Annotated in this window: 45 protein-coding genes and 1 pseudogene (2 of these 46 only partly in view); 30 read left to right on the forward strand and 16 right to left on the reverse strand. The window is 67.4% G+C overall.

Annotated features, from left to right (window positions below):
• Positions 1-632 carry the 5' portion of a TraB/GumN family protein gene (locus H6717_40175; protein MCB9583320.1) on the reverse strand. Its footprint begins 538 nt before the window's first position, so 632 of the gene's 1,170 nt are visible here — the first part of the coding sequence; its start codon is at positions 630-632; its stop codon lies off the left edge, out of view.
• Here H6717_40175 and H6717_40180 point away from each other — a divergent pair.
• Positions 597-2,372, forward strand: a complete 1,776-nt coding sequence (locus H6717_40180; GenBank protein MCB9583321.1) for a pyridoxal phosphate-dependent aminotransferase — start codon at positions 597-599, stop codon at positions 2,370-2,372. The two genes, H6717_40175 and H6717_40180, sit on opposite strands and share 36 nt — an antisense overlap.
• Positions 2,373-2,626: 254 nt before the next feature.
• Positions 2,627-4,432, forward strand: coding sequence for a choice-of-anchor L domain-containing protein (locus H6717_40185; GenBank protein MCB9583322.1), 1,806 nt, complete (start codon positions 2,627-2,629; stop codon positions 4,430-4,432).
• Positions 4,433-4,507: 75 nt separating this feature from the next.
• On the opposite strand, the gene H6717_40190 is transcribed toward H6717_40185, so the two are convergent.
• A complete protein-coding gene (locus H6717_40190) occupies positions 4,508-5,332 on the reverse strand; it encodes a hypothetical protein (GenBank protein MCB9583323.1) in 825 nt (274 codons plus the stop codon).
• A 45-nt stretch (positions 5,333-5,377) separates the two neighbouring features.
• On the opposite strand from H6717_40190, the gene H6717_40195 reads away from it, so the two are divergent.
• Entirely contained in the window at positions 5,378-5,944 is a 567-nt protein-coding gene (locus H6717_40195; protein MCB9583324.1) for an OmpA family protein, read from the forward strand.
• 21 nt (positions 5,945-5,965) lie between these two features.
• Positions 5,966-6,811 (forward strand): hypothetical protein, encoded by an 846-nt coding sequence (locus tag H6717_40200; GenBank protein MCB9583325.1) that lies wholly within the window; start codon positions 5,966-5,968, stop codon positions 6,809-6,811.
• Between the two features lie 7 nt (positions 6,812-6,818).
• Here the strand turns inward: H6717_40200 and H6717_40205 are convergent, their stop codons facing one another.
• Positions 6,819-7,916 carry a DUF1624 domain-containing protein gene (locus H6717_40205; GenBank protein MCB9583326.1) on the reverse strand — a complete coding sequence of 366 codons (1,098 nt, stop codon included), beginning with the start codon at positions 7,914-7,916 and terminating at the stop codon, positions 6,819-6,821.
• Between the two features lie 80 nt (positions 7,917-7,996).
• Between H6717_40205 and H6717_40210 the strand changes: the two genes are divergently transcribed.
• Entirely contained in the window at positions 7,997-9,523 is a 1,527-nt protein-coding gene (locus H6717_40210; protein MCB9583327.1) for a hypothetical protein, read from the forward strand.
• A gap of 134 nt (positions 9,524-9,657) precedes the next feature.
• On the opposite strand, the gene H6717_40215 is transcribed toward H6717_40210, so the two are convergent.
• The 3 genes from H6717_40215 to H6717_40225 form a co-directional block, all read right to left on the reverse strand.
• Positions 9,658-10,857, reverse strand: coding sequence for a hypothetical protein (locus H6717_40215; GenBank protein MCB9583328.1), 1,200 nt, complete (start codon positions 10,855-10,857; stop codon positions 9,658-9,660).
• Positions 10,858-11,517: 660 nt separating this feature from the next.
• Positions 11,518-11,904, reverse strand: coding sequence for a hypothetical protein (locus H6717_40220; GenBank protein MCB9583329.1), 387 nt, complete (start codon positions 11,902-11,904; stop codon positions 11,518-11,520).
• Between the two features lie 495 nt (positions 11,905-12,399).
• On the reverse strand, positions 12,400-12,819 hold the full coding sequence (locus H6717_40225) for a hypothetical protein (protein MCB9583330.1): 420 nt from the start codon (positions 12,817-12,819) through the stop codon (positions 12,400-12,402).
• Between the two features lie 217 nt (positions 12,820-13,036).
• Here H6717_40225 and H6717_40230 point away from each other — a divergent pair, with 217 nt between their 5' ends.
• Positions 13,037-14,734: a hypothetical protein gene (locus H6717_40230; protein ID MCB9583331.1), complete on the forward strand. Its 1,698-nt coding sequence runs from the start codon at positions 13,037-13,039 to the stop codon at positions 14,732-14,734.
• Positions 14,735-15,725: 991 nt separating this feature from the next.
• On the opposite strand, the gene H6717_40235 is transcribed toward H6717_40230, so the two are convergent.
• Complete coding sequence (locus tag H6717_40235; protein MCB9583332.1) at positions 15,726-16,160, reverse strand: hypothetical protein; 435 nt, start codon at positions 16,158-16,160, stop codon at positions 15,726-15,728.
• 35 nt (positions 16,161-16,195) lie between these two features.
• On the opposite strand from H6717_40235, the gene H6717_40240 reads away from it, so the two are divergent.
• Positions 16,196-16,366, forward strand: a complete 171-nt coding sequence (locus H6717_40240; GenBank protein ID MCB9583333.1) for a hypothetical protein — start codon at positions 16,196-16,198, stop codon at positions 16,364-16,366.
• A gap of 337 nt (positions 16,367-16,703) precedes the next feature.
• On the opposite strand, the gene H6717_40245 is transcribed toward H6717_40240, so the two are convergent.
• Positions 16,704-17,408: a hypothetical protein gene (locus H6717_40245; protein ID MCB9583334.1), complete on the reverse strand. Its 705-nt coding sequence runs from the start codon at positions 17,406-17,408 to the stop codon at positions 16,704-16,706.
• Positions 17,409-17,499: 91 nt separating this feature from the next.
• Between H6717_40245 and H6717_40250 the strand changes: the two genes are divergently transcribed.
• From H6717_40250 to nadA, 5 genes are all read left to right on the forward strand, one after another.
• Positions 17,500-19,359 carry a hypothetical protein gene (locus tag H6717_40250; GenBank protein MCB9583335.1) on the forward strand — a complete coding sequence of 620 codons (1,860 nt, stop codon included), beginning with the start codon at positions 17,500-17,502 and terminating at the stop codon, positions 19,357-19,359.
• 20 nt (positions 19,360-19,379) lie between these two features.
• A complete protein-coding gene (gene tsaE / locus H6717_40255; GenBank protein MCB9583336.1) occupies positions 19,380-19,829 on the forward strand; it encodes a tRNA (adenosine(37)-N6)-threonylcarbamoyltransferase complex ATPase subunit type 1 TsaE in 450 nt (149 codons plus the stop codon).
• A 153-nt stretch (positions 19,830-19,982) separates the two neighbouring features.
• Positions 19,983-20,738: an ABC transporter permease gene (locus H6717_40260; GenBank protein MCB9583337.1), complete on the forward strand. Its 756-nt coding sequence runs from the start codon at positions 19,983-19,985 to the stop codon at positions 20,736-20,738.
• A 101-nt stretch (positions 20,739-20,839) separates the two neighbouring features.
• On the forward strand, positions 20,840-22,810 hold the full coding sequence (locus H6717_40265) for a sulfatase-like hydrolase/transferase (GenBank protein MCB9583338.1): 1,971 nt from the start codon (positions 20,840-20,842) through the stop codon (positions 22,808-22,810).
• Between the two features lie 44 nt (positions 22,811-22,854).
• Positions 22,855-24,303, forward strand: coding sequence for a quinolinate synthase NadA (nadA, locus tag H6717_40270; protein MCB9583339.1), 1,449 nt, complete (start codon positions 22,855-22,857; stop codon positions 24,301-24,303).
• On the opposite strand, the gene H6717_40275 is transcribed toward nadA, so the two are convergent.
• Entirely contained in the window at positions 24,290-25,684 is a 1,395-nt protein-coding gene (locus tag H6717_40275; protein MCB9583340.1) for a transposase, read from the reverse strand. The genes nadA and H6717_40275 overlap by 14 nt on opposite strands.
• Positions 25,681-26,181: pseudogene (locus H6717_40280) on the reverse strand (IS5 family transposase). The gene H6717_40275 and the pseudogene H6717_40280 overlap by 4 nt, the downstream one beginning before the upstream one ends.
• Positions 26,182-26,663: 482 nt before the next feature.
• Between H6717_40280 and H6717_40285 the strand changes: the two are divergent.
• Complete coding sequence (locus H6717_40285) at positions 26,664-27,167, forward strand: hypothetical protein (protein MCB9583341.1); 504 nt, start codon at positions 26,664-26,666, stop codon at positions 27,165-27,167.
• Between the two features lie 4 nt (positions 27,168-27,171).
• On the opposite strand, the gene H6717_40290 is transcribed toward H6717_40285, so the two are convergent.
• On the reverse strand, positions 27,172-28,164 hold the full coding sequence (locus tag H6717_40290; protein ID MCB9583342.1) for an FAD-dependent thymidylate synthase: 993 nt from the start codon (positions 28,162-28,164) through the stop codon (positions 27,172-27,174).
• Entirely contained in the window at positions 28,161-29,162 is a 1,002-nt protein-coding gene (locus H6717_40295) for an aspartate-semialdehyde dehydrogenase (GenBank protein ID MCB9583343.1), read from the reverse strand. The genes H6717_40290 and H6717_40295 overlap by 4 nt, the downstream gene beginning before the upstream one ends.
• Before the next feature lie 137 nt (positions 29,163-29,299).
• Between H6717_40295 and H6717_40300 the strand changes: the two genes are divergently transcribed.
• The 3 genes from H6717_40300 to H6717_40310 all read left to right on the forward strand — a co-directional run bounded on the left by H6717_40300 (position 29,300) and on the right by H6717_40310 (position 37,538).
• The gene (locus H6717_40300; protein MCB9583344.1) at positions 29,300-32,389 is read left to right on the forward strand and encodes a hypothetical protein; all 3,090 of its coding nucleotides are present in this window, start codon (positions 29,300-29,302) and stop codon (positions 32,387-32,389) included.
• Positions 32,390-32,857: 468 nt separating this feature from the next.
• Complete coding sequence (locus H6717_40305; GenBank protein ID MCB9583345.1) at positions 32,858-35,758, forward strand: hypothetical protein; 2,901 nt, start codon at positions 32,858-32,860, stop codon at positions 35,756-35,758.
• Between the two features lie 10 nt (positions 35,759-35,768).
• Positions 35,769-37,538, forward strand: a complete 1,770-nt coding sequence (locus tag H6717_40310) for a hypothetical protein (GenBank protein MCB9583346.1) — start codon at positions 35,769-35,771, stop codon at positions 37,536-37,538.
• Positions 37,539-37,541: 3 nt separating this feature from the next.
• Here the strand turns inward: H6717_40310 and H6717_40315 are convergent, their stop codons facing one another.
• A complete protein-coding gene (locus H6717_40315; protein ID MCB9583347.1) occupies positions 37,542-37,949 on the reverse strand; it encodes a TIGR02266 family protein in 408 nt (135 codons plus the stop codon).
• A gap of 87 nt (positions 37,950-38,036) precedes the next feature.
• On the opposite strand from H6717_40315, the gene dnaJ reads away from it, so the two are divergent.
• The 4 genes from dnaJ to H6717_40335 all read left to right on the forward strand — a co-directional run bounded on the left by dnaJ (position 38,037) and on the right by H6717_40335 (position 41,803).
• Complete coding sequence (gene dnaJ / locus H6717_40320; GenBank protein ID MCB9583348.1) at positions 38,037-39,131, forward strand: molecular chaperone DnaJ; 1,095 nt, start codon at positions 38,037-38,039, stop codon at positions 39,129-39,131.
• Entirely contained in the window at positions 39,128-39,835 is a 708-nt protein-coding gene (locus H6717_40325; GenBank protein MCB9583349.1) for an HAD-IA family hydrolase, read from the forward strand. Before dnaJ ends, H6717_40325 begins: the two co-directional genes overlap by 4 nt.
• Before the next feature lie 31 nt (positions 39,836-39,866).
• Positions 39,867-40,703, forward strand: coding sequence for a pyrroline-5-carboxylate reductase (gene proC, locus H6717_40330; protein MCB9583350.1), 837 nt, complete (start codon positions 39,867-39,869; stop codon positions 40,701-40,703).
• A 506-nt stretch (positions 40,704-41,209) separates the two neighbouring features.
• Entirely contained in the window at positions 41,210-41,803 is a 594-nt protein-coding gene (locus H6717_40335; GenBank protein ID MCB9583351.1) for a hypothetical protein, read from the forward strand.
• A 164-nt stretch (positions 41,804-41,967) separates the two neighbouring features.
• Here the strand turns inward: H6717_40335 and H6717_40340 are convergent, their stop codons facing one another.
• Positions 41,968-43,203, reverse strand: coding sequence for a lamin tail domain-containing protein (locus H6717_40340; protein MCB9583352.1), 1,236 nt, complete (start codon positions 43,201-43,203; stop codon positions 41,968-41,970).
• A gap of 182 nt (positions 43,204-43,385) precedes the next feature.
• Between H6717_40340 and H6717_40345 the strand changes: the two genes are divergently transcribed.
• On the forward strand, positions 43,386-43,646 hold the full coding sequence (locus H6717_40345) for a hypothetical protein (GenBank protein ID MCB9583353.1): 261 nt from the start codon (positions 43,386-43,388) through the stop codon (positions 43,644-43,646).
• Positions 43,647-43,649: 3 nt separating this feature from the next.
• Here the strand turns inward: H6717_40345 and H6717_40350 are convergent, their stop codons facing one another.
• Positions 43,650-45,860, reverse strand: a complete 2,211-nt coding sequence (locus H6717_40350; protein MCB9583354.1) for a hypothetical protein — start codon at positions 45,858-45,860, stop codon at positions 43,650-43,652.
• Positions 45,861-45,984: 124 nt separating this feature from the next.
• On the opposite strand from H6717_40350, the gene H6717_40355 reads away from it, so the two are divergent.
• The 3 genes from H6717_40355 to H6717_40365 all read left to right on the forward strand — a co-directional run bounded on the left by H6717_40355 (position 45,985) and on the right by H6717_40365 (position 52,103).
• A complete protein-coding gene (locus H6717_40355; protein MCB9583355.1) occupies positions 45,985-50,475 on the forward strand; it encodes a protein kinase in 4,491 nt (1,496 codons plus the stop codon).
• Complete coding sequence (locus H6717_40360; protein ID MCB9583356.1) at positions 50,472-51,734, forward strand: patatin-like phospholipase family protein; 1,263 nt, start codon at positions 50,472-50,474, stop codon at positions 51,732-51,734. The genes H6717_40355 and H6717_40360 overlap by 4 nt, the downstream gene beginning before the upstream one ends.
• A 150-nt stretch (positions 51,735-51,884) precedes the next feature.
• A complete protein-coding gene (locus H6717_40365; GenBank protein MCB9583357.1) occupies positions 51,885-52,103 on the forward strand; it encodes a hypothetical protein in 219 nt (72 codons plus the stop codon).
• A 111-nt stretch (positions 52,104-52,214) separates the two neighbouring features.
• Here the strand turns inward: H6717_40365 and H6717_40370 are convergent, their stop codons facing one another.
• Positions 52,215-52,523 carry a tetratricopeptide repeat protein gene (locus H6717_40370; GenBank protein ID MCB9583358.1) on the reverse strand — a complete coding sequence of 103 codons (309 nt, stop codon included), beginning with the start codon at positions 52,521-52,523 and terminating at the stop codon, positions 52,215-52,217.
• Positions 52,524-52,821: 298 nt separating this feature from the next.
• Between H6717_40370 and H6717_40375 the strand changes: the two genes are divergently transcribed.
• From H6717_40375 to H6717_40400, 6 genes are all read left to right on the forward strand, one after another.
• The gene (locus H6717_40375; GenBank protein ID MCB9583359.1) at positions 52,822-53,376 is read left to right on the forward strand and encodes a Crp/Fnr family transcriptional regulator; all 555 of its coding nucleotides are present in this window, start codon (positions 52,822-52,824) and stop codon (positions 53,374-53,376) included.
• 942 nt (positions 53,377-54,318) lie between these two features.
• Positions 54,319-54,726, forward strand: coding sequence for a hypothetical protein (locus H6717_40380; protein ID MCB9583360.1), 408 nt, complete (start codon positions 54,319-54,321; stop codon positions 54,724-54,726).
• 173 nt (positions 54,727-54,899) lie between these two features.
• The gene (locus tag H6717_40385) at positions 54,900-55,259 is read left to right on the forward strand and encodes a hypothetical protein (GenBank protein MCB9583361.1); all 360 of its coding nucleotides are present in this window, start codon (positions 54,900-54,902) and stop codon (positions 55,257-55,259) included.
• 659 nt (positions 55,260-55,918) lie between these two features.
• Positions 55,919-56,290 carry a hypothetical protein gene (locus H6717_40390; GenBank protein MCB9583362.1) on the forward strand — a complete coding sequence of 124 codons (372 nt, stop codon included), beginning with the start codon at positions 55,919-55,921 and terminating at the stop codon, positions 56,288-56,290.
• A 156-nt stretch (positions 56,291-56,446) separates the two neighbouring features.
• A complete protein-coding gene (locus tag H6717_40395) occupies positions 56,447-56,776 on the forward strand; it encodes a hypothetical protein (protein MCB9583363.1) in 330 nt (109 codons plus the stop codon).
• 459 nt (positions 56,777-57,235) lie between these two features.
• A protein-coding gene (locus tag H6717_40400) for a hypothetical protein (GenBank protein MCB9583364.1) crosses the window boundary here: on the forward strand, positions 57,236-57,671 show its 5' portion. 32 nt of this gene lie beyond the right edge of the window; 436 of the gene's 468 nt are visible here — the first part of the coding sequence; the start codon lies at positions 57,236-57,238; the stop codon falls past the right edge of the window.

The raw sequence follows: 57,671 nt of genomic DNA on the forward strand, positions 1-57,671 counted from the left end.
CCGGGTGCTTCGTCCACCGACGACATCAGCCACAGGTCGCGCTCGTCGATCAGCGGCACCTTGACCTCCGGCATGGCCTCCGCCAGCTGGTCGAGCATCTCGCCGATGCTGTCGCGGTCCTTCAGCTCTTCGATCTGTTCCTCGGAGATGTCGTTCGCAGCGAAGGGAGCTGCCATCATCACCGAGCTGAGCCGGAGCTTGTTCCAGAACGACAGGTTCGCCCAGGTGCGCTTGAGCGTTGCTTGGATGTCGCGATCCGCCAGCACCAGCTCCGCCCCCACGCCCTTGGCGGCCTCCACCGCGGCCCGGAGCTCCGCCCCCGGCCGCACCCCGAGCTTCTCCCCAATGCGCTTCTGGTACGCCGACAGCGCCAGGCTCGCGAGCAGGAACAGCACCTTCTTTTCACGGATGATCTGGAACACGTCCAGGTTCCGCCAACGGTGCTCGTCCATCAGCACCTCGTGCCGCATGGGATCGAGCTCCACGCACACGGTGTCCGGCTGCACCGTGGCGATCACGTGCTCCACTTCCTCCACGCTGCGCTGGGAGACGTGCGCCGTGCCCACGATCCAGATGTCCCGACCGTCGTCCGAGAGATGGACCACGTGGTCGCTGAAGCTGGGCTCGCTCATGCGTCAGCGCTTGGCGATTGCACCCGTGCTGCAGGTCTTGCCGGTGCACGTCACCGGTACCTCGAAGGTCACGTCCGCGCTGCCGTCGCCATTGAAGTCCGCGATGGCGCGTACCACTCCGGCGGTGGAGCTCTCTTTCACCCACTGATACTGGAAGTACTGCGGCGTCGACATGGCGAAGGTCGCACAAGTGTAAGCCGGCGCGCTCCAGTCGGTAGTGCTGCTCATGTACTTCCGCCCAGAGACGTCGGACAAGCTGCCGGGCACCGCGGGCGCCGTGTCCGGCAAGAGCTCGGACTTGCCTTCCAGGGTTTCCTGCTCCGCGCAGCGCACGATGCCCAGCGCCAACACCTGCGCCGACGTTCGGCCCTCGGCTTCCTTCGCGGTGTTGATGTAGCGCCGCGCTCCGTACATCCCGATGGCCGCAAACACGCCTACGCCCGCGATGGCGAGCACGACGAGCGCCCCCACCACGATCAGGATGATGGCGACGGGGCTCATCTTGGACTTCTCTTGGGGTGCGTTCACGAGCCGGACGGTAGGTGCCTCCCCCCGCGGCGGTCAACGCAGGCTTGCCTTTCCCGAGCGCCGGGACGAGCTTTCCGGGCGGTGTTCTCCCGACGTACCGATCTGCCCTTGGAGGCCAACGCGCTCACCCAGCGCCTCGCCGAGCGCCGCGCCACGGGCGCGCAGGTGCTGGATCTGACCGAGTCGAACCCCACTCGGGTGGGCATTCCGTACCACCCCGACGTCGTGCACGCGCTCGCTCGAGAACAATGCCTCGTCTACGCTCCCGAGCCCTTCGGCCTCGCCGCCGCCCGCGCTGCCGTTGCCGCAGAGCTGTCGTGGCCCGCGTCCCAGCTGCTGCTCACCGCCAGCACCAGTGAGGCCTACGCCTACCTGTTCAAGCTGCTCTGCGATCCCGGCGACCACGTGTTGGTGCCCGCGCCGAGCTACCCGCTGCTCGAGCACCTCGCTCGGCTCGAGAGCGTGGTGATGGACTGCTATCCGCTCGCCTACGACGGCGCTTGGCACATCGACTTGGACGCCGTGCGCCGCGCCACGACCAAGAGCACTCGCGCCATCGTGTTGGTGAGCCCCAACAACCCGACGGGGAACTACCTGCACCAGAGCGAGCTTGCTGCGCTGACGGAGCTCGGTCTGCCGCTCATCGCCGACGAGGTGTTCGCCAGCTATCCGCTGCTGGACGTGCCGACCAAGGCCAGCGTGCTCGCGGCCGAGGGCGCCGTCAGCTTTTCCCTCGGTGGTCTCTCGAAGCTCGCCGCATTGCCGCAGATGAAGCTCGGTTGGATCGCCTGCAATGCTCCGCCGGAGATGTTGTCGCCTTTGTTGGCGCGCCTGGAAATCGTCGCCGATGCGTTCTTGTCCGTCGCAACGCCGGTGCAGCTCGCCGTTGGGGATCTGCTCGCCACCCGCTCCGTCGCCCACGACGCGATCCTGAAACGCACCCGAGCGAATCTGACCACGTTGCGCGACGTGCTTGCCGACACCGCCGCCACGGTGCTGCACGTGGAGGGCGGCTGGTATGCCACGGTGCGCCTGCCCGAAAGCCAGGACGACGAAGCCTGGGCGCTCCGCTTTCTGGAAGAAGACGGCGTGTTGGTGCAGCCCGGATACTTCTTCGACTTCGAGAGCGGCGCGTACGCCGTGATCAGCTTGCTCACGCCGGAAGCCACGCTGCGTGACGGCGCCCAGCGCATCGCGCAGCGGGTGGGCTGAATCGGTTTCCGATCCATGTCGGTTCGCCGCGAGCCCGTCCCGGACGGGGTTCGCGCCGCGCCAACACCAAGAAGACGGTAGCGGACGGCGCGGCTCGTCGGCCCTGCGGCGGGGCGCCCGAATAGCCGGCCGGCTGTTCAGTGCGCAGTGTCGACGGCATTGCGTCGCGGCAGCCACAGGGCCATGCTCTCGCTCCGGCGCGGCACTTGCTTGCGAGGGAGCGCCACGCACCGAAGCGTGCCGAGGAGGATGACGTGAATCGTCGCCAACCGACCTGGATCCAAGTACTGGCATTGGTAGCTGGAGGCCTTGCAGCAGCCTGCGGAGCGCGGGATGGCTTCCTGGATCCGAGCGAGGAGTGCGGTGACGCCGGCTGCTTTGGAGGCAGCGCAGGTATCGGTGGCACAAGTGGCGTAGGTGGCACAGGTGGTGTCGGCGGTGTCGGTGGCGGCGGCACAGGTGGCATCGGCGGACTCGGGGGCGCCGGCGGCTTTGGCGGGGGCGGCACTGGAGGCATCGGAGGCTTTGGCGGCGCGGGCGGAAGCGGAGGCTTCGGCGGGGGCGGCAGCGGCGGCATTGGCGGTTTCGGAGGCTTCGGGGGTAGCGGAGGCTTCGGCGGAGGCGGAAGCGGTGGCATTGGCGGTTTCGGAGGTATCGGCGGCTTCGGAGGGGTCGGCGGTTTCGGTGGATCCGGAGGTATCGGCGGCTTCGGAGGTATCGGCGGCTTCGGAGGCATTGGCGGCTTCGGAGGCATTGGCGGCTTCGGCGGAACCGGCGGCTTCGGCGGAACTGGTGGCATCGGCGGAACCGGCGGCATCGGCGGAACCGGTGGCATCGGCGGAACCGGCGGCATCGGTGGAACCGGCGGCATCGGTGGAACCGGCGGCGTGGGCGGCAGCGGTGGAACCGGCGGCGGTTGCAGCGTCGGCGACTGCGACGGTGACGGCTGGACCGTAGCGGACGGCGATTGCTGCGATCAGCCCGGTGGCTGCAGCGTCACTCCGGAGCTCGTGAACCCGGGAGCCATCGAGTACATCGGCAACGCCGTCGACGACGACTGCGACGGCTTCTTCGACGAGATCGATTCCCCCTGCGACAACACCATCGCCTCCAGCAACACGGCGAACCCGCTGGACTACGCCAAGGCGATGGACCTGTGTCAGTTCACACAGGAAGTGGTGCCCCAGAAGAAGGACCAGATCTGGGGCGTGATCTCGGCCAAGCTCACCTTGGCGGACGGCACCGGGCTACCGAACCCCGACGGGCGCTCGGTGCGCACGAAGTTCGGCAACTCGATCTTCCCGCTCAAGGGCCAGCGTTTCGCGGTGTTCTCCACCGGTGCGGCGGCGGCCACGGGGGACACCAACCCTCCGTTTGCCTCGTTCCAGCCGGGCAAGGACAACCAACGCACGAGTCCCGTGCCGCAGGATTGGCTGGCGGCGAACGGCGGCACGCTGCCGAACTCGCCGGGTTGCCCGGATCCGAGCGGCACCCTGGCGAACGACCCGGTGATGCTCACGTTGCGCATCCGCGTGCCGACCAACGCGCGGTCCTTCAGCTTCAATGCGTTCTTCAACTCCGCGGAGTTCCCGGAGTACGTGTGCACGCCGTTCAACGACTTCTTCGTCGCGCTGGTGGATGCAAACGTCAGCACCAACCCGGCGGACAAGAACCTGGCCGTGTACATCGCGCCGAACTTCCAGCGCTATCCCATCGGTGTGAACTTGTCCCACGGCACCAACCTGTTCGCCGTGTGCGATCCAGGCCCCACGGGCTGTGCCGGCGGTCAGCCGGGCAGCGCGCTGTGCAAGGCTGGGCCGTCGCTATTGTCCGGCACCGGCTTCGACACCCAGACCGGCGGCTGCGGCTCGCCGCCGAACTCGAGCGACCTGCTCGGCGGCGGAACCGGCTGGCTCACCACTGCGGGCAACGTCGCCGCCGGAGACATCATGGAGCTCCGCGTCGCGATCTGGGACACCAGTGACCACGTGTTCGACTCGCTGGTGCTGCTCGACAACTGGATCTGGAATCTGAGCCCCGCGCAGCCCGGAACGCGCTGATTCCGCGGCGGACCGACAAAAAAGAAAAAGCCCCGCGAGAGACTTCGCGGGGCTCTTCTTTCGGGAAGCGGGCGCTCAGGCGCGACGCCGACGACGGAGCAACAGCAGAAGCCCCGCGAGAGCGGCGGGAGCCAGCGGCGTGGAAGGCGTGCTCGGCAGATCCTGCGTGCGGCAGCCACAACCACCGGGCTTGTCCTTGATCTCTTGCGGCGGGTCGTCGGACGCGGCCGGCGTGGGCTCCGCCTCGGCGGGCTCGCTGCCCTCGGCAGGCTCGCTGCCCTCGGCGGGCTCGCTGCCCTCGGCGGGCTCGGTGGAGCCGTCGTCCTTCTTTTCTTCGGCCTTCTTGTCGTCGTCCTTCTTCTTCTTCGCGCCCTTGTCGGCGAAGACCATGGTCCGGCGATCGATGACCTCGTTCTCGCCCTCGAACTTGAGGGTAGTGGGGGTGCCGATGAGCTGGCCGTTGCGGCCATCCCGGATCGTCACCTTGTACTCGCCGGCCTCGTAGCCGTGAGCGCGGGTCACCTTGAAGGAGAACTTGGTGCGCGGCTCGATCTTGCCGCTGCCGGGATCCAAGAAGCCGATGTCCACGCCCTCGATCATCGCCTGCCGCCCGGTGAGGGGCACGCGGCGCTCGAGCAGCTTGTCGCCGTCGACCATCGAACGCTCGTAGTAGGCGATGGGCTCGAACTCGAACTTCACGGGTACGTGCGGGACGTTCGGCGCCCGGGGCATGAAGATCTTCACCTCCAGCCGCCAGCCACCGTGGTCGGAGCGCTCCTTGACCGTGGTCTTGCTCCACTGAATGCGTCCAGCGGCCAGCGCCGCGGTCGTCATCAGCAACACCAACAAGAAGCTGACGAAGGCCAGGGGCCGTGCCGCGCTTCGACTATGCGTCCACATCTCGCACCTCCAAGGCCGGGAAAGCTACCATGCGCACCCGTGCCCGTGGCAACGCTCCGAAAACTCACGCCGCTCTTGCTCGCGCTCGCGTGGGCGTGCAGCCCGGAGCCGCGCATGGCGCCGAGTACGGTCACCGCGGAAAATGTCGACGCGCTGAAAACTCCAGTGGCGACGCCCCAGGGAGCGCCGCCGTCGCCGCCGCCGGCGGTGGATGCGGGGGCTCCCTGCAGCGACGCGTTCGAGCCCGGGCAGCTCGCGCGGCTGAGCTGCGACGGCGGGCGCATCTTGGTGGCGCGCGCCATCGTCGTGCATCCGCGGCGCTCGCTACCGCCGCCGAAGGTACGCGAGGTGCTCGCGGCGGTGGCGGAGCTGATGCGCGCGCATCCCGAGCTCTTGATGCTGCGCGTGGAGGTGTTCGGCTCAGGGCCAGCGAAGGACGCAGAAGCGGAGCGCCGCGCCTTGGCGGACACGCAAGCCCGCGCGGATGCCGTGTTCCGCTACTTGTGGCGGCGAGAGAAGATCTCCGCCGAACGCCTGGAGCCCGTGGGTCGCGGCAACGTGGCGTCCCCGACGGGGAACGCCGTGGTGCTTCGAGTGGTGCAGCGAAGGTGATCTCGGGTACCCTGGCGATTCATGCGACGAGTCCTCGCCCTGGGTGCTGGGCTGCTCGCCGCGCTCGGGCTCGGTGTGCCCGCGGCGCATGCCGAGCAACCCCGAGACTATTTCCTGGATGCGCCCACGGCGGGCACCTTCGCGCACTTGGACGCCTACACCATCGGCGCCCAGGCATCGCTCGAGAACCGCGCGGACCTCGAACCCGGCATGAGCATGCTGCACACGCGGCTCAGCGGCATCGCGAGCTATCCGTATGCGGACGGCAGCCTGAACATGGACGCGCGGCTGTTCCTGTTCACCCTCGGCGGCAGTCTCGGCTACCGCTACACCTATCGCGACCACACCTTCAAACCGGGAGAAGATCGCTCCCGGGACGCGCGCAACGACCGCGAAAAGGCCGGGGACTACGGCACCCAGGGTTTCCCCTACTACGAAGGCCGGCTGCGCTTGGTGATCCCGCTGGGCCCGCTGTTCCTGCTGAACAACGGGACGCTGCGCTACGAAGATCGCAACGACAACTCCTTCGATTGGTTCACCGCGACCGTGCACGACAGCGGCAACGTGTTTCGCTACGACGCCACGCTGTTCTTCCGGCACCGCGACTTTGGCGCCATCGGGCCGGCGTTTCGTTACATGGACATGCCACGCACGGACTCCAAAGGGCAGCAGGAGCGGGTGGGAGAGGTGTCCGTGGGGCTCGTGTACGGAACGCGCCCGGGGCTCATCAAGCCGCGCGGCGGCAACACCGACTTGTTCCTGCTGCAGACGTTGTTCCGTCCGGGGGACGCGGACTATGGGCTGCACGGCTACCACCTGCCGATGTACTTCTTGGCGGTGTACCGCGCGACGCTGCGGCTCGACTGAGCGCGACTCAGCGTTCCGCGGCGCGCAGGCCGAAGAGCAGCCGCTGGGGGCGACGCTCCAGGACGAAGGCGACGGCCACGGCGAGAGCGAACAGCGCCGCGATGGTGACCCAGGTCCACGCGGCGGAGGGCGGCGTGACGCCCGCGACGTCGAGCACCCCGAGGACCCCCAAGTGCATCACGTACACGGCGAGCGCATGGCGACCGACGAGCAGCACGGGGCCGAAGCCGCGGGCGGCAAACGCGCGCTTGGGTGCAAACAGGGCGACGGCCAAGCTCGCCGAAAGGGGCAGCAGCAGACCCGCGACGCCCACCACGGAGTGATTCCAGAACACCACGGCAGAGTGCGGCGCGCGGGCGAGCAGCTCCGGATCCCACAGCGCCGTCACGGCGAGCTGGCCGCCAAGATCCGCGTAGCGCGAAACGACGTTCTGCGTCCATGCGGCGTGGCTGAACACGGCGAAGGCGCACAGCGGCGCCGTGAGGGCGATGACCCAGCCGAGGGCGCGCTTGCCGCGCCGCTGCACGAGCCGCGCGAGGAGCGCGCCAAAGGCCGTGAAGGCGATCAGCGGAACGGCGCCTCCGGGGCCGCCGTTCAGGCCGCTCACCGTGCGCGCCGTCGCTTCCAGATAGGACCCGACGCCCACGGTGGCGATGCCCAGGGCGGCCAGGGCCCAGTTGGGCTTCGGCGACGCGAGCATGAGGCCCGTGAGCACGATGGCAACGGCGATGGCCGACAGGATCCCGGACGACGCGAGCAAGTCCGGTAAGTCGACGCCGAACTGCGCCACGAACAACAGCACGCTCAGGGCGTAAAGACCCAGGGCCCGCAGCGCGAGCTTCCGCAGCCACACGGCCGTGCTCTTCGCCTTGCGCTTGGAGAGCACCAAGGAGATGCCCGCCACGAACAGGAAGGTCGCGGCCACGTAGGGCTCGGCCCACATGAAGAGCTCGAGCAACGCCTCCAGCGCGCCGCCGCTGGACCGCGATCGCGGCGCCTGCAATCGGAAGGCGTGCACCACGAACATCATCACCACCGCCAGGCAGCGAAACGCGTCCAAGCCGGGCTCGGAGCGCGTGTTCTTGGCCGAGTGCGCGGCGGTCATGGGTCGGGGTACACTACGCCGTGGAGCAGGTGATGGCGACCAGACGCACGACCACGATTGGGCTTTTGCTTTTGTCGTGGATGGCACTGCCTGCGTGCGGCTCGGAGAGCTCCGAGGCGCAGGGCAACGCGGGCGCCGGAGGCAATGCGGGAACTGCCGGTATCAACGGCATCGACGGCGGACAGTGGGGTGGCAACGGCGGCACCGCGGGCGGCGGAGGCAGCGGAGGCCTCGCGCCACTGCCGTGCGATCCCGGCTTCTCCTTCTCCGAGGATCCCGCCACGGTCGGCAAGAGCTTCACCGCGAGCTACAGCAACGACACGGGCTTTACCTACGTCGACCTGGAAGTGAGCGGTCCCGGAGCTCCGACGGCGAGCTGGATCGGCGTCACGGGACAAGGTCCGTACACCTGGAGCTACGGCATCAGTGGCCACGATGCGGGCGTGCTGAGCTTCTCGTTCGTGAAAGACAAGAACGGCGGCAATCCCGGAACCGCTGTCGCTTCCTGTCAGATCTACGCCGTCGGCGGCGGCGGTACGGGAGGCACGGGGGGTGGCGGAACCGGTGGCACGAGCGGCAGCGGCGGCACCACCGGCGGCCCTCCGCCGGTGAACCGCTACGGCATGGGTTACGTGAGTGAAGGCAACGCCGCGGATCACGATCTCACCGCCAAGCTCGTGGGCCCTGGCGGCTACGTCACGGTGATCTTCGCGGACATCAAGCCCGGCCGCAGCAACGCGGAAGCGAGCTGGAAGCAGTCCATCGCGGAAGCCTACGCTCGCGACCTTATCCCAGTGATCCGCATGGCGCCGCCCTGGGGGGATCGCAACGTGCGCGCCATGGGCGAGTCCCCGACGAGCTACAAAGGTCTGGCGCAGGTCTACAAGAACGTGATCGCGGACCTGCCGAAGCGCGATCAGTGGCCCATGTACGTGGAGGTCCACAACGAAGCGAACCTCTGTTACGAGTGGGCTTGCACCGGCGGCTCCCTGAGCGACAAGACCATGGCGAAGGAGTACGCCAGCCTGCTGCGGGACGCCGCGGACGCGCTGCACTCCCTGGGGGACTCCCGCATCAAGGTGCTGAACGGCGCGCTGGCTCCTGGCGGCGTCACGTCGTGTGACTGCGCCACGCAAAATGGCGCTCCCGGTACCCTGGCGGCCACGTTCCTCGGCTACATGAACGACGGCGTTCCGGGAGTGTTCGACAAGATCGACGCCTTCGCCTCCCACTCGTATCCCGCGAAGGGAGAAGGCTGGGGCTTCTTCGCGCCCTACGCCGAGAGCGGCCCGGGCCTCACGTACTTCGAGAAGGAGCTCGCGGCCATCGGCAAGCCGAGCATGAAGGTGCTGATCACCGAGACGGGCTGGACGATCCAACACGAGTCCTACAGCTGGAGTCGGGATCAGGTGGCAGACTTCACCGTGGATGCGCTGAAGAACGTGTGGCTCACGCACCCGAACATCCTCGGCATCACGCCGTTCATCCTGCGAGACAGCGCGTGGGACAAGTTTGCCTGGACGCAGCTGAACGGAACGCCGTACCCCGTGTACACCAAGGTCCGCGCCTACCGCTGCGCGCAACCCGGCGCCCAGAACTGCAACTGACGCGAGCAAAAGAAAACCACCAAGCCGCCAAGAGCGCCAAGAGCGCCAAGAGCGCCAAGAGAGAGCCAAGGTACTGGGCGCGCGCAGGGAGGCTCGAAACGACGCTTGCGACGTGATCGTGAACCGCGTCGAGATCACAGACCCGTCTCTCTTTGGCACGCCTCACACATTCGGGTGCGCGAGCAGGATGACGGCCGGCGCACAAACGTGACTCTCGCCTGGGCATGGGTTTTCTGGTCCGGCGCGGTAAAGGGCCGAGGCGTTCCACATGTTCGGAACAGGAGGAGACATTCGCTGGTGAAGGCCGCCGCGCTCAGCCCGGCGTGAGTCTGAGCAGGGCCTCGCGGATCAGCTGGTCCAAAGGCAAGCGTTCGGCCTCTGTGCCGAGTGCCACAACCACCTTGCAGCACTCGGCCCTCCAGCAGCCGACCGTTACGCGCTTCGCCACCGCCACCCTTGCCGAGCGGGTCGACGTGGTCGTACTGAAGGAACGCGCGCGCCGTACAGCGAACGCCCGACGGAGACACGTAGCTGCACTGGGCTCCATCGCGGTCGTAGACCTCGCGCTTGTCCGCACGACTTGGCCTTCGGTCCTTGCGACCCCCGGAGCGTCGGGGGCGATCGGTCTTGCCCCACTGCTTGTTCTCGAGCTCGCGAATCAGCGCGTCGAGGGCACGTTCGATGACGACCTCGAGCTTCCGGCTCACGTGGCTCATCAGGTTCTGGGCGTGCTCGAGCTTGGTCTTCAGCTCCGCGCTGCCACTGAAATGCACGTGAAAGCGCTGCTCCGAAAGCGGCTCCACTCGGGAACGCGGCGCACCATCCAGGCCCAAACTACCTTGTTCGGAAGGGCGCGACCCGTCCGACACCGGCTCCACGCGATCCGGAACATCCGGCTTCGGAAACCGGCGGGCGAGCACGATCAGGATTTCGGCTTTGGTCTTGCCGGCCACGTCTTCGAGCAGCTGAGCGTGGTTCTCGGGCGTGAGGCGCTTGGCGATGAGCGAAAGACCGGTGAGGTGCAAGCGGCCATCGGCGATCATCTCCAGTGCGAGGGGAAAGCTCTTCGCTGCGTGCGCGCCGGAGACGCTGCGATGCGCCTGGCCCTCACTCATCCCGAGGCAGCGCACGCACAGATCGTAGAGCGAGGAGTAGCCGCGTACCAGGTGCAGCCGGCGCTCTTCGATGAGCGCAAGATGCACCAGAAGCCGCGCAACCGCGCGGCGACGCGTGGCGTTCGCCGTGAGCGTACTTTGCCAAAGCGCGTCGTTCGAGAGCGCATCGAGCTCTTGCAGGCCATCGGATTCGTGACGTTCGTGGTTCTGGTTCGACATGAGTCCCCCTTGGGGTCCCATCGACATACCATGCGAAATTTTGGCTCCTTCAGTGCCTCGCTGCTGGGCGTTCAGAGCGCTGAATGCTTCAGAAATCGAAACCGAACCGAAACGCGCTCAGCGCGCGCGGACGTGCGCCCATGCTCCCATCGTGACGCGAGACGCGATGACGAGGCGCGGTGCGCCCGAAATCCTGTCTACTGAATTCGACATCGAATCGCGCTTTTCCTTCTGCTCCTCACGCCGCGTGTATTCCATTCGCTACCGCGCTGGCGAAGGTCCCACGTCTGAACGGCGACAACCTCTTCCCGTCACGAGGCTGGGTCATTTCTTACGAGATCAGCGCCGACCTCTGCCATGTCGATCGCCAAGCACGCCGTCAACCCTTACTCGATTGCGGACTCGACAGTCCTGTGCGCTCTTCCTTCGCAATGGCCGAAACGCGGGGAGAAGCGCATGGAAACCGAAGACTCCTCGCCCACGCATGTCCCTCGCATTCAGGTCCTGGCGTGCTGGGCGCTTTGGCAACGTGGGGCTGTCTTTGGCACTCCTTCGTGACTCTCGCCTGGGCATGGGCTTTCTGGTCCGGCGCGGTAAAGGGCCGAGGCGTTCCACATGTTCGGAGCAGGAGGAGACATTCGCTGGTGAAGGCCGCCGCGCTCAGCCCGGCGTGAGTCTGAGCAGGGCCTCGCGGATCAGCTGGTCCAAAGGCAAGCGTTCGGCCTCTGTGCCGAGTGCCGCGACCACCTTGGAGCACGCTGTCTTCTTGAAGCCCATGGTCACGAGCGCCACGCGGAGCTTGTCGCACTTGTCCGTCGCATTCTGAGCCGCGCCTACTTGCTCCGCCGTTGATCGGGCGCGGCGGATCTTCTCGTCGATGACTTCGCTGCCATAGGCTTGTCGTGCGTGGAGATCGTTATGTGCCGCGCACAGCAGCCGACCGTTGCGCGCTTCGCCACCGCCACCCTTGCCGAGCGGGTCGACGTGGTCGTACTGACGGAAAGCCCGCGCCGTGCATTCGCTGGCGCGCTGGCGCAGGTCTCGCATCTGAAAGAGTTGTTCCGGGTTGTTCGCCAAGCACGCCGTCAACCCTTACTCGATTGCGGACTCGACAGTCCTGTGCGCTCTTCCTTAGCAATGGCCGAAACGCGGGGAGAAGCGCATGGAAACCGAAGACTCCTCGCCCACGCATGTCCCTCGCATTCAGGTCTTGGCGTGCTTGGCGCTTTGGCAACGTGGGGCTGACGAGCAAAGAGAAGACAGGACTGCCAAGTCGCCGAGCGCGCCGAGAGGTCACGGGGCGCGCGCGGGGAGCTCCAAGCGACGCTTGCGACGTGGTGGTGAATCGCGTCGAGCTCACAGACCCATCTCTCTTTCAGGTCTTGGCTTGGCGTCTTGGCGGTTGGCTGTTTCTGCGTAACGGCGAGCGAGCCCGAGTCGCTTCGGCGCCGCACTTGGCGGTTGATCACCGTCGAAGTGCTGAGCGCGTTTCCGCTTCGCGCCAGTGAGGGCGTGCGCGACGGGGCTCGCGCCGCACCAACATCAAGACTTGTCAGGATCGGGAGCGGGCGGTGGCGGTGACGGAATGGTGTCCCGATCCTCTTCCATGACCGGCGGCAACGTATCGAGCTCGAGCTCGAAGGGCGGCTCGGTGGGCGGAAGCGTGTCCGGCGCCAGGCTGGCGGGAATGGGGATCTCGTTGTCCGGTTGCGTCGGCAGCGGCGGCTCGCCCGTGCGGAACGTGTTCGGATACGATGACGACGGCGGGATGAGCGTGGTCTTGCGACTCGACTCCGTCATCGTGGAGATGCGCGCGGGCTCGCGGTTCGATTCCGTCACGGCGGAGGTGCGATCGCCATCGTCGCCGCCGGGCGCTCGCGGACGCTCGGTGATGCCCGAAATGCGCGACGCGTTCGTCCCCGACGAGGAGCGTTTGTCGTGCTGGCTTTCGGGCTCTGCCATGGTCGTGCTCGCGTGGTTCGCTGATGGACGTCCCCCGGGAATCCCCAAACGGCGCCCTCGCGCGGCGGATTCTAACGTTTGTTCAGCGGTTGCAAAGGCGCTCCGAAGCAACGCACATTGTCCAATGAATCCCGACCATTAGCGGTTTGATGTCGGTGCGCCGCGGAATCGTCGCGGCAAAATCGGAGCTTCCGCGCCGCGGGGCTACACTTCGCCCATGAGGCGCGCGGTATATCTGGGGGTTTCGGCTTTGGTGCTCTACGGCGTGGCGACGGGGTGCGGCGCTCGCAGTGGAGACCAGCTGTTCGACGATGGCACCGCGGGCGTCGGGGGCACTGGTCTCGATGGGGGCGTCAGCGGCAGTGGCGGCGGACCGGGCGGAAGTGGCGGCATCGGCGCGTTCGGCGGCGCGGGCGGCATCGGCGCGTTCGGCGGCGCGGGCGGCATCCCCTTCGGCGGAAGTGGCGGCATCGGCGCGTTCGGCGGCGTGGGCGCGTTCGGCGGCGCGGGCGGCGTGGGCGCCTTCGGCGGTGCGGGCGGCGTGGGCGGCGGAGGGAGCTGTTGCGTCGCGACCCAGAGCCCGGGCTGCGCGATCCCCGAGGTTGCCGCCTGCGTCTGCGCCAAGGACAGCTTCTGCTGTCAGCAGTCGTGGGACAATCTGTGCGTCAGTGAAGTGAACAGCTTTGGCTGCGGCAACTGCGGCGGCACCGGCGGCTTCGGCGGTGGCGGCTTCGGCGGTGGCGGCTTCGGCGGTGGCGGCTTCGGCGGTGGCGGCTTCGGCGGTGGCGGCTTCGGCGGTGGCGGCTTCGGCGGTGGCGGCTTCGGCGGTGGCGGCTTCGGCGGTGGCGGCTTCGGCGGTACGGGCGGCGCGGTGATCTGTGGCGGGCAGCTGTGCTCACCGTTCAACCTGCAAGGCATCGTCACTCTGTCGGCGTGCTGTCCGCCCACCAATCCCAACGCCTGCGGTCTGGACGTCACGCCGGTGCAGGGTCTCGCGCCGCTGCCTCCCGGCTGCGTGCAGAAGAACCAACCCGGCTTCTTCGATCCATCGTGCCCGTCGATCGACGTCGCCGGACAAACGCTGCCAGGCTGCTGTAAGCCGAGCGGTATCTGCGGCACGGACTACAGCGTGATTCAGCTGGGCTGCGTGGAAACCTGGCAGTTCGGCGGTCCCCCGCCCACCAAGTGCGGTGGTGGCGGGTCCGGCGGCACCGGCGGCTTCGGCGGCTCGGGCGGCGTTGCGGGCTTCGGCGGCGTCGCGGGCTTCGGCGGCGTCGCGGGCTTCGGCGGCGTCGCGGGCTTCGGTGGCGTCGCGGGCTCGGGTGGCACCGGCGGCTTCACCGGGAGCTGCTGTCAGACGCATCCCTGGGCCGGCTGCGGCGACATCCCCACTGCCCAGTGCGTGTGCCAATCCGATCCGTTCTGTTGCAACAACAACTGGGACGGTATCTGCGTGAACGAGGTCACGAGCTTGAACTGCGGCAGCTGCGGGAGCGGCGGCAGCGGTGGCGTCGCGGGCAGCGGCGGCTTTGGTGGCGTTGCGGGCAGCGGCGGCTTTGGTGGCGTTGCGGGCTTCGGCGGATCGGGCGGCGTCGCGGGCAGCGGCGGCAGCGGCGGCAGCGGCGGCAGCGGCGGCGTTGCGCAGTGCGTGTCGCAGGCCACGAGCGCGTGCGAGAAGTGCTTGTGCACGGACTGCTTCAGCCAGCTCGGGCAGTGCATCGCGGACTTCGGATGTCCGGTGATCTTGCAGTGCGCCGCGAACACCGGGTGCACCGGAGCCAGCTGCTATCAACCCGGGACGTGCAAGGGCGTCATCGACAGCTTCGGCGGGCCGTTCGGCCAATCGACGCAGATGGCTCTGTCCCTGGTGTCGTGCTCCTCGAGCCAGGGCTGTCCCTGCGGCCTCGGCAACTGACGAGCGCTCGCCCGTCAGCGTAGGCGCGCCTTGAAATGGCCGTAGCGCGCAGTCGCGCCCCCTGTCGCGTCGCCGAAATCATTCGGAACCGAACGGTCGCGCCCCAACTCGCGTCGCCAAAATCATTCGGAACCGAACGGTCGCGCCCCCTGTCGCGTCGCCGAAATCATTCGGAACCGAACGGTCGCGCCCCAACTCGCGTCGCCAAAATCATTCGGAACCGAACGGTCTAACGCGCCCGCGCCCCCCCTGTCGCGTCGCCAAAATCGTTCGGAACCGAACGGTGTAGCGCGCGCCGCGCCCTGCGGTCGCGAAACCGTTCGGAACCGAACGGTCGCCCGCGCCCCCCCTGTCGCGCCGCGAAAACCGTTCGGAACCGAACGGTCGCGCGCGCGCGCGCCCCCCCCTGTCGCGCCGCGAAAACCGTTCGGAGCCGAACGGTCGCGCGCGCCCGCCGCGAAAATCGTTCGGAACCGAACGGTCGCGCGCGCCCGCGCCCCCCCTGTCGCGCCGCGAAAACCGTTCGGAACCAAACGGTCGCGCGCGCCCGCGCCCCCCCTGTCGCGCCGCGAAAATCGTTCGGAACCGAACGGTCGCCCTGTCGCGCTCGCCCGCTCTTCCGTGGTTGCCGCAGTCGAGGGTGCGCTCGGCGTTCCTGCCGCCGCGGGGGTGCGCTCGGCGTTCCTGCGGGCGCGAGGTTCCGCATGCAGCGACGAGCTAGTGCGTGAGCCGGGCCCGCGAGGTTCCGCGTTGCAGCGACGAGCTAGTGCGTGAGCCGGGGCCGCGAGGTTCCGCATGCAGCCACGAGCTAGTGCGTGAGCAGGGGGCGCGAGGTTCCGCGTTGCAGCGACGAGCTAGTGCGTGAGCCGGGGCCGCGAGGTTCCGCGTTGCAGCGACGAGCTAGTGCGTGAGCCGGGGCCGCGAGGTTCCGCATGCAGCCACGAGCTAGTGCGTGAGCCGGGGCCGCGAGGTTCCGCGTTGCAGCGACAAGCTAATGCGTGAGCTGCGGCTTCTGGGACGCTTCGATCACCGTCAGGGGCCAAGCGATGCTCGCGCGCTGCCACTCGCCGGTGCCCTCTGGGCGCATGTCGATGCGAACCTCGTACATGCCGAAAACGGCAGGAAAGGGCAGGCCGAGGGTGCGCGTGCGATAGCGCGGCGTGACGGACCGATGGCGGAAGGGATCCGTGTACAGCTCGAGTCCGCTCTCACTCACCACGGCGAAACGAACCTCGAAGGGTTGGTTCAGCTCCTCGGCCGTCAAGGAGAAGTAGGCGTGGATCTCCAGCGGCAGGACACCGCCGGGCGGTGGGGGCGCGTTGGGCGGAACGTTCAGCTGCTCGACCAGGTTGAACAGCGTGACGTTGTTCGACTGTTGATCGAGGGACGAGCCGCTGCACAAGGCGAGTAGGTAGCAACGAGGCATTGCAGAGATTCGTTGGAGCGAAGAGCTGCCGCGAGATGATGGACGGGACGACGATGTCGGGAATGGACGGGACGATGTCGGCGATGGACGGGACGATGTCGGGGATGGACGGGACGATGTCGGGGATGGACGGGACGATGTCGGCGATGGACGGGACGATGTCGGGGATGGACGGGACGATGTCGGCGATGGACGGGACGATGTAGGGGGATGGACGGGACGATGTCGGCGATGGACGGGACGATGTAGGGGGATGGACGGGACGACGATGTAGGGGGATGGACGGGATGATGTTGTTGGTCCGGCGCGAAACCCGTCGCGGCCAGCTCGTCGCGGCATCCATTCAGGGCAAGCTGAGCGCGTGCCCTCATACCTCAAATGGGCGGCGAGGGGCAGTGCGGCGAGGGGCAGCGCGGCGAGGGGCAGCGCGGCGAGGGGCAGTGCGGCGAGGGGCAGTGCGGCGAGAGGCAGCGCGGCGAGGGGCAGCGCGGCGAGGGGCAGTGCGGCGAGAGGCAGCGCGGCGAGGGGCAGCGCGGCGGAGCGTCAGTATCCGAGGTGGGGGCTCGCGGGGGCGAACAACAGGTTCGAGCCGGTCGCCAGCACCACGATGCTGTTCAGCCCCCAGATGAAAGCGACTGCGCCCAGCAACGGCAGGGCGATGGCGACGACTCTCTTTCGGCGCGCGAGGGGTTGCCAATCGCGGGACATCCGCAACAGGCCGCGGGTGGTGTGGAAGAGCGTGGCGGCGAGGCCGAGGACGTAGCCGATCGCCACCAGCGGGATGCCCCAGGCGATCGTGCTCGACAGGGAAGCGCACAGCTCGTCGTATACGGCGTTGGGCGCCAAGGTGCCGAGCGCGAGGCGCAGGCGAAACGCGACGAGATGCCAGACCAGGAACGCCAGCGTGAGCCACGCGGCGCCGCGCAACAAGATGCGGCGCGGGTCGCGGGGGTTCGTTGTGGCGAGCTCCAAGCTGTCGCCCCGCAGCAAGAGCCGCACGCCGTATGCCGCGTGGAACGCGAGGGGCAGCCAGAGCACGACGAGCTCCAAGGCCAGCGGCCATGGCGCCCGCAGGAGACTCGACTCGAAGGCGCTGCGGGACTGGGTGGCGCGCCACATGTCGAACAGGTGCAGCACCAGAAACGCGTTCAGCGGAACGACTCCGGTCAGCGAGAAGAGCCGACGCAGAACGGGGTTGGCGCGTGGCGCGGCTCCACCCCTTGACTCGACCTCGCCCGGGCGTGACATGCTTCGATGGTTGCAGCGCTCAGGCCCGAAGACCCCGCGCGTTCCACGCGGCTCCTACGGGAGCCTCCGGGCTCCGTCAAGGTGGCGCGGCTTGGGCTTCGCTCTGGTTTGGGCGGCGTGGTGCAGCAGCGCGGGCATGGCCTGCGGTGGGGGGCGCGGGGCTGCCGGGGAGCCGCACGCTGCCCTGGCAGAGACCTTGGCGGCGCAGCGGGAGTTCCGGATCCTGCATCGCCGCTGGACCACGGCGAGTGACGCCGACCGTCGGCGGCTGCTGCCCTCGCTGGAGGCGTTCATCGCACGCCATCCCCAGGACGACCGGGCGCGGGTGGCGCGGATCTACTTGGCGTGGGTGCTGATCCAGCGCGGGGAGCTCAGGCGCGCCCGGGCGCTGGTGGCGGAAACCCGCGAAGGCGTAGCGGGGAGCGCGCAGGACTTCGCCGTGGTGGCGGAGGCTGCCATCTTGACGCGTGAAGGAAAGCCGGACGAGGCGTTGGATCGCCTCGCGCCATTGGCCGGCAAGATCGTCGATGCGGACGAGCGCTTCATGTACGGCGAGCAACGCGTGCGCGCCGCCGTGGCTGCGCGTCACATGCACGACGCCGTTCGCTTCATGCTGGAGTGGGTCGCGGGGGCGCCGCCGGAAGACCGTCAAGCGGTGCAGGATCGCGTGCTCGGATTCCTCGACGGCATTCCGGCGCGCGCCGTGGAGGACACCCTGGCGCAGCTCGACGAAGAGAGCGAGCGGTTCGGAGAAGGCTCCACCCAGGCTCCCGCGCGGGACTGGCTGCGCAAGTCGTTGCGCGAGCGGCTGATGCGCTTGGCGATCGAGCAGGGGGATGCGGACTTGGCACGACGCCTGCTCGACTCCGGCGCTCCCGGCGTTCGGCGTGGGGACCGCGGTGCGGAGCTGGCGCGCCTCGCCGCGGCAGGATCCGTCGTGCCTCGAGTGCAGGGACGTCAGGTCGGGCTGGTGCTCAGCACGGGAAGCGCAGCGCTGCGTCGGCGTTCGGCGGACGTCGCCGCGGGCATGGCGCGGGCGCTCGGACTGCCGCAGTCGGCGTCGAATCCCGAAGCCGTGCGTCTGCTCACGAGTGACGACGGCGGCAGCATGGACGGCATTCCATCGGCCCTAGCCCGCCTCGCCGGCGATGGCGCCGCGATCCTCGTCGCGGGACTCGATTCGGAAGGAGCCGAGCGAGCCGCGCGCTATGCGGACGACGCGCAGATTCCGGTGATCGTGCTGGCTCCGCCCTCCACGTCAGCAGCGAAGGGCGACGGATTCGCGTTTCGGATCGGAGCGGGTACGGAGGACGTCATGACGTTGCTTCGTTCGGCCCTCGTAGGTCAGGGACCGGTCGCACAGATCGGCGGCGGCTCCAGCGACGCCGCGTCCTGTGCCGCCACGGCGGCCCTGGCCGGCACCGCGCGCTTTCCGGTCCAGGTCTGGCGCAAGGAGCACGTCGCCTCGCTCGTCTTCGCCGGAGATCCCGGCTGCACCAAAGACGCCCTGCGCGAGGCTCGCGCCATCGGTCTCACGCCCAACGTCGGCCTCGGGCTCGAGTCGGCGCATCTGTATCCGGATCTCGCCAGTGAGCGGCCCACTTGGGTCGCCGCCTGCGGAAGCTTCCCCTTGGGCGCGCATCCCGACTCCGCCCCCACGTCTCCGACGGCGGAGATGTCCAAGTGGGCCTCCGAGCGACATCGCGCCCCGAGCTGGTGGGCGGCCTTGGGGCACGACGCGGCGGCCTTGGGCGGCGTGGCGCTCGCCGATTTCGCGCTGGAGCGGGTCGACGAAGCGAGTGCCGTCGCGGAGCTCCACAAAGCGGCTCGCGCCAAGCTGGCCGGGGTAACGGCGTCGCTGTGGACCACGACGTCACGAGGTTTCGGCGGCGACCGCCGCTTGCCCCGCTCCATCACGGTCGTGGCGGGCGGCGCCGCAGGCAGCAAGTGAGCAACATGTCCGAGCCACCCCTGGTCGTGGACCTCCCCACGCGCCGCGCCACCACGCGGCTGGCTTCCCGGCTCGCCGCCGGGATCGAGGCGGGAGATCTCGTCGTGCTGTCCGGAGAGCTCGGCGCCGGCAAGACCTTCCTGGTTCGCGCCGTTTGTCGTGCGCTGGGACTGTCCGCCCGCGTCCGCGTGACCAGCCCCACGTTCTCTCTCGTGCATGAGTACGCGACGCGACCGCCGATCGCGCACGCCGATCTGTATCGCGTGGAAGTCGAGCGCGAGGTGCGGGACCTGGGCCTCGACGCCCAGCGCGACGACGGCATGGCGTTGCTCGTGGAGTGGGGCGAGCGGTTCGTCGAGGTGCTTGGAGGTGACGCCCTCGTGGTGATGCTGTCGACGGACCCACGCCGGGCGAGCCTCAGTGCCACCGGCGAGCAAAGCCGCAGTCGACTCGCAGCGCTGCGAAAGTAGCGCAGCGCGGGGACTGCGCCTTGCAGGCGCGCATTGCGCTCCGTCAACGAAGTTTTCGGCGTAGCGAGCCAATCCGAGCTAGAACCACGGGCCGTGGCCGAAGCCGGAGCCAGCCAGCCCGACACCCTGGGCGCGCGTGGGATCGTGGACGCGCTGCTCGCGGTCCCGCTGCGCGCCTTCGAGGGATTCGGCCAGCTGCTCCTTCTGACGGGCCGCACCCTGGTGTGGCTGATCCGGCCGCCGTATCGACTGAGCCAGTTCATCGCGATGATGGACTTCGTGGGGGTGCAGTCGGTCTTCATCGTATCGCTGACGGGGATCTTCAGCGGAATGGTGCTGTCGCTTCAGATGGTGCACAGCCTCAAGCAGTTCGGCGCAGAAGGTAGCGTCGGGTCCATCGTGGCCATCTCCCTCGCCCGAGAGATCAGCCCGGTGTTCGCCTGCTTGATGGTCACGGCTCGGGCAGGTAGCGCGATGGCGGCGGAGCTCGGCAACATGCGCGTCACGGAGCAGGTGGACGCGCTGGTGACCATGGGCGTCAGCCCGGTTCAGTACTTGTTGTCGCCGCGGATGCTCGCGTCCGTCCTGATGTGCCCGCTGCTGTGCGTGCTGTACAGCTGCGTCGGGATGCTGGGCGCGTGGATCGTCGCCGTGCAATGGCTGAGCATCGACCCGGGCATCTTCGTTGCCAACATCGAGAAATACCTCGAGCTGGACGACTTCTTGATGGGCGAGATCAAGAGCGCGGTCTTCGGCTTCCTGATCGCCGCCATCTCGTGCCGTCAGGGTTTCTACGCCAGCGGCGGCGCTCGGGGCGTGGGCCAGGCGACCACCCGCGCGGTGGTCCAGAGCGCCGTCGCCATCTTGATCGCGAACTATTTCATCACGAACTGGCTCACGGATCTGTAGCCCCACGTACCTGCGAACTGCGGGGTTCCGCGGCGAACCAACAAAAGAAGCCGGACAACGGCTAGAACCGCGGGGAGGTTGCGCTAGGATTCGCGCCGTCCGTGCAGAACGTCGAGCTCGACAGCGAAGCACGCGGCCAAGGAGTGCCGCGCGTGGAGGCCGAATCCGCAGACTTCTCGGCGTTAGCCGAGGAGCGCCGGAGTGCGCGGCTGCGGCTCGTTCGCGCTCGCAAGCTGGCGGCGTTCGCGTTGCTCGCCGTGCCCATGGTCGCGGTGGTCGCCGCCGACGCTCTCCGTCGCGGGGACCGCTTGATGGAGCTCCACGGTGTCTATCGCGCGACCTACGCCGGCGCGATGCTCGAGAGCCTCGTCCTGTGGAGCCTGCTCTTGGTGGCGGCATCGCGGCGCCATGGTTGGGGGCGTTGGGTCGCGGCCGTGCTCTTCGTCGTGGCGGCCACCTTCACCTTTGGCGGACAGCAGTACTTCTTCCAGCAGTACAACGCGTACTTGAACGTCGACGTGTCCCTGTTTGCGTCGAACTTCATGGACAGCGTGGTGAATCAGCTGTTCGCCGACATCGGGAACTACCTGCGCGCGAAGACGCCGCCCTTCATCGTCGCCATCTTGCTCATAGCCTTGGGACGCCGGCTGATTCGCCCGCGCCGCTGGGTGGGGCGCGCGGCGTGCGTGGCGGCGCCACTGGTGCTGGTGGCGTCGTTCTTCATTCCGACGCAGCACCGCCACCTGCAAGCTTCCACGCCGGACGTCTTGTACCTCCAAGCGGTGGGCGGACTCATCCGTACGCAGCTCGGCTTCACGGATCAGTCGCATCAGCTGAGGCCGCGGGTTCGGAATTCGCTACCGGTGGCGAAGCTCACCCCCGGCAAGCCGGATCGGAACGTGGTGTTCGTGCTGTTGGAGAGCGTTCGCGCGGACGCCACCTGCATCAATCCGGATGAGAGCTGTCGCCGCACGGAAGCCACCAATCAGCTATTTCCAGGGCGATTTCCCTTCACCCAGATGCGCTCCATGGAGTCCTGCACGGCGATCAGCCTGGCCGTGCTGTGGTCCGGCGTGGGGCCGCAGGAGTCGCGTGACGTGCTCCACACGTGGCCGCTCTTGTTCGACTACGCCAAGGCCGCGGGCTTTCACACCGCCTATTGGACGAGCCAGAACATGATGTTCGGCAACGCGCGGCTGTGGGTGAAGAACCTGGGTGCGGATCGCTTCGTGAGCGCCACGGATCTGGAGCCCACGGCGGACCTGGACATGGGCGCGCCCGAAAACTACCTCGCGGATTACGTGGTGAAGGACTTCCAGAACCTGCCGGAGCCCTTCTTCGCGGTCGTTCATCTCTCGAACGTCCACTACCCGTATTACGTGAACCCGAAGGGGCCCCAGCCCTTTCAGCCCGCGACCACCAGCAAGGCCCCCGACAAGAACGGATCCTTCTTCAACTACTACCAGAACTCGGTCTATCAGCAGGACCAGCACATCGCGAAGATCCTGAAGCACATCCGAGAGTCCGACGCCGGCAAGCGCACCATCATCGTGTACACCAGCGATCACGGCGAGGCGTTTCGTGAGCACGGCCAGATGGGGCACACGTTCAGCATCTTCGACGAAGAGATCCACGTGCCCGCGTGGATCGACGCTCCCCCCGGCGTGCTCAACGAAGAAGAAGAGGCGAACCTCCGCGCCAAGCGCGACGCCTATCTGTTCCACGTGGACATGGCGCCCACCATGTTGGACCTGATGGGGCTTTGGGATGCGCCGCAGCTCGCCAAGTACAAGAAGAAGATGCTGGGTCACAGCATGCTGCGGCCGGAGCTCACGGAAACCGCGCTGCCCATGACCAACTGCGCGGGGGTGTGGAGCTGCGCCTTCGAGAACTGGGGCTACATGCGCCGCAACATGAAGCTCGAAGCGCGGGCCTGGGATACCGGCTGGAAGTGCTACGACGTCGAGCGCGACCCGTTCGAGACCACGGACCTCGGGCCCGCCGCCTGCGGCGACCTGCTCGACCACACCCTGAAGACCTTCGGGGGGCTGCCGGGGCGGACGCCGAAGTAGGCGCACCCCTGGAATTCGCGTGGGTGCGGTCCTATGACTCCGTCGTGGCTCACGCGGCATTTCCGACTCTGACCATCCACGCGGACCGCTTCGAGGCGGAGGGCGCCTTCGCCGAATCCCAGGCGGCGTACCTCGACCCGGATCCGGACGAAGTCGCGGCGCTCCAGCGGTTGCTGGAGGACAAGAACGCCGGCGTCGTCGCGCATTTCTACATGGACCCCGAGCTCCAGGGCGTGCTGGCCGCGTGCGAATGGCCGCACATCCACATCTCGGACTCCCTGGCCATGGCGGACGCGGCCATCGGCATGGTGGAAGGCGGCGCTCGTACCATCGTCGTGCTCGGTGTGGACTTCATGAGTGAGAACGTCCGCGCCATGCTCGACGCCAGCGGCCACGCGGACGTCCCCGTGTATCGCGTTGCCATGGAGCCGATTGGCTGCAGCCTGGCGGAGAGCGCGGAAGCCGCCGCCTACGGCGCGTACCTGCAGAAGGCCGCGCGCGTGCCGAGCTCCCTGCACGTCGTCTACATCAACACCAGCTTGATCACGAAGGCGCGGGCGCACGCCCTCGTTCCCACCATCACCTGCACCTCCAGCAACGTCGTGAAAACGGTGCTGCAGGCCTTTGCTCAGATCCCGGAAGCCAACGTGTGGTTCGGGCCGGACACCTACATGGGGAAGAACCTCGCCGAGCTGTTCCGCTCCCTCGCCGAGCTCCCCGTGGAACAGATCCGTGCTCTGCACCCGGCCCACGACCAAGCCAGCATTCGGCGCGTTTCCCAGCACTTCCACTATTTCGAGCAGGGCACCTGCATCGTCCACCACATGTTCGGCGCCGAAGTCGCCGAGCGCGTGCGGCAGGACTACCCCGACGCCTTCGTCACCGCGCACTTGGAGGTCCCCGGCGAGATGTTCCAGGTCGCGCTGGAGAAGCAGCGCCACGGGCAGGGGGCCGTGGGCTCCACCAGCGATATCCTCTCCTTCATCGGCAAGAAGGTGGACGAAGCCGTCAGCGGTCGCCTCTCGTTCGTGCTGGGCACCGAGGCCGGCATGGTCACTTCCATCGTTCGCCGAGTCCGCTCCGCGCTGCGCGCTCGCCCACAGGTCGCGGTCGACATCGTCTTCCCCGTGGCCAGCGAGGCCATCGCGGCTACGGGGGACGCCGAGCTGGCCGTCGTCCCCGGCGTGGCCGGGGGTGAGGGCTGCTCCACCGCGGGGGGCTGCGCCACTTGCCCCTACATGAAGATGAACAGCCTCGACGCCCTGCTCGAGCTCCTCGGCCGCGTGGGGGTCGCCGGCAAGGTCAGCCTCGCCCCCTTCGAGCCCCGCAAGTACGTGGAGCAGGTCGCCGGTCACACCGCCGCTGAGATGGGAGGCCGCCCCATCCTCCACATGCGTCACTTCCAGAAGCACGGTCGCCTCTCCGACGAGCTCGTTTTGGACATCCAGACCCGCGCTCAAGGTTCGGATCCAACGGCCGTTAAAGCGTGTTGACAGTTTTGGCCAACACCGCCCTTCTCGGGCGTTGGGCATAGGCCCTTCCTGCTTCGACGAGGGTAGTTTCACGGACCACCAAGAGCGGTGGTTCGCCAGAGCTTCCCTCTCCACAGGCGTTTTGCGTCTCCGCGTGCTTCGCGGCGACAGGAGGCCAGTCTCCTTGGCCGAGTACGCGAGGGTACTGAGCCAAGCACACGGCAGCGTTCTCATCGCGGTCGGCCTCGTGACCGCAACTACTGCAGTGAAAGGTGCGCTCTCCGAGGTCGAGCCGCTCGCCGATGGTCCCGCACGCGCTGCATCGGCGCGTGCTGGGGTAGAAGCGGTCAGCCACGGTGAGCGTTGCGCCGTACCACTTCGCCTTGTAGGCGAGCTGCGCTCCGAACAGCGCCCAGGCGCTGTCCGCGATGGCACGGGCGAGTCGGGTTTTGATGAGCCCCGAGATACTCAGCTTCTCGATGACCAAGTGACCGTGGGTCTGGGCCAGTCGGCTCGATTGGCGATGGGTGAAATCGTGTCGGATGTTGCGAATGCGTTGGTGCACGCGCGCGAGCTGGGCGCGGGCCTTGTGCCGATTGCGAGAGCCCGGCTGCTTCCGGGACAGGCTGCGGCTCTTGCGCCGCAGCTTCGGTAGCGCGGCGCGGAGCGGGCGCGGGCTCTCGATGTGCTCGACCTGCCTACCGCTTTCGCTGGCGAGCACCGCAAAGGTCTTGAGCCCGCGGTCGATGCCGACCGGCGGAGCCTCTGCGCTGCCGTGGCGCCGCGCGGGATGCAGCTCGGCGGCCTCGACGTTCAAGGTCACGCGCCAGCGGCCGCCCTCGCGGGTGCTGACCGTGGCGAACAGCACCTTGGCTCGATCGCTCTTCAACATGCGGCGCAGCCGGCGCGTGCATTCCCGGACGGCAATGCTGCCGAGCTTCGGCAGGCGCACGGAACGCGGGTCGCCCTCGCCAACGCGGACTTCGTTCTTCTTGTTGCGGATGCGGAACGACTGCCGCGCTTCCGACCTCTTCTTGAACTGGGGAAAGCCGGGAGGCTTGCCCGAGCGCTCTCCCTTGCGACCTGCCGAGAACGCTTGCAGCGCCCGCCCCAAGTCGACCGCCGCCTCTTCGAACACCTGCTGGACCACCTCGAAGCGCCAGGAGAGCCCCACGCGCCCGTCCTCGTCCACCCCGGCTCGCTCCGACCGCTTCCATTCATTGAAGTCGTTGATGAGATCGAAGCCCGACCACGGCGGCTTCTCCTCGGCCTCGAGGGCGTTGATGACAAAGCGCAGGCACTGGTTGAAGCCGAAGCGCGCCGCTCCGACGTGCCGCCGGAGCAGCTCCTCCTGCTCGCGCGTTGGCTGGAGCGTAAAGCTGAAGGTGGTGTGCCGAGTCACCCGGGCCACCCCGTGAGAGCAACGCGAGCAGCCGCAAGAATCACGAATCCGGCGTAGCTCCGCGTGGTCTTCTCGTAGCGCGTGGCCACGCGGCGAAACGCCTTCACTCGCCCGAACCAGCGCTCCACCGTGTTGCGGAGCCGGTACTTGTCGCGGTCGAGTTCGCGCTGGACCTTGCGATTCCTGCGCGAGGGGATGACCGCCTCGAACCCTGACGCCTGGATATGCGCCAGTGCGGCATTGCTGTCGTAGGCCCGGTCAGCGATGACAGCCTGTCCCGTACCCCGCTCCACGACGAGTGCATTCACCTGCGTCACGTCAGCCGCCTCGCCTCCCGTGACGATGAAGCGCACCAGCGCGCCCTCGGCCGAAACGAGCGCATGAACCTTTGTGGAAAAGCCACCGCGAGAGCGGCCGAGACCTTCTGATGATTGCCCGCCCCCTTTTTCAGCGCGCCCGCCGCATGTGGATGCGCTTTCACGATGGTGCTGTCCATCAACAGGTCATCGGAAGGCCGCACTTGCAGCACTTCGTGAAGCTGGTGCCAGCGACCCGCCAGCGCCCAGCGCCGAAAGCGCCGATACCACAGCGTTGCTTCGATGAAGCGACGATTATCGTCGCCCTTTGGACCGCGTGACGTGAGAGCGGAAACCAACGGCGCAATGCGTGCCCACTCGGCATCGGAAAGCGCGACTCGAACCCCCATTCGCGCAGCCTACCAATAACTGAACGTATGTCAAGCTAAACTCTCATCGAGGCAGGATTTCAGCACCAATCCCATCCAGAAACTGTCAACAGACTCTAGGCATTCGTAGAGCCCCACCCGTCGAATCCAGCAACGCTGTGAAAATTCAGCTCTGGCGCGAAGCTCGGAGTGCGCGAGTGTGGGGCCGGGTGCCGAAAGCTGCTACGAAACCAATGATTTCAGTAGCTTATACTCTTGCCCGGACGCTTGTGGCAGGGCACTCTGAATCTTGCCGTGGGTCTCTTTCGTATTGCCGTTGCGCTTTCGGTTCTCTCCCTCTCGGGGACTGCGCTGGCCGAGGGACCCCAGACGGCCAAGCCCGAGCTGCCTCGGGTAGCCAACGCCGGAGCGTTCGTGCGGGACACGAACGCCATCGGCGGTGGCCATCGTCAAGTACGGCGCCAGGCCTCCAAGGCCGAAGCGGCGAGTGAGCTACCGGCCGCCTTGTGCCTCCCGCCCGGCGCGGAGCTGCCCAGCGAGGCCGAGGACGCCCCAGAGGCCACCCCCGCTCCCAAGAAGAAGCGCTCGGTGAGCCACTGCGGCCCGGAGGGCTGCGGCTACAAGGCGCTGCTCGGACATCTCGTGATCACGCGCGATCTGGAGCTCCCCGGGTCTTCCGGCGTCGCGGTGCGGTTGCTTCCGACCTCCCACGCGCTGGCCGGCGATAGCCACTCTCGGTTCGTGGTGCGTCCGCGCGTCCAGGGTGCCTACGGCGTCCACCTGGCCGCGCGCTTCTGACCCGCTACTCCGTCGGGGACTCGTCGACCTGGGGCACGGCCTTGGCCATGCGCTCGGCGAACACCTCGGCGGGCTCGCCCTTGGAGACGTCCAGGTCGAAGTCGGGAACCGCCGCGGCCTGGAGCTTGGTCGTCAGCTCGGCGATCTCGCGATTGCTCATGCCGAGCTCCGCCAGGGCGCCGCGATCCAGGTTCTGCCCGCCGCTCGTGGTGAGCGCGTCCGGGGCGGCGCTCACGAGCTTGCGCAGCGCTTCGAGCTCCATGCGGCTCATGCGGGCTCCGCACACGTCGTAGTCGATCCACGCTTCGTAGCTGAGGGGCGCGACGCGCTTCAGCATACCCGCCATCACGCGGCCGTACTCCTGGATCTCCCACTGCGCGTGGCTGTCCACCCGCAGCTTGAGGAAGTGCAGCAGATTGTGCAGGTCGATCTTCCAGTACCACTGGGTGTAGGTCGACAGCGGCAGATCGATGCGGGACAGCTCACGCGCCAGATCTTCCTGGGTCATCCACTCATAGGCGCTGGCGCTGAGGCGACGGATCTCCGTCCAGCGCCCCTTGGCCTCCGCATAGATCTCGGCAGAGACCGGATTGCCGCTGCGGCCCTGGTTGTTCTCCCGGCTCTGAGTCTGCAGCTGATCTTCGCTCGGCATGTAGAACAGCATCGGCATCAGCGAATAGCGTCCCGAGTACTCGTTCACGTTGGCCGTGCGATGACGGATCCACTGCCGCGCCACGAACATCGGCATGCAGCAGTGGAACTTGAGCTCCACCATCTCGCTGGGCGTGGTGTGCAGGTGGCGTCGCAGATAGCGGATCAGCCCGCGCGTGAGGCTGGCTTTGCGGGTCCCGTAGCCGTAGCTCACGCGCGCCGCCCGCTCGATGCACTCGTCCGTGCCCATGTAGTCGACCAACGACACGAAGCCGTGGTCCAGCACGGGAAAATACAGTCCCAGGATTTCCTCTGCCCCGGGGGAAACGGGGCGGCGGGAGCTCATGCCAAGAGCTCCGCGATCTGGACCGCGTTCAGCGCGGCGCCCTTGCGCAGGTTGTCGGAGACCACCCACAAGTTGATGGCGCCCGGCACGGCCAGGTCGTCCCGCACGCGGCCCACGTAAACGGGATCCGTGTCCGCCGCGTGAAGCGGCTGCGGTTCCTTGCCCGGCGCATAGTCCGCGTCGAAGAGCTCGATGCCCGGGGCATTGCGCAAGAGCTCCAGCACCTGCTTCGCGTTCAAGGGCTCATGGCACTGGATGTGAACCGACTCGCTGTGACCCGTCACCACGGGAACCCGCACGCAGGTCGGCGTGACGCCAATCTCGCGATCCCCGAGGATCTTCCGAGTCTCGTTGACCAGCTTGAGCTCTTCTTCAGAGTAGTTGCCGTCCCCCGGCTTCCAGTCGCTCACCAGGTTCATGGCGATCTGCGTGGGGAATACCTTGGCTTCCGCTTCTTTGCCCGCGGCGAGGGCAGACATCTGGGTGCGCAGCTCTTCCACCGCCGCGTGCCCCTTGCCGCTCGTCGCTTGATAGGTGGACACCACCACGTGCTTGAGGCGCGCCTTGTCGTGAAGGGGCTTGAGCGCAACCACGAGCTGAATGGTGCTGCAGTTCGGGTTGGCGATGATGCCCTTGGGTTTGTGCATCACCGCTTGGGGGTTCACCTCCGGAACCACCAACGGCACCTCGTCGTCCATGCGCCAAGCGCTGGAGTTGTCGATCACCGTGGCGCCCGCCGCCGCGGCGATGGGCGCGAACTCCCGCGACACGCCGGCGCCCGCACTGAACAACGCGATCTCGACGCCTTCGAAGGACTTCGGGGTCAGCTCGAGCACCTCTACGGCTTCGCTGCGGAAGGAGAGACGGCTACCTGCGGAGCGCTTGGACGCGAGCGGCACCAAGCGCTCCACGGGAAAGTCCCGCCGCTCCAGCGTACGCAGCATTTCTCGGCCCACGGCGCCCGTTGCGCCCACCACGGCCACTACCTTGCTCGTCATCTTCGGCTCTCCACGTTCTCGAAGCGGCTTGGCACGCCGCGGACATCCGGCGAACGCTATGCCCGGCCCCCGCGTCGCGCAAGATCGCTGCGAATAGGGCGGGCACAAACCGCCGCCGTGATTTACGCTCCGTTCCCATGGTTCGCGCTGCGACTAGAGCGCTCCGCTCCACTGATACTGTACGTCTCGTCGCTCTGGCGCTCACCGCGGGGTCTCTCGCCTTCGCCGGCTGCGGAGGGGCCACGCCCAAGGCGCGCAGCGCCGCAAAGTCCGTCAAGTCGAGCAAGAGCGGTCCGCCGCCCCGCTACGTGACGCCGGCACGCCTGTTTGCGCTGCCGCAGGGCAGCGGCGTCACCACCAACGCCGTCGACCCCGACGGTACCCGACGGCTCATCGTGCACGGCATTCGCGTGGTGCAGCGCGTGGACGGCTCCTTGGAGCGGGCCAAGGAGGTGTTTCCCGGCGGCCGGAGCGTCAGCTTCGTCGAGCTGCCGGATCGCCTCGGGGGCGGCTACGTCTTTTACACCAACGCCAGTGGCACGGCGCTCATCTGGCGGGCGAAGACCTGGGCCGGACAGCTCGAGCCCATGGCCAACGTCGACTTGGACGTCGAGCAGATCGTGCCGGGCTTCGATCGCCTGTACGTCGTGGACCGGCGTTCCGTGGACGTCGTCGCGCTCGATTCCGAGACCGGCAAGCCGACGGATCTGGGATCGTTGCCGGTCGCCCCGGCCTATTCGGACATGGCCTTCGCGGACGAATGGGTCGGTGCAGTGGAGGTGCCCTACCAGGGCATCTTGGCGACGTTCGACGCGGGCTCCAGCTGGCGCCGCATCGACGTGTACCCAACCTACGGCGTGAAGCTCGAGGGGCAGGGCATCATCATGAGCACGGGCCAAGGACGCCTGCTGCTGTCCCCGGATGGCGCCGTGCGACAGGAAACGGTGGGCGCCCAAGGAGACGCCCTGTTCTCCCACGCCGGCCGCCACGGCAAGGCCAAGAACCTGAACGCGCAGCCCCCACCCCCGGAGTCCACGCTGCCGCCGCCGGGTCCGCTCGGTCGCGAACCTCTGGTCAACGCCGTGCTGCACGGGTTCCCCGTCGACAAGCAGAGCGCCGTCGTCATCCATCAAGGTGCCATCGGTCGCGTCAGTCTCAGCGACGGCCGCCTGCTCGACGTCGACGAGCACGCCTTGGTGGGCGCAGCCACTTGTCAGGGCGTTCCCCTCGGGGACTCCTTCGGCTTCGTCTGCGGAGAGGAGCGCGGTCGAACGACGGTGTACCGCTTCGAGGCGCCGATGGGCCTCGAACGCATGATGCGTTTCGACGGGCCGCGTTACGTGGCTTCCAGCGGAAACGGTTCGCTCGTGATCCGCGGTTCCTGCTCGGAGCACGACAGCGATTCGGGGGGCAGCTATTGCGTGGTGGATCGCGCGGGCAAATCCCGCGAGATCAAGGTGAAGGGTGACGTCGGCGTCGAGCGCGTCGTCGCCCTGACGGACGGGCGTGCGGCGGTGGTGGTTCCGCCGCGCCTCGGCGCACCCGGCTTGTTGACGATCGTCGAGCGCTCCGGGGCCGCGAAGAGCGTGAAGCTGAAGCTCCCCAAGGCGGACGCATCCACCTTGGCGCTGCTCAAGAAGGGCCTGTGGCTCGATGGTTTCGTCGAGACCAAACGCAAGAAAGACATTTTTCTTTCTGGTTGGGTCGTCGCGGCAGGCCCCTTCGTCGGCGTGCGCGTGAACCTCGATGGCAAGGTGAAGATCGGCAAGATCGAGAACGACATCGGGCAAACGCTGCTCTCCTCTACCCTCGCTCTGGTGCTCGGTCGCGGCGGGCGCGCTGCGGAGACAGTGGACGGCGGCTTCACCTGGCGCGAAGTGGACTTGCCGCCTTCCGCGGACGAGCGCGCGCGGCGTCAGGTCGGCGCGAGCTCGGAGATCCGGGGCTGCGGCCCCGTGGGCTGCGCGTTCGGCTCCTGGCTTCGCGTCGGGTGGAGCGGCAAGAAGGAGAAAGCCGAGCTGGTGATGGCCGAGGCGCCGCGGCCCACTGTGCTGCCGAGCCCCGGCGGTGGGCGTTGGCGCATGGAGTGCGTGCCCACCGGCGCGGGTTACGGACCGCCGGCTGGTACCAAGCGTCCGCCGCCGCGTCCCACCTACCGCTACCGGGCGCATCGTCCCGACGAAATGGACGAAGCACCGTGGGCGAGCTTCTTCGGCGTCGCGCCGCCGGCCAAGAAGGCGGAGGACGTCGGGCTCGATTACGGCCTCGAGCACACGCAGACCAAGCTCCGCGGTTATGCCTGGGGAACCCGCGGCGCCAGCTGGGATCGCGTCGGCAATTGGCAGGTCCGCGCTTTCGACGAGTGGTCCCTGGCCGATGCGGTGTGGTCCACGGCAGTGTCCCGCACCCCCTGGGCGGATCAGATCTCGGCAACACAGGCCTTCGGTCTCGATCCGAGCGCGCCCACCGCGTGGAGCGCCGCGTTCGAACCCTCGGGGCGCGGAGCCGCGCTGCTGGTGAACGCCCGCGGCACCATGGAGCTCTATCTGTTGGAAGAGAACCGCACCATCGTCCCGGTGAGCGGCGCCGCCAAGAACGGCCTGTACCAGCTCTCCGGCGCGGTGAAGCTGGGCAGCACTTGGTACCTGGGCTCGGCGCAGGGCAACAACGCGTTCCAGCTCTTCCGCGTCGAAGGCAACCGCTTGGTCCGCGTGCGCATGTACCCGCTGCGGGACGCATCGCGCGCTCGCGGCATGCTGCACAGCGAGCTCACTCGCAACCAGCGGGGCGACGCCCTCGCCATTTGGGTGCAAGCACGCCGCACGCGGGGCATCGCCACGAAGTGGTACGTGTATCCCGTCAATCCCGAGAGCGGCGACGTCTCCGAGCCCATCGAGCTCGCAGGCGAAGAGCTCGCGAACACTCCCGAGCACTGCGCTTCCGGTGACGACGGCTACATCTTGGAAGGCGAGCCGCCGGTCGATCCTTACGTGGACTTCGCGAAGGGTGCGGACAGCGTGCGCGCGCGTCGTGTGACGGCGCGCATGCTCGCGAGCGTGCGCGGCGTTTGTCTCGATGCCCTCAGCGCAGAGAGCGAAGGCGGAGTGCCCGCGCGCATGGCGGGTACGGATCTCGGAACCTGGGGACGGGGGCGCAGCACCACCGAAATGGTGCTCCAGGACCGGGACCGGAGCGGCCAGCGGTGGGGATTTCGCTGCGCCCCATGAGATTCGACAGGCCTTGCCTACATTGTCCTCCGACGGGGACGGCGGACGGCGCGTCATGGACCTAAGGCCCCAAGGACGCGAACCGCATTTCAAATTTGAAATGCCCTCCACTGACCTGCACGGCGTTTCAGTCGAATTGCGTTTGGCGTGCCGTTTCAGGGATTTGCAATTTGGCAGGTGGGCTGCTACCTGATGTTTCGTCCGCGTGGAGCGAGGCTGTCCCCCCCCCGGCCCCTCTACGCGGACACTTTTTTTTGTCCCGTGTCTCGTGACGCACGGCGACGACGGCGCCCCCGGCTGTCCCACATCGTCGGAGAAAACTGGGGCGGCCTGCGTCGAACACGGGCAACGCGCAGCGTGAGCGGGTACGCTTGTGGCCGTTCGAGCCGGTGCGCTCGGACCGGTGCTTGGAATCTGGGAGACGCGTACGTGTGCGCGCGCTCCCCGGAATAGCTCGGAGGCTCTCACTTGTCCCTCGCTCGACTTCGGTTCATCAGCGCGGTGGCTTGCGTCACGGCACTCGGCTCGGCCATCGCCATGGCGAGCTGCTCTTCGGACAACGGCGGCACTACCAAGAAGCCGACGGCGGACGCGGGCCCCGACGCGAACTATCCCAAGCCCGGGCCGGGTGAAGTTTGCCTTCAGCCTCCGGATCCGGTGTTCGTGGCCTTGCGTTTCGAGCCCGAGCGGCTGGTGCTCGCGCCCGACGAAGAGCGCGAGGTCGACGTCGTCGTGGTGCCCGACATCTGCGTACCCACGGACGTCAGCTTTGCGACCGGCGACGAGAGCATCATCGAAGCACCCGCTGCGCAGACCGCGGACCTACTGACACCGCGCCTTCACGTGAAAGTCACGGGCAAGGCCAGCGGCAAGACCACGCTCACGGCGAGCATTCCCAAGGGTGACGGTACGGACGCCACGGCGGTGCTGGACGTCGACGTTCGCTCCAAGGATCTGCCCACCTGCTCCGGCACCGAATCCGGCAAGCTCGACGACGGCGTCACCATTTCCGGCAGCGGCGGCCTGGCCGGCGCGTCGATCGGTCTGCAGAGCGGCGCGACCAAGCCGAACTCCGGCAGCTTCTTGTGGCACGTGGATCCCTTCGATGCGACCATCGGCTGCGGCGCCGATCAGGTCCCCAGTGGCTTCACCGCCATCGGCCCGGCCATCACTTTTGGTCCCGAGACCACGGTGCTCAAACGCGAGATCCCGTTCTCGGTCCCGATCAACCCCGCCGCCACTCCGCCGGGCGCACGCCTGCGTCACATCACCGTCAGCTACACCGGCCCCCACGCGAACACGCCCCGCGCCATCCCCATCGCCAACCCCGCCATCGTGCCCGAGGGCGACGGCTACGTGCTGAAGTTCTCGGCGCCCTGGCTCGGCACCTATCAAGCGATCGTGAAGAGCGACGCGGGCACGCTGACCCGCACGCGCCACCTCACGCACCGCGCCTTGATCGGCATCTCGATGGGTGGCGGCGGCACCGCCATGTTCGGTATGCGCAATCACGACAAGTTCGACGTGATCGCGCCGCTCGGTGGTCCCGTGGATTGGACCTGGATGCTCGGCTACATCGAGAAGAACCACCTCGGTGGCTTCTTGCCCAACGACGGCACCACGCCTCCCACCCAGCTCGGCACCATGGCGGAAGCGCCGCTCCCCTACGAGCACCCTCAGTCCTTCAACCAGTGGTGGTACGAGTACCCGAAGACGGGCAACGGCGGCAGCTTCCCGCGCTCGGAGTACGTGCAAATCTTCCGCGACCTGGCGCTCATGTTCGGCAACCCGAACAGCTACAACCCCACGCCCGGAGCGGAGAACCTGCCCGCCGGCATCTCCCCCACGGACAAGTCCGTGGTCGGGGATCATCCGGGGCGCGAGTGCGCCGTCACCGTGGATCCCATCAGCGGCGATCCGAACGAGGCCAAGCAGAAGGAGCTCAACGACAACTGTCCCGCGGAGCGCTGCAAGTACACCACGGTGCTGCAGAACTACTACGACGACGAGTACAACCCCAACGGCACCTTCCCGGTGATCACCGTGTGTGACGGCTCGCCGCAGAACAAGGACCTCACGCCCTACGCCAACACCTGGAGCGACACCGGCAACAACAAGCCGCTCGAGCTGGCACTGGCGGTCGACTACAACAACAACGGCGTTCGAGACGAGGACGAGCCCATCCTGCGCCAAGGCCACGAGCCCTACGACGACGTCGGCACCGACGGCCTCGCGGACGCCCAGGAGCCCGGCTACCAGGCGGGCGTGAACGACGATCCGAACGGGGACGACTACCACCCGCAGTACAACCCGACGGGCACCGAGGGCAACTACCGGTGGGACGAAGGCGAGCCCTACAAGGACTACGGTCTCGATGGCGTCGCCAACACCGCGAGCAGCCCTTATGACTTCGGCGAGGACAACGGCAAGTTCGACTACGCGCCGGGCTACCGCACCTTCCTGGAGCGCGACTCTCGCTCCATCATCGATCAGCTGCCGATGGCCACGCAGGCCAAGAAGTTCGACGACGACGCTCTGGCGCGCCTGGATCTATGGACCGACGGCGGCACCCGGGACCTGTTCAACTTCGCCGTGGACGCTCAAGCGCTGACGGGGGCTTGGGCCAGCCGCGGACGCATCGTCCACTACTACGAGGAGTTCCACCACATCCCCGGGCAAGACCCGACGGACCCGAAGAGCTTCGTCGCCGGCAACATCGACTGGGGCGACGTCCCTGGTGGCGTGCTGCTGCGCTACGGCAAGGTCGACCCGACGCAGACGGACATCGACAACGGCTCCGGACAGCACGTGGGTACGGTCGACGAAATCGCGCGTCGCCTGCAGTCCGCCCTCTACTACATCGGCTCGCGCTGGCCGGACGCACCGCGCACCTTCGACGACGACGCCGCCTTCGATCCCATCCCCGGCGCAGACCCGTGCGAGATCGACGGCACTTGTGATTTCTCCTTCACCGATTCTCGCGGACGCACCGGACCGGTGAGCATCTCGCTGCCCACGGGCTACGGTCACAACGGCAACATCGACAAGCGCTATCCGGTCATCTACCTGCTGCACGGTTACGGGCAGACGCCGGAGGATCTCAAGGCGGCCATCATCTTCCTGAAGAACTGGATGAACTTCGGCGGCGACTCCAAGGCCACGCGGCTGCCCAAGGCCATCCTCGTCTACGTGGACGGCCGTTGCCGTTCCGGCAAGGCCGACGAAGCCGAGTGCATTCGCGGCACCTTCTACACGGACTCGGTCCGCGAGAAGGGACCCAAGATGGAAGGCTGGTTCCTCGAGCTCATGGACGAGATCGACAAGCGTTACCGCACCATGCCGGCGTCCGATGTGGAGTGGACCGAGTAGCTTCCGCTGGATGTCGGTTCGCCGCGGTACCACGCGGCTCGCCGGCTTGGCGCTGATCTCGGCCCTGTCCGCCTGCGGCTCGGACGACGCCGCCGGCGGCAGCGGCGGCGCGCCGAGCGGCGGCGGTGCGGCGGGCATGGCATGGTGGCGGCGGCACGGGGGCGCCGCGGGCAGCAGCGGCGTCGCGGGCAGCGGCGGCGCGGCGGGCAGCGGCGGTCTGCCCACCCTGACGTCCACCGTCGCGACGTGCGCCGACGTCACAACTCCCTGCGCCAGCGTCGATTTCGCCCAGTCCGCCCATCCGATCTCGCCCATGCTTTTCGGCGACGGCGTGGAGTGGCAGCACTTCGCGAACGGGATCTTCGCGCCGGACGCGAGCGGCGTCACTGCCGGCGCGCCGCGCCCCGCGATCATGACGGAGCTCGCCAAGCTGGGCATCACTCAGATGCGCTACCCCGGCGGCACCCTCAGCGACCTCTTCCACTGGAAGGAGGCCGTCGGCCCCGTCGCTTCCCGGCTCCCGCAATACACGCTGGACCTCGACTCCGCGAACGTGTTGCAGAAGGAGCTGCCCAACTTCGGCCCTGACGAGTTTGCGAGCTTTGCCGACGACCTGAGCATGGACATCTTGCTCACCGTGAACGTGGGCACCGGCACCGCGCAAGAAGCGGCGGACTGGGTCGCGTACTGGAAAGGGAAGGGCATCACGCCCAAGTACATCGAGATCGGCAACGAGATGTACCTGCCGAGCCCCGGCGGCACCGTGTTCCCGCCGATGGATCCGGCGCTCTATGGACAGAAGTTCGACGAATACGCCAAGGCAATCCGTGCGGTGGAGCCGAACGCCAAGCTCGGCTTGATTGGCACGATGGACACCACATTCTGGTGCGCGCCCAACTGCACGCCGGAGTGGAACGAGCAGGTGCTCACGAACGTGAAGGAGAAGGCCGACTTTTTCGCCGTTCACAACGCCTATGCGCCCGGCACCACGCTGGACGGTCAATCGGTGTACGAGGCCATGCTGGCGTACCCGGAGTTCTTCCGGACGACCAGCAGCTTCATCGCGCAAGACGTGGACTTTCACGCCGCCACGGTGAACAAGGGGCTGCCTCTGGCCATCACCGAGCACGCCTCGTTCTTCCTGCCCACCGCCGGGGCGGATCCGAGCACCATCATCGCCGAGGTGGAGCGGAACCAGAGCTGGGCCTCCGCCCTGTACTCGGCCCTCGACTACCAAGTGATGGTGTCGGACCCACGCATCCAGATCGCCAATCACATCAACCCCGTGAGCTGGCTGTGGCAGGCGCCGGTCCACGTCGACCTGCCGGATTGGTCCAGCTATCCCGACAGCTACACGCCGAACCCGCGCGTCTCGTCCTTCGGCCTCGTGTTCCAGGCGTTCCGGGAGCTGGCGGATCAGAAGTACGTGCCGGTCACGCTGGTCGGCTCACCGACGCACAGCACTCAGCCCGTGGGCTTGATACCGGAGCTCACCGACACGCCCGTGCTCTCCGCCGTAGCGGCCAGCGGCACGGACGGTCACGGCTGGCTCCTGGTCGTGAACCGCAGCCTGACCGACGCCGTCGACTTCTCCTTCGTGCTCGAGAGCGCCACTGGCGCCACGGAGCTCGAGATCGACCGCCTGGCGAGCAGCGATTTCCACGAGGACACCGCGGCGTGGACGCCCGTGGAGCACGGGCTCTTGCCGGAGCCCGGGGCGACCTTCGGCGGCAAGGTTAGCGTGCCCGCTGCTTCTCTGTTGCGCCTCCGGCTGCGCTGAAGCTCAGGCTTCGGGCTTTCGCCCCAGGAGCTTCTCGGCCAGGTGCTCGCCGAGCTCTTCGACCAACAGCGCCTCTACGGAAGAGACCTTCTCGCGCCGTTCGTCGTCGCTCGTGAACTGGAACTCGATGCCCATGCCGGCGGGGCTCTCTTCTTCGGCGTGGTCCGTGTCGGTGATCCACATGACCTTGCCCCGGAGCCGCAGCGGCTCCTCCAGGTGCGGGATGCCGAGGGCGAACACGAACTCCGTGCCGATGGGCAGCGGCCGCTCCGTGGCGATGAACGTACCCCCGCGCGAGATGTTCTTCGTGTAGTCGGCGAAGAAGGTATTCAGCCGCTTGTACTCGACCTTGAGCTCAATCGGCGCTCGTTGGGCGCGTCGCCGGTCGCCGGGCGGGTCCGATACGCTCATGCAGCTGCAAGGCTAGAACACCGGGGCTAATTCTGGAAGCGCCGCCTCGATCCGGAGCCTGGCCGTGCTATCAAGGGTCGGTTCGCCGTGCGAGATCCCTACGAGGTACTGGGTGTCGGGCGCAAGGCCTCGGACGCCGAGATCCGATCGGCCTTTCGCCGCAGCGCGGCGCGCCATCACCCCGACCGGAACCCGGGTGATCCGGACGCGCAGAAGCGCTTTACGGAGATCAATCAGGCTTACCAAGTGCTCAGCGATCCGCAGAAGCGCGCGGCGTGGGATCGCTTCGGCGAGGCGGCCTTTCGGCCGGGGGGCGCCGGGCCGGGTGGTGTTCCGTTCGTGGATCTCGGCGGCCTCGACGGCATCTTCGGCGACATCCTCGGAGCCTTTGGCTTTCGAACTCAGGATCGCGGCGACCTACGCCAAAAGATCGAGATCAGCTTCGAGGAAGCCGCGCGCGGAGCGGACAAGGAGCTGAGCTACGACTGCATGGACACGTGCAGCGACTGCAAGGGAGGCGGCGCCGCGCCGGGCACGCCGGTCACCTCTTGCGGTGCGTGCGGCGGCCGGGGCCGCGTGCGTTTCCAGCAGGGCATGTTGCCCTTGCCGGTGGAGCGCGCGTGCTCCCGTTGTCGCGGAACCGGTCGCATTCCGAGCACGCCGTGTCGTCGTTGTGGCGGCTCCGGCTTGGTACAGATCAAGCGCACCACGCGCATAGAGATCCCGGCGGGTATCGAGTCCGGTGCCAACCGTACCGTGGAGGGCGGCGGCAGCCGCCCGCATCCGGACAAGCCTCCCGGCAATCTCGAGGTCGTCGTTTCCGTCGCGTCGCATCCCTTCTTCCACCGTCGCGGGGACGACGTCGTGTGCGGCGTGCCCGTCACCTTCGCGCAAGCCGCCCTGGGCGGCGAGGTGGAAGTGCCCACCTTGGATGGCAAGGTGAAGATGCGCGTGCCGCCCGCCACGCAGCCCGGCACCGTGCTGCGCATCCGCGGCAAGGGCATCCCGCACCGCGTGCGCGGCGGCCGCGGGGATCAGCTGGTGGAGGTGAGCGTGGAGGTGCCCACGAACCTCAGCGATCGCGCGCAGGAGCTGATCGAACAGCTGGCCTCGGAGCTCGGCGAGGACGTGCAACCGCAGCAGCGCACCTTCGTCGAAAAGCTGAAGAGCTTGTTCGGGTGAAAGCCGTCACGTTCGATTTCGGCCAGACCCTGGCGGAGCTGGACCACGAGATGCTGGCGCGCCGCGTGGCAGAGCGCGGCGCAGAGCTGGATCCCGCGCGAGCGCGCGCCGAGACCGACGCCGCGTGGCGCGCCTACGGTGACGCCAAGCGCGCGGGGCTCGAGGGACGCGACGCGTGGTGCACCTTCATGCGCACACTGCTCACGCGCGCAGACGCCCAGGGTGCCGACATCGACGCGCTGGCGTCTTGGCTTTTTTCCGCGCAGCCCCAACAAAATCTGTGGAGGAAACCCATCCCCGGGATGTTCGAGCTGGTGCATGCACTGGAAAGCGCCGGCGTGCCCGTGGGTATCGTTTCCAACTCCGAGGGGCGGCTCTCCGAGCTGGTGACGGAGCTCGGGCAACGGCAACACTTTGGCGTGGTGGCGGACTCCGGTCGCCTCGGTTTCGAAAAGCCGGACCGCCGCATCTTCGAGCACGCCGCGAAGGCGCTGGGTGTCGCTCCAGAAGCGTTGGTGCACGTGGGCGACGCCTGGGAAGCGGACGTCGTGGGGGCGCTCGCGGTAGGCGCCCAGGCGGTGTACTTCGCACCGGAGGCGCCGGCGTCCTTGCCGGAGGGCGTGCGCTTCGCGCGGGACGCGGCGGAGGCACGCGCGGCCCTGGTGGCGCTGGGCATCGGCGAGCTGGCGACAAATCGAGCTTGAAAGGCGGGCGCGCATCGCCCACCGTTCGCGCATGGAATCGCGACGTATCGGCATGCTCGGCTCCGGCAACATGGCGGGAGCACTCATTCGCGGGCTCATCGCATCCGGCACCGTGCAGAAGGATCAGGTTCGCGCCAGCGACGTGCGCCGGGAACGCTTGGACGAGCTCCACGCCGAGTTCGGCATCGAGACCACCCAGGACAACAAGGCGCTGGTGAGCTGGGCCGATCTGCTCGTGCTCTCCATCAAGCCGCAGGTCATGGATCGCGTGCTCGAGCAGGTAGGTGAGGCCGTGAACCCCGACACACTGGTGGTGAGCATCGCGGCGGGCGTGCCCATCCGCGCCATCGAGTCGCGCTTGCACAGCGGCGTGCGGGTGGTGCGCGCAATGCCCAACACCGCGGCCATCGTGCTTGCCGGTGCCACGGGCGTAGCCCCGGGAGCTCACGCCACGGAAGAAGACGTCGAAGTCACCCGCACGCTGTTCGAAGCCGTGGGTCGCACGGTGGTGCTGGACGAATCGCTGATCGACGCGGTCACCGGCCTCTCCGGCAGCGGCCCCGCGTACATCATGCTCATGATCGAAGCGCTGGCCGACGGCGGCGTGAAGGTCGGCCTACACCGCGACACCGCGCTCTTGCTCGCTGCGCAGACCGTGTTCGGCTCCGCCAAGCTGCTGCTCGAAACCGGCGAGCACCCCGGGCGCCTCAAGGACATGGTGACGAGCCCCGGCGGCACCGCCATCGCCGGCCTGCACACTCTGGAGTCCGGCGGCATGCGCCGCACGCTGATCGACGCGGTGGAGTCCGCCACCAAGCGCGCCGTCGAGCTGGGGGAGGCCATGGCCGCCAAGCTCGAACGCAGCTGAGCGTTCTCGTGCACTGCCCACGACTTCGTGGGCGAGAGCTTGTTGGTTCGCCGCGGTCGCCTCCAGTTTCGACCGTCGCGAAGTCGCGTCGAAGAAGCGTAAGGGTGCACGCTCGTCGCGGCGCGCCTGCGAATCGCCCGCGGTGAGCGTCAGCGCGACGTTCGCGAGCGGGCAGCGTTGTCGCGACCTTCGCCAGCGAATGGAACGGGAGGAACGTTGTCGCGACCTTCGCCAGCGCGCCAGCGAATGGGCCGCGTTGGCACATGCTGCGCGCAAGAAAAAGACAGCTCAATGTCGAATTTGCTCGACAAGGTTTTGAGCGCGCGGGGTCGCGGGATCGCGTCTCGCCTCACGATGCCGGTCGTGCGGGCACTCAGCAGCGCTCTGAGTGCGTCTCGATTCAGTTTCGATTTCTGAAGCGTCGGGCGCTCTGAACGCCCACCAGCGAGGCACTGAAAGAGCCCAAATTTCGCGTGGTATGCCGATGGGGAACCCAAGGGGGAGTCATGTCGAACCAGAACTACGAATGTCACGAATCCATTGGGCTGCAAGCTCTCGATGCGCTCTCGAATGAAGCGCTTTGGCAAAGTACGCTCACGGCGAACGCCACTCGTCGCCGCGCCATCGCCCGGCTTCTGGTGCATCTGGCGTTGATCGAAGAGCGACGGCTGCATCTGGTGCGCGGCTACTCGTCGCTCTACGATCTGTGCATGCGCTGCCTCGGGATGAGCGAGGGCCAGGCGCATCGCAGCGTTTCCGGAGCGCACGCGGCGAAGACCTATCCCCTCGCGCTGGAGATGATCGCTGATGGCCGCTTGCACCTCACCGGTCTTTCGCTCATCGTCAAGCGCCTCACGGCCGAGAATCACGCTCGGCTGCTCGAGGACGTGGCCGGCAGGACCAAGGCCGACATCTTGATCGTGCTCGCGCGCTGGTTTCCGAAGCCGGATGTTCCCGATCGCGTGGAGCCGGTGTCGGGTGGGTCACGCCCTTCCGAACAAGGCAGTTTGAGCCTGGACGGGGGTTCAAGAAGGCTGAGTGCTGCAAGGTGGTCGCGGCCCTCGGCACGGAGGCCGAACGCTTGCCTTTGGACCAGCTGATCCGCGAGGCGCTGCTCCGACTCACGCCGAGCTGAGCTCTCACCAGCGAATGTCGTCTGCCGTTTCGAACAGCGGGAACGTTTCGGGCTTTTTCCGCGTGGGACCAACAATCCCATGACCCAGCAAGCGACGTGTTTGGTTGGTGCGCCGCGGAACCTCGTGCCTCAGTTGCAGTGACTACCGAGGCCCGTCAGGGTGTCGATGGGTTGTCCGGTCCACTCGAGGGGCGGATCGAACGCGTTGCTGCCGTTCTTGTCGCCCGTCGTCACGGTGCACTTGCGGCGCAAGGTCATGTCCTGTGTCGAGAGGGTGCCGCCGGTCCAGGCCGTGCCGGGATCGAAGCCGATTTGCCCGAAGACGTCCTGGGTGACGCCGTTGCAGGCGATCTCGTAGGCGTCGTTACCGTTGTGGTTGATGCTGGAGGTGAGCGCGTCGCAGTAGGTGCTCGAGACGATGGACGAGTGGCACACCACGAAGCTCTGCTTTGCTCCCAGAATGGTGCTGGCGAACACGTCGATGACGAACGCCGAGGTGGAGCCGTTGGAGTAGCGGAGCAGTTGGCAGCTCGACAGATCCACGCTGCCGTTGCCGAGGTTCGTGATCTCGAGGGCCTTGTTGTTGCTGCTGCCCTCCACGTACTCACTGAAGATCAGATTGGTGGCGCCGCCACCGGTACCGCCGGTTCCGCCCACGCCACCGGTTCCGCCCACGCCACCGGTTCCGCCCACGCCACCGGTTCCGCCCACGCCACCGGTTCCGCCCACGCCACCGGTTCCGCCCACGCCACCGGTTCCGCCCACGCCGCCAGTTCCGCCGACGCCGCCGGTTCCGCCCGCGCCGCCGGTTCCGCCGACGCCGCCCGTGCCACCGGTTCCGCCCACGCCGCCGGTTCCGCCGACGCCGCCAGCGCCGCCGGTGCCCCCACCGCACACGCCGTTTTGCTGATATGCGTACAGCGCCGAGTCACACAGCGACTCCGCGTTGGGTGACTGCTGATACGTAGCCAGCGCGGTCAGGCACTGCTCCTTCACCGTGGCGTCCGCCGCGTTGCAGCACTCCGAGAGCGCGGCGCAGCTGCCGCCTACGGCGCCCCCGCTGCCGCCGGAGCCCGCGATGCCACCCGAGCCACCGCCGCTGCCGCCGGTGCCGGCGTTGCACAGCCCCGCTGCCGCGTAGGTGCTCAGCGCGGAGCCGCACACCTGGGAGGGATCTTGGGCGCCGCTGGATTGCGACAGTGCCTGCATGCAGCCGTCCCGCTGCGAGGCGTCGGACATCTCCGAGCAGCACTGCTGCAGCGCTCCGCACTGATCCCCCGGTGGGTAGCCGCCGCCGCCACCGCCGCCGGAGCTGCAGCCGAGGAGCAAGAACGCGAGAAGTGAGGCGTGGCGAAGTCGAAGCATGGCAGTCACCCGGTGTCGTGGGTGCTCGCGTGGGGCGAGCAAAGCGGACCCGCACAGCAATCCCCGTGCCGCCCCTGCTACGCGAGGAAACGGCGGGACCTTCCTCAAAGCTGGGGGGCGCGCAGCCCAGCCCCGCGCATGGATTGCGGCATCGAGGCCCCAACTTCCGCTACGTTCGAAGGATGCGAGTCGCTGTTCTGTTCACACTGTTCTTGGCGGGATGCGGAGCCAGCCCCAAACCCGACGCGTCCTCCACGGCCCCCGCTTCCGCTGCGCCCGCTCCAGATCCCGAGGTAGAGGTCGAGCAGCAGCTCACGGAAGCCGAAGCAGTGCACAAGAGCGATCCGGAGCGCGCCGCCCACATGGCCTCCGACCCCTGCACGCGCACTCAGAGCTCGAAGAACAAGGCGCGCTGTTTCAACCTCGGCGTGATGGTGCAGTAGCGCTCAGGGCACCTGCACGCCTGCCGGGAGCGAAACGTCCACGCCGCCCTTGTGGCGTGCCACCAGATCGCGAGCGATGGCGACCTCCACCAGCTCGATGGCCTGGCTGCCGGCGACCTCTTCCAGCTTGGGCAGCACCTGACCGTTCTTCTTGCGGTGGCTCATCGCCACGTAGAACTCGGCTTCCGTCTTCTGCACGCGAGAGCGCGCCGCCGCGGTGAGCTCGCTATCGCCGAGCTTGCCGCGAGCCCAGGCAGCAAGCTTGGCAGGCCAGCCGCTGTCCTCGTCGACGTTGGCCAGCGCTTCTTCCACGGTGCCATCGCTGGGCACGCCCTGCTGGATCTCCACCAAGCGCAGCCACAGGGCGATGTACACCAGATCCTCGTTCTCGAGGCCGGCCTCCACGCCTTCGTGCACCGCCTTGCGCGCAGCGTTGAGATCTCCCAGAACGAGGGCGCGGCGCGCGGCGTCCAGCAACGTGGCGGTCAGCTGGCGGGCATCGCTGCGCGAAGCTTCATAGGCGCGATCCGTCGCGCGGCGAGCGCCCTGCGCCGCACCGAAGTGCTCGAGCACGTGGGCCAGGATGCGCTCCGCACGGGCCTGCTCCGCGGAGCCGCGAGCCTGCTGTCGAGCGTCCAGGGCGCCCTTGAGCGCGCGCGTGAGGGAAGCCTGCGCTTGGGCGGCGTCGCCTTTGTCTCGATAGATCTCGTACTGCGTGAGGCTCGCCTCGGATTCGGCGGCGCGATCTCCGGCGCGCTTGGCCAACGCGACCAGCTGGTCCAGGGTGGACAGCGCGCGTTGGGTGTCGCCGCGCTGTCGCTGAATCGCGGCCAGCATGCTGTAGGCCGCCTGTGACGGTTCGGTCTTCACGGCGGCCTCCACGTGGGGCAGCGCTCGTCCGAGCTCGCCCGCCCGCGTCTCGAGGGCCGCCATCACGTAGTACAGACGACCCGCGCTCGGGCGCAGGCGCCCCGCGTACTCTTTTTCGCCGGCCACGGTGAGGATGGGCTTGGCGTTCGCGAAGGTGCGGCGCGCCGCCGGCAGATCGCCAATCTCGTCTTCCGTGATGATGGCCCGGAGCACCAGCGCCATGCCCCAGGAAAGCTCGTCTATCGAGGGCTTTTCCCCGAGGGCGGGGGCGAGCACCAAGGGCGCCGCTTCCGCCATGCCGTACTCCACGAGCTGGGCCGACAGCGGCGCGGCGCCCCGCATGCTCTTCGGCTCCGCACGAAACAGCTCCACCGCCGTGCCCCACGCTGCTGCGCGGCTGAGGGCGCCGTCGATGGACGTTTCCGGTCGGTTCATGTCTTCGGAAGACTCGAACAGGCGATACAGATCTCCCCACGCTTCCGGATCGTCGTCGGACGCCGCGCGCTCGAGTCGCTCCGTGAGCCCCGGCGGAACGATGCGCGTCAGGTCCCCGTTCTCCAACGCGTCGAGGGCGCCCTTCGCGTCGCCGTGGCGCAGGTAGAGGGCGACCAGCGTGGCGCCGCCGGCGCGCACCGAGCGGTACGCCTCGATGGCTTCTTCTCGTTCGAAGTTCGATCGGATTGGCGTTTCGGAAGCGTTGAACTCGAGGCCGCGGTGGATCCACGCGACGGTCGCTTCGCGCGCCTGCTTCAAGGTCTCCGGATTCGTCTCGAGCAGCGAGCGGTTGGCTGCGGTGCGCTGCAGCGTGCCGGCGGACTGCATGGGGCCGTTGCCCGCGGTGGCGGTCCAGCGCGAAAGCGCCGCGAGATGGGAGTCGACGTCCTTCTTCTCGGCGCCTTCTTTCAGCACCGAGCGGAGCATGGTGTAGAGCGCGAGGGAGCGGCCTTCATCGCCCACACGCGCCACTTCCGAGGCGCCGGCGGAGAGCGCCGGCGCGGCGCCCTCCAACATCTGTTGGCGAAGCTCGCCGGACCTGAGCAGGTACAGCCCGCCCGTCAGCGCTGCCAGGCCGGCGCCGCGGTTGGTGCGAAAGCGCTTCTGTGCCCGCGCCAGCTGGTGTCGCACCACCCCGGCCAGCAAGTCCAAGCGCTGGCTGTCTTCTTCGCCCGAGAGCAGCACGCGATAGGTGCTCTCGGCGAACTGGGCGTCGCTGATCTTCGCGGGGTTGATGGGACCCTCGGCACTGGGGTTCCGAGGTCCTTCGCCGCCTCGTGCGGCCGGTGAACAAGCTGTGGACAGGAGCGTCAGGGTTCCGGCCAGCGTCAGCACGGCGATTCGTCGCATTGGGTGCAGTCTACTCGTGCCGGCGCCCATTGCACGAGGCTCCGCCCCGAGACAAAAATGCCCTTGATTTGCCCTGCAAGCGGCAGCGACGACGAGGCCGATCCGCGGTAGCATTCGAGCGCCCATGAGCGACGAGCCCCCGCGACCAGTCCCCGAGCGCCTCGCGGACTTCGAGGTCATCCGCCGGCTCGGCGCCGGGGGCATGGCGGAGGTGTTCCTCGCCAAGAAGCGCGGCGCCGAGGGCACCTACAAGCTGCTCGTCGTGAAGCGCATCCTCCCGGCGTACGGCTCGTCCCGTCGCTTTCGCGCGATGTTCGCGGAAGAGGCGCAGCTCGCCACGCGGTTGAACCACCCCAACATCGTCCAGGTCTACGACTTCCAGGACTACGGGGACGAGGGCCAGCTGCTCAGCATGGAGTACGTGGAGGGGCCGGATCTCCGCAAGGTGATGCGCTCCGCCAGCGCCAACAAGAAGCGGGTTCCGCCGTGGGTGGCGGCGTACATCGTGGCGGAGGTGGCGAAGGGCCTCCACTACGCCCACGAGCGCAAGGACGAAGGCGGCTCCCCGCTGGAGATCGTGCACCGCGACGTCTCCCCGCAGAACATCTTGGTGTCCTTCGAGGGCGCGGTGAAGATCGCGGACTTCGGTATCGCCTCCGCGAACATGTTCCGTGAAGAGCCCGGCGTGCTGAAGGGCAAGACGGCGTACATGTCGCCGGAACAGGCCCGCGCCGAGAAGGTCGATCGGCGCACCGACATCTACTCCCTCGGCGTGGTGTTCCACGAGCTGCTCACCGGGCGCCCGCTCCACGGCGCCGCGGATGGGCAGGAGCTGCTCGAGGTAGTGCGCGCGGGTCGCGTGGAGCCGCCCAGCACCTTCGCCCGCGAGATCCCGCCGGAGCTCGAAGCCATCGTGATGAAGGCGCTGTCGAAGAATCCGACGGATCGCTTCCAGACCGCGCGAGAGATGGCGGGCGCCATCACGCGAACGCTGTTCACCAAGCAGCAGATGGTCGACTCCCACGTGCTGGAAGGCGTGCTGTCGCAGATCGTCAGCCGCGAGCACACCTCCCCCGGCGTGGAGCAGGATCTCACCGGCAGCGCCGCCGAGAGCCAGTACGGGGACGACGCGGAATCCAGCGAATCCGAGCCTCAGGGCGACAGCACCGCCGAGCCCCGAACCAGCGACGAAGCCACCGGTCCGGGCCGGCCCATCCGCCCTCGGCTCCACGAGCGGGCGGGCCGGGAGGTGCGCCACGTGGCGGTGATCACCCTGCGGCTGCACGGCCTTTCGGAGCTGGCCAACGCCATCGGAGAAGCCGCCGCCAGCACCTTCATCGATCAGCTCAAGGGCACGCTGGATCAAATCGCCTTCAAACGCAGCGCGCGGCTCACCTGGGCGGCGCGCCAGGTCGGGGGCGGCGCGATGGAGCTGCCGGACACCGCGCGCGCCGTCGTCGGTCTGATGGCGAACCCGGCCCGCGCCGCAGCGGACGCCGCCTGGTTCGCGGTGGACGTTCACGAAGCCATCGAGGGTTCCTCCGGCGACATGCCGGTGGAGCTCCGCGCGAGCGTCGGCATCGTGCGCGGTATTGCCAGTGGTCGTCGCGACAAAGCCGGTCACCTCATCGATCATTCCCTGCAGGAACCGGCGGACTACCTGGCGGGGCTGATCGGCGAGGGCGCGCCGGCGGGGGCCACCTTCGTAGCCGGAGGCTTGTACCGCCTGGTGCGGCGCGACTTCGTTTGGGGCGAGGCTCCGGCCATCGGCATCGACGACGCCGTTGCGCGGAACCTTCCGGAGAACATGCGGGTGTACCGCCTGGTGCGGCCGCTCACTCGGGAAGAGCGCCACAAGGAAACGGAGCGCGCCGCGGGAGATCTCGTGGGCCGCGATGCCGAGCTCGCGGACCTGCAAGCCGCCTACTACAACGCCGTCACTCCGGGCCCGAGCGGAGGCTTGGGTCAGGTGTCCGCCCGCGTGGTGTACGGCGAGATGGGCATCGGCAAGACGGCGCTCGTCAACAGCTTCGTCTCCGAGCTGCCCGACAACGTGCGCGTGCTCCGCGTGGAATGCTCGCCGGCCAAGAGCGAGCTGCCCTTCGCCAACATCGCCGACTGGGTCCGGGAGCTCACCGACACCAAGGCGGATCAGCCCATCGACGAAGTGAAGAAGGCCATTACGCTTTCTCTCGGGGACTTCGCCAGCGGCGAGGCCGGCGCGGAGATCGTGGAGCGCATGGCGGAGCTCACCACCGGTCGCGTGGCGCAGGCCGCGGACGAAGGCGACGCCGCCCGCCACCGCAAGCTGATCTCCTCCGGCGTTCGTCGTTTCCTCGCCCGCGCCGCCCTGGAGCAGCCGCTGGTGGTCGTGATCGAAGGCCTGCAGTGGAGCGACCGTCCGAGCGTGGAGCTGGTCTCGGAGCTGATCCGCCGCAAGGATCCGATGCCGGTGATCGCGGTGCTGGTCACGCGCCCGGACGACCGCGTGGCGCCGTACATCGAGGGCATGGTGCGCATCGAGCTGAAAGGGCTCAGTGCGGAAAACCAGATCCGCCTCGTGGCCGGTCGTCTCGGGGCGTCCGAAGGCGTAGCCCAGGTGTGTGCAGATCTGTTACCGCGGGCCGCCGGCAATCCATTCTTCCTGCTCGAGATGGTGGACGCGCTTTTGGAGCGCGGCACCCTCGAGCTTCGGGAGCGGGCTGACGGTTCACAAGAGCTGGTTCGTGTGGAACGGCCGGGCGAGCCGGCCTTGGCGTTGCCCTCCACGCTCGAGCAGCTGATCGCCGACCGCCTGAACGAGCTGCCGCCGGAGGAGCAAGAGGTGGTGGAGTGGCTCGCGGTGGCCGGTGGCCCTTTGAGCTTGGAAGATCTCACCACGCTGCGCGGCATGCCCACGGAGGAAGCCGTCATTCGTCTGTGCGCCCGCGGCCTGTGCGACACCAAGAACGATTCGGTGGACGTGCGCTATCCGCTGACGCGCGACGTTGCCTACCGCGCGCTGGAACGCGGGCAGCGCAGTCGCATGCATCGAGCTCTGGGCTTGCACCTGGCGGACACGCCGCTGGCGCAGGGCCTCACGGCGGCCATCGTCGCGCGGCATCTGGCGCGCGGCGTGGCCAAGAGCCAAGCCGCGGAGCTGTACCTCACGGCGGCCGCGGCGGCGCGCTCCAGCTATCAGACGCAGCTCGCGACGCGCTACTACCGCCGCGCCCTGGCCATGATGGAAGAGGGCGACCAGCGCCGGTTGGAAGCGCACGAAGCCCTCGAGAACATGTATCGCGTGCAGGGGCGCTGGCGCGAGCGGCGCAAGCAGTTGGTGGCCTTCCGCCAGCTGGCGCGGGACAGCGGCAAGCCGCGGTGGGTGTCCACGGCGCTGCTCCGCACGGCGCGCTTCGAGCTGGACGAAGGGCACCTGGCGCGGGGGCTCATCTCGGCCCAGCGCGCGGAACAAGTCGCGGCTCAAGCCGGCTCCGCAGTGCTGGAAGTGCAGGCCCAATCACTGATGGCGGAGATGCTGCGAGACCTCGGGGACATGCAGGGAGCCCTGGCCGCTTGCGATCGCGCGCTGGAAACCTCCCAGAGCCAGGACGTCCCTCCTCGCTTGCGCGCCGAGGTGCTGCGGGCTCGGGGCACGCTGCTGCGGCGCGTGGGTCGCGTGCACGAGGCCGTGGATGCTCACGCGGAAGCCATCGCGGTCTTCCGTCAGGTGGGCGCCCGGCGCCTGGAGGCGCGCGCCAAGAACTCGCTGGCCTTCGCGATGTACGTGCTCGGTCGCTTCGAGGACGCCATTGCCTTGGCGCTGGATGCGATTCGCATCGACCTGGCCATTGGCGGACGCTTCCAGATTGCCAAGACGCTCAGCAACATCGGACAGAGCTACGCGCGGCTGGGCGACAGCGAGCGCGGGCTCGCGTACCTCAAGCGCGCCCGCGAGGCCCACGAGCGCTACGGCGATCAAGACGCGCGCGCCGACACGCTCTTGTGCACCGCGGAGGTGCAGCTCGAGATGGATCAGATTGCCGCGGCGGACACCTTCGTGGGAGACGCCGGCGCCCTCACCGCCGTCACCGGTAGCGCGTACGATTCCGTACACGAGAAGATTCTGCGCGCGGTGCTGGCGCGGCGGATGGGCGACTCGGGCACCGCCGTGATGCACGCCTTCGACGCGCGGCAGGCCGCCGAGGCGCAGGCCTACGTTGCGTTCCACTTCTACGCCATGGCCGCCGAAGCCGCCGCCCGCGTGGACATCGGCGAGTCCCACACCGGCATCTTGCTCGCCACCACCGCCATGGGCGCCATCGAGACCGTGCAGGGCTCGGAGTACGGCCTCGAAACACGTGCGCTGTGCGTCGAGGCGCTGCAGAAGGCCAACTCTCCCCAGGCCGACGAGATGCGTGAGCGCGCCAAGACCTACATCCTCACCCTGCTGCAATCCATTCGCGATCCCGAGCTTCGCGGCACGTTCATTCGCCGGCCGATGGTACGTCGTCTCATCGGTGAGCTGCCCGAGGATCTCGCCGACGCGCCGGTCACCGGGGAGCAGCCCGTGCCGGGGTCAGCGCGAGAAGACGTGCAGTCGAGCGCAGACAAAGGTAGCGTTTCGCCTTCGTGAGCCTAGAGCGTCCGAATCGGCGGCTCGCCGTCATCCTGTCCGGCGGTGGTGCGCGTGGTGCGTACGAGGTCGGCGTGCTCTGGTACCTGTTCGACGAGCTCACGCGGCTGCGCGGTGGGCCTCCGCGGGTCGACATCTTGTGTGGCACCAGCGTGGGTGCCATCAACAGCGGCTATCTGGCCGCGCACCTGGCGGATCCCGTGCTCGGCATGCGCCGCCTGGTGGACGTCTGGAGCAGCCTGAGCCTCGACAGCGTGCTGGGTTTCGGCTGGCGCCAAGCCATGACGCTGCCGCGCGTGCTGCTCGGCGGGCAGGGCGGCGCCGGTATCTTCGACGTCTCCCCCATGGCGGAGCTGGTGCAGCGGGAAATCCCGTGGCGCGCCGTGTCGCGCACCATGCGCAAGGGACACCTGCGGGCGCTCAGCGTGAGCGCCACGGAAGTGAGCACCGGCCGCACCGTGATCTTCATGCAGACGGGGCCGACCACCTCGCTGCCCACGCGCGCGCCGCCGCGCACGTTGATTCGCGCGGATCGCATCGGGCCGCAGCACGCTCTGGCCTCCGCGGCCATCCCCATGTTGTTTCCGCCGGTGAAGATCGGCAGCCAGCTTTACGTAGACGGCGGCGTGCGTCAGAACACGCCCATCGCCCCCGCCATTCGCCTGGGGGCCACCCACGTGTTCGTGGTGGGCACCTCACGCTTGGTGCGCGGCATCGCGCACGCCAAACCCACGCAAGCACCGAGCGCCACGTTCTTGCTGGGCAAGATCATGAACGCCCTGTTGCTCGACCACTTGGACAGCGACCTCGGCTTCGTCAACCTGCTGAACGACATTTTGGAGAGCGGAGAAGCCGGCTTCGGCAAGGAGTTCGTCGATCGTCTGAACGGCGCCGCCGCCACCCGCGGCGGTCACCAGTTCCGCCCCATCAGCACCTTGGTGGTTCGCCCCACAGAAGGCATCGGCCAGCTCGCCGCGGATCACCTGCGGCAGGGTAAGCTCCGCGCGGGGCCCGCCGTCACCAAGCGGCTGCTCAAGCTCCTGGACATGGGCGTGGCAGACGACGCGGATCTCGCGAGCTACTTGTTGTTCGACGGTGAGTTCGCGCGGCGGCTGATCGAGCTGGGGCGCTCCGACGCCCATGCGCGCCGCAACGAGATCCTCGATTTCCTCGGCGACGCCGAGGACGACGTGCCGCCCGCGCTCGACCCTGCCGGCGGCAGCTCCCACTGGACGTTGCCGCCACCCGCCATCGGCTGATGCCAAAGCTCTGCGTGCACACGTTGGCGCTGCTGTTGGCCGGGTGCGGCGAAGCCTCCAGCCCGACGGCGCACCCCGCGCCGGCCGAGTGCAACGGTAGCTTCGACGTGGGCGCTCCGGAGCCGACGGCGCCCGACCTTCAAGACGGCGTTGGGTGCCGATCTGGGTGTCGTCGAATCCGCCGGCGTGCTGCAAGGCACCTCGGTCAAGAGCGACGGTTCGGGAAACGCCACGCTCTCCGTACCCGGCAACGCGTTCGCGTCCCGCGCCCACGTCGATCTGCAGACCGGCGTCGGCTTCGCGAAGGTCGTGGATTGCGGCTTCGCGCCGGTGGAGGGCGCCACCGCCATCCCACCCTCGTTACCGTGAGTGCATTCGGAGTCGTCACCCCCGGCACCGAGCCCGTGGAGCTTGGCTCGATCAGCTTGCCCCTGTTCCCTCAGAGCGGTCGCTCGGCACCCTCTACCCGCGCTGACGCGATCAGGTTTCGGCGAGCGCGTCCTCGAGCTCGCTCAGCGTCTTGCCGTCGCCCTTGGTCTTGGCCAGCTCGATGCCGGCGCGCAACCATTCCTTGGCGTCGTCGTTGCGCGACATCTCCATCAGCAGCTGCCCCGTCATCAGGTACATCGGCAGATAGCTCGCATCCGCTTCCCGCAACGCTTGGAACGCCGCCAACGCATCTTCGTGACGCCCCTCCTTCCGGTACTCCATGGCCAGGCCGTAACGGGCGAAGGAATCGGCTTTGCCGGAGCTGACCAGCTGTTCGAGCAGGGCGAGGCGCTTGTTCATGACACCTGACGCTTAGGCGAGCAGCGTGCGGTTGCAAGCGCCCACGCGTTCCCCCGGAAATTCCCGATGAAAGCGCGTTGGTTTCCACCGCGGGATCACGTCAGCCGATCACATGACGGCGGTCATGAGCGGTGGGAGGTGGCCCTGCACAAAGCGTTAGCATCGAAGCGTGTCGAGCACGTCATCATCAAGCGACGACGACAAGTCCGCGCAGCGGCAGCTCAATGATCTTCCGCTGCGTTGCCGAACGTGTCGGCTGGGCGTGGCTTCTCTACCCGCAGAATGCCCGTTCTCCGACATGCGCCGCCCGGCTGGCGCGATCCTGATTCAACAGGACGAGAAGCCGCGCGCAGTGCTCTACGTTCGTCGCGGTCAAGTCGCCATTGGTTCCGCCAGCGAGTCGGGTGCCGAGTCGTCCTTTGCCGTTCGCGGTCCGGACACGCTTCTCGGCTTGGAGGTGCTGATCGACGAACGCGCGCCGTACCAGGTCACGGCGCTCACCGACGTCGTGTTCTGTGCCCTCGAGCCCAGCGCGTTCCTGGGTTGGGTCGGACAGTTGGATTCGCCCATGGGTGCGGTGCTCGAGCTGGCCGTCGCCGAGGCAGGCCGGAGGGTGCAAGAGCGCCACGGTCTGCAGGGCACCGCCGTGCGTCGCGTGGCCCGCTTCCTGCTGAAGCAGGTCGAGTCCGGCACCCTGAGCACGCCACAAAACGTGGTGGCTACGGTGCTCGGCATGCGTCCGGAAACGCTCTCCCGTGCTCTCGCCAAGCTCCGCACAGCCGGCGCCCTCGCACCCGGCCGCACCGTCCGCGTCACGGACTCCTCGGTCCTCGACAAATTCGCCAACGAATAACGCCCCGCGCGCCCCGGCACATCGCCAGCCAGGCCCGCACGACACATCGCCAGCCAGGCCCGCGCGGCACATCGCCCAGCCCGGCACATCGCCGGCCAGGCCCGCGCCGCCCCTGAGCGTCTTCATGTTGGTTCGCCGCGGAACCTCGCGTCGAGCCTTGTCGCGCGCACTCTCGGACCTCCACTTATCTGTTTATCCCGCGAGCAAGTAACCCAACCCCGCGGAATCACGCGACGTCAGGGCACTGGATAAATCGGGGCGTCGCGGTAGAACTCTAGTTAGCCGGACCCAATGCCACGCAACAGGCTGCGCGAAGAGGATCTACCTGACCGCACCCGAAGCGTCGTCGCCGCGGCCCGACTCGAGTCTATTGGTTGGTTCTCACGGTGCGGTTCGCCTCCGGTTCTGATCGAGGCGGCTGTCGTCACCTCGCGAGAGGACGCTCACAAGCGCCTGGCCTCCGTAGAGTGGGAGAACTTCAAGCTGGAACGAAGAGGAGACCTAACTGTCTTCATCACGACCCAGCGACCAGACGCGCGGGGCTTGTGGAACGCGGCTACTCGCCACCTCAAGGACGCACTCGCGACCCATTTTGACCGAGTCGAATCGACTCTCCAAGTGGAGGAACTGCCGAGCGAGTGGTTGGACGATGTTCGGTGGGACCTACTGGGCTACTTCCAGGAACTGGTCTTCGATTCTGCCGGCGCACCACATTTCTATGATCGTCTGTACCGAGCATATGCGGCCGGCTCGCTTCCCTGTGGCTGGGTTGGCGCATACCCCGACGGATGCCTCGTCGTTTGGTGAGGCGCCGCCTAACTGCCAATGAACCCGCCGGCGGCAGAGCGTCGCTGCCTTCGGTGTGTTCGGAATCGCGAGGCGCTGTATCATCTCTTCCAAGGCCGCCGCGGGTTATTGGCGGTACGTTAGCCGGACGCCCACGTGGTCTCTAATTCCGAAGAGTTCTTCGCGCGACATGGCGATGGCGAGCACCCATATGTCGCCCTTGCCCATGCTGCTGTTGATACCGGCAAAGCCTTTGGGTCCGCGGGCGACATCGTCTCCTGCGATGAGATTCGCTCGACCTACGGCGTTCGCGCACGCTCTCTCGCAAGTCGAGCCGGGCCGCACGCGAAGGCCCTGCATGCCGACGTCGTCGGCCTGTGCGAACGCCTCGACGCGTGCCGGGGGCAACGCATGCGTTGGTGGACTTTTTCCCTACCTGGCGGCGCCCGGTACGTGTTTGCTGAGCATGCCGAGACCAATGCACTGCTGGGGGCTCTCCATGTTGTGAGTCGACTCGAGGTTCCGCCCAAGGACTGGCGCCGGCTGTGGGGTGATGCCGGCTAACAAGCCAATGAACCCGCCGGCGGCGAGGCGTCGCTGTGTTCGAGATGTTCGGCGTGCGGAGCTGCGGTATCATCTGTTCCACGGCCGCCGCGGGTTATTGGCGGTACGTTAGGCGGACCGTGTCTCCCTCTCCCCCAGGCTTCTGGCGCACTGTTCGCACCCCTGCTCTCTGGATGAGCGCAGCGCTGATTGTCGAACTGCTGCTCAGTCTCTCCCACTGGTTCTTGACTCCTGCCCACGTTCGCGAGGCGTCGCCGATCAATCCATGGCTGCTGTTCGCTGGTCTTGTTGTCGGCACCTTAGCCTTCGTCATTGTCGCGGCTGTGCGCGCCATACGCGCTAAGCGCTACGCGCTCGCTGTCATCCCTTTCACAACGCTATTTGCTCTGTATTTTCCGATAGCGCTCGCAATCGATGCAGTTGCGTCGACGGTAATCATTCCGACCCGCATCTTCGCGTGTATTGTCGGGATCGCAGTCTCCGTGGCCGTTCTTCTCCGGGTTCCCGTGCACGCCGTCGATCGTGCCGCCTAACAAGCACCCTGAGACGGACCGCAAGTCCTAATTTGGATTTTCGCTAGCGTATGTGAGCAACGGCGCGTTGCGCTTGCGGAGGGCGTTGAGGTAGCGAGCTTCGTCGTAGGGGGCGCGCTCGACCCAGCAGCGGTACAGGATGCGGATTGTAGACATCGGCGAGCGTGGGTTCCACTTGCGCCATGAACACCGATGACCAGGTGACCACTTCGGTGGTGTTCAGCGCACGTTCGCGCGCGTGATCATCGTTGCCACACTGCGTTCCGGGCTGGTTCACCTCGCCGGTTCGAGGGCGGAGAATTCGTTTGGTTCGTTCATCATCCAACGATGCTCGCCCGCGTCAAGGGTTCGCGCGCATTCGCTCGCCGCCTTCGGCGCCCTTGACCCAGCCTCGCCTCGTCGGAGACGGTGGGCACTTATCAGCCGAAGTACCCCTGCAAACGGGTGGTCCCCGGGTCCCGGTGTCGTCGGCGTAGGTGGGGTCCATTCTGGTCGGTGGCAGCACATGTCCCGCTTTCTATTCTCCAGGTCCCACCAAGAAACCTGACTGCGGAACGGAACACCCATAAAGCCGTTGCAGCAGACGGGCGCCGTCGGCGCGGCCTGCGGCCGCACCTCTGGCGCCCGCAGCTGAACGCCGATACGTTAGACCGACTACGATGACGATTAGCCGAAAAGGTCGACGCCGCATCATCGTGAACGCCAGACAATACCTCTGGTACGTTGCACCCGACGAAGACGACTGCTTCGAGCCGATGCTCACTGTCGTATCGACTGATCGGCGCGTGTTCCTTCGCTATCACATCACGCAGTCTGATGACGTCCGTTTCGTGATCGTCCTCGGTCCTGAGTTCTGCGTGCCGGGCTGCGGGGGGCCCTGGAGGCGCTTTCGCTGCCCCGAGTTCGGCTCGCCAGATTCCATCACGCCAAAGGACGTCCGCGCGCTTATCGAATGGGCGCTGCGACCTGGAGAGTCGCCTGCCGAGGTTGACTGGACCGGCCAGCCACTGGCGCGTTCGCAGGCGGTCTAACAAGCAGTTGCAGCAGCCGGCCGCGCCCCGTTCCCAGAACCAGTCTCCCGCCTCTCGCCCGTGGTGAGTACCACCGGCTCAGCCGTGGTAGCCCGTTGGCCTATCGTCTTGTCGTGCGGCTGCTGCTCAACAGCGGTACGTTCGGCAGACCGATTCATGCGTGACGGGGAGCGAGCGATTCTTGAAGACCTTGGCGGTCGGATCCGAGCACGCTTCGGTGCCGAGGTTCGCTGCGTCCTGACTGACAGACAGTTGGTCGTCTCCTTGCATCGATGGCCCGACGCATCATTGGTGGTCACCGTCACCGATTTGGACCGGCCCTACTTCGGGGCGTCCTATCCAGCACGGTCACGCAAGCGCAAAGGCGACTTTCGCGACGATGACGCGTACGCCCCGCAAGTCCTCGACGCGGCTGTCTTCTGGATGGTCAGCAAGCTCACCAAGTTTGGATTTGTTCCTGACGAAATGACCGAGCGGGGGTGGTAGGCCCAGCGGCCCCCCGCGGCTGCCGAACAATCAGCTGAACCTGACGAGCGTCCTCAGTCGGCCCCTGCGGGGCCTCCTTCTTGCGCTCGCAGGCTAGCTGCGAGACGTACGTTAGCCGAAGTCCCACATGTCGTGAGCCGCAACACTGAGGGTTGCGGACGTCCGCCAGCGAATGCACCCGCTGCATGTGTTCACCGGGCGGCGAATTGTTGTCAGCAGAGCCGTCACCCAGACGCGGTCTGCCGCTCCCGCGTCACGCAGTCCGATCACACTGTAGGTGCGTGCTTCTGGCGTGGGCGCCGCTTGTAGGCGCCACAGGAGGTGGATCCGACGCCCACGTATCAACCGGTAGCGTCTTCCGCTCGCCCGTGGTGAAGCACCACGGGGCCGCTACTGTTGCTCGTGGTAGTCTGTTGCGGCCGCTGCTCAGCAGCGATTCGTTGCCCTCCCGAGACTACGATGAGCGACCTCAAGGCATTTCTGAAGGGCGTAATGGCCACGGCTCTTTCGGAGTTGAAGGAGCGGGGAGTCGCCGTTCACACGCTCAGTTTCTATATCGATCACGAGTCCAATGCAGTGAGTGTTTGTGCCGACACTCGAGAGAATTCCGCTCGCAGCGTTGCCAGCAGCAACGCCTTCAGCAGCCGCCATTTCATGGATGCTATTCGGGACCGCGACCTAGAAGCAGCGGCACTGTGGCAAGCCAACATCGGCCGTAGCCTCTCCCTCGGCGACTTCACTGCCGTAAACGTTGCGCGCACGGATCTTGGAAAGCACCGGCTCAGCCCCGCGCTCTGCCTTGCCATGGTGGAAACCGTTGTCGAGAGCCACGACGCCATCCGCGAGCTGTCCGCGGACCCCGCCCACACCATCCTCACATGCTCGACGCTCGATG

Source organism: Polyangiaceae bacterium (assembly GCA_020633235.1).
In the GTDB taxonomy this organism is placed as follows: Bacteria; Myxococcota_A; Polyangia; order Polyangiales; family Polyangiaceae; genus JACKEA01.

Excerpts from the sequence above, each read along its gene's own strand:
- H6717_40180 (MCB9583321.1), top strand. The coding sequence starts at position 597 with ATGGACCACGTGGTCGCTGAAGCTGGGCTCGCTCATGCGTCAGCGCTT.
- H6717_40190 (MCB9583323.1), bottom strand. The coding sequence starts at position 5,332 with ATGTGGACGCATAGTCGAAGCGCGGCACGGCCCCTGGCCTTCGTCAGC.
- H6717_40200 (MCB9583325.1), top strand. The coding sequence starts at position 5,966 with ATGCGACGAGTCCTCGCCCTGGGTGCTGGGCTGCTCGCCGCGCTCGGG.
- H6717_40205 (MCB9583326.1), bottom strand. The coding sequence starts at position 7,916 with ATGACCGCCGCGCACTCGGCCAAGAACACGCGCTCCGAGCCCGGCTTG.
- H6717_40210 (MCB9583327.1), top strand. The coding sequence starts at position 7,997 with ATGGCACTGCCTGCGTGCGGCTCGGAGAGCTCCGAGGCGCAGGGCAAC.
- H6717_40215 (MCB9583328.1), bottom strand. The coding sequence starts at position 10,857 with ATGTCGAACCAGAACCACGAACGTCACGAATCCGATGGCCTGCAAGAG.
- H6717_40220 (MCB9583329.1), bottom strand. The coding sequence starts at position 11,904 with ATGCGAGACCTGCGCCAGCGCGCCAGCGAATGCACGGCGCGGGCTTTC.
- H6717_40225 (MCB9583330.1), bottom strand. The coding sequence starts at position 12,819 with ATGGCAGAGCCCGAAAGCCAGCACGACAAACGCTCCTCGTCGGGGACG.
- H6717_40230 (MCB9583331.1), top strand. The coding sequence starts at position 13,037 with ATGAGGCGCGCGGTATATCTGGGGGTTTCGGCTTTGGTGCTCTACGGC.
- H6717_40235 (MCB9583332.1), bottom strand. The coding sequence starts at position 16,160 with ATGCCTCGTTGCTACCTACTCGCCTTGTGCAGCGGCTCGTCCCTCGAT.
- H6717_40240 (MCB9583333.1), top strand. The coding sequence starts at position 16,196 with ATGATGGACGGGACGACGATGTCGGGAATGGACGGGACGATGTCGGCG.
- H6717_40245 (MCB9583334.1), bottom strand. The coding sequence starts at position 17,408 with ATGTCACGCCCGGGCGAGGTCGAGTCAAGGGGTGGAGCCGCGCCACGC.
- H6717_40290 (MCB9583342.1), bottom strand. The coding sequence starts at position 28,164 with ATGAGCTCCCGCCGCCCCGTTTCCCCCGGGGCAGAGGAAATCCTGGGA.
- H6717_40295 (MCB9583343.1), bottom strand. The coding sequence starts at position 29,162 with ATGACGAGCAAGGTAGTGGCCGTGGTGGGCGCAACGGGCGCCGTGGGC.
- H6717_40300 (MCB9583344.1), top strand. The coding sequence starts at position 29,300 with ATGGTTCGCGCTGCGACTAGAGCGCTCCGCTCCACTGATACTGTACGT.
- H6717_40310 (MCB9583346.1), top strand. The coding sequence starts at position 35,769 with ATGTCGGTTCGCCGCGGTACCACGCGGCTCGCCGGCTTGGCGCTGATC.
- H6717_40315 (MCB9583347.1), bottom strand. The coding sequence starts at position 37,949 with ATGAGCGTATCGGACCCGCCCGGCGACCGGCGACGCGCCCAACGAGCG.
- proC (MCB9583350.1), top strand. The coding sequence starts at position 39,867 with ATGGAATCGCGACGTATCGGCATGCTCGGCTCCGGCAACATGGCGGGA.
- H6717_40335 (MCB9583351.1), top strand. The coding sequence starts at position 41,210 with ATGTCGAACCAGAACTACGAATGTCACGAATCCATTGGGCTGCAAGCT.
- H6717_40340 (MCB9583352.1), bottom strand. The coding sequence starts at position 43,203 with ATGCTTCGACTTCGCCACGCCTCACTTCTCGCGTTCTTGCTCCTCGGC.
- H6717_40345 (MCB9583353.1), top strand. The coding sequence starts at position 43,386 with ATGCGAGTCGCTGTTCTGTTCACACTGTTCTTGGCGGGATGCGGAGCC.
- H6717_40350 (MCB9583354.1), bottom strand. The coding sequence starts at position 45,860 with ATGCGACGAATCGCCGTGCTGACGCTGGCCGGAACCCTGACGCTCCTG.
- H6717_40355 (MCB9583355.1), top strand. The coding sequence starts at position 45,985 with ATGAGCGACGAGCCCCCGCGACCAGTCCCCGAGCGCCTCGCGGACTTC.
- H6717_40370 (MCB9583358.1), bottom strand. The coding sequence starts at position 52,523 with ATGAACAAGCGCCTCGCCCTGCTCGAACAGCTGGTCAGCTCCGGCAAA.
- H6717_40375 (MCB9583359.1), top strand. The coding sequence starts at position 52,822 with ATGCGCCGCCCGGCTGGCGCGATCCTGATTCAACAGGACGAGAAGCCG.
- H6717_40385 (MCB9583361.1), top strand. The coding sequence starts at position 54,900 with ATGAGCGCAGCGCTGATTGTCGAACTGCTGCTCAGTCTCTCCCACTGG.
- H6717_40390 (MCB9583362.1), top strand. The coding sequence starts at position 55,919 with ATGACGATTAGCCGAAAAGGTCGACGCCGCATCATCGTGAACGCCAGA.
- H6717_40395 (MCB9583363.1), top strand. The coding sequence starts at position 56,447 with ATGCGTGACGGGGAGCGAGCGATTCTTGAAGACCTTGGCGGTCGGATC.